The following is a 57,671-nucleotide window of genomic DNA, read 5'->3' as shown; positions in this document are numbered from 1 at the left end:
CGTCATCGGCGACCTCGGCCGCGCCGTACCGGGCCCCTGTCCCTGCGGCAACCGCGCCCCGCGCTTCGAACTGATGGGGCGGCTCGGGGAAGTGATGAGGGTGGCGACGTACTTCCTCAACTACCGCCGCTTCGTCACGCTCGCCGAGGAGTCCCTGGGCCACCGCGGCGAGACGCAGATCGTGCTCGCCCACGACGGGCTGCGGGAGCACCTCACCGTCCGTCTGGAGCGGGCCGGCGGCGAGCCGCGCGCCCTGCGGGCCCGCGAGGTGTTCCTGGCCGGCTACCCCGAGCTGCGGACGGCCGTCGCCGAGGGGCTGCTGGAGCTGGAGGTGACGGAGACGGACCGCGCCGACCTCGAACGGACCCCCGGCACCGGCAAGCTGCGGAGCGTGGTGGACACCCGTCAGCAGCCGATCACGGCTCCTGACTGAGTTCGCCGGACCGGGGACACGAGCGAACGCCGCGCGGGCCACGGTGAGTTACCGCCGTACCGGTCCCGGTAGGCATAATCGGGTGACCGTGCCGGGCAGCGGCGTTCGCTCGTGTTCCGGAATCCGGGTGCGTTTCTACGGGGGGACGGTGGAGAGCGGAGACCGTCGGCGGATGCCGACCTACGACGCGTTCATCAGCTACAACGCCAGGGACCTGGCCGTGGTGCACCGGCTCGCCGAGATGCTCCACGACGAGGGCTTCCAGGTCTTCCTCGACGACTGGTGCCTGGTGGCGGGGGAGCCGTGGCAGGAGCGGCAGAACGAGGCGCTGGCCAACAGCCCCTGCTGTCTTGCGATGTGCGGCCCGCACGGCCTGGGACCGTGGCAGAACGAGGAGGTGCGGCTCGCGGTCAACGCCCGGGTCAGCGGCCGCTCCATGCGGGTGATACCCGTGCTGCTCCCGGACGCCCCGGATTCGGCCCTGGAGCATCTGGACTTCCTGGACCGGTTCACCTACTGCGACTTCCGCGGCGGGCTGGACCAGCCCCGTGCGTTCACCCGGCTCCGTGCCGGAATCCGCGGCGAGGCACCCGGACCGCCGGAACCCGCGGCGGCGGCGTTACCGGGCGGAGCGCACGACGCGGAGTACCGATCGGGCTTCAACGCCCCTGCCGGCGGCTGGCGCAGAAGCTCCGTCGTGGCGGCGGCCCGCGCCGCGGCGACGGCGGGTGGCGCCCCGGTGGTGCTGTGCGGACTTCCCGGCATCGGCAAGACGCATGTGCTGTGCGACACGGCGGACGACCTCCGCGTCGGCCGGACCGTCCTGGCCCTGTCCGGGGGAGGGACCACCGCTGCCGAGCCCCGTTTCCTCGTGGACGAGGTCAACGACCGGCTGGACCGTGCGTTCGGCCGGGGACTGGCACGCGAGGAGCTGTACCTGCGCGACTGGCCGGACGCGCTCGCGGCGCTGCTGGCGCGGGTCGCGGACGAGCCGCTTCTGGTGCTGTTGGACGACCTCGGCACGGATCATGTCGGAAGCACGATTCTGCGGTCCTTCGCCGGTCTTCGTGACTGCCTGGTCCTGGCCACCGCCCAGGAGCACTTCGCGGACGCCGCCGAGGCCCGGCACATCCTCGTGCCGCCGATGTCCCGCGCCGAAGGCACCGACTTCATCGCCCATGTGGCGCAGAGCGCGCAGCTTCCGGTGGACCCGGCGGAGCTCGCCAGGCAGCTGCCGGGCGATGTGCTCTCACATCCGCTCGCCCTGCGCACCTTCCTGGCGCACACCGCCTACGTGCCCGCGGCGCTGCTGGTCCGCCCCGACCTGCCCTCCGATGTGCGCTCCGCACGGAAACTCGTGGCCACCGCGGTCGCCCGGCTCCCGGAGGTGCACCGCAAGGCCCTCGCGTACGCCGCGGTGCTCGACGGGGTGCCGCCGGCGGACCTCCTCTCGGCCGGGATGGCCCTCCCGCCGTGGTTCACGACCTCGCTGTCCGATCTGGTGCCGCGCTGCCTCGTCGTCCATGTCGCCGGCGGCATCGAGGTGCCCCAGCTCGTGATGCAGGCGCTGGACGATGTGGACCCGACGGCCCGCCGGGCCGCCCTGCACGACATCCTCGCCGAACTGGCGGGGCCGGCGGCCGAGGCGGAGAGCGAGGTGCTGGCGTCGCTCGCGGGCGTGCTGGCCCCCGTGGCCCTGGTGTCGGTGGAGACGGGGGAGTGGCGGGCGCTTCGCGACGCCGTCCCCGACCGGGTGCTCGACCGGCTCAACGCACGCGGCTTCTGGAAGGAGTACGTCCTGCTCACCAAGGCACTCATCGAGGCGGCCGACGGCCTCGGGGACGAAGCGGACCGGGTCCGCCTCCGGGTCCGCCTGTCCCGCAAGATCGCCCAGCTCGGCGACACCAGGTCCGCCTGGCAGTTGGCGCGCGAGTGCGAGTCGGTGCCGGGTGCCGCCGACTCACCCGCCCTGCGCGCCGAGCTGGCGGGGCAGCGGGCCTTCCTGTCCTATCTGCAGGAGGACGACCGCTCGACGCTGCACGAGCTGGGCGTCTGCGTCGACCTGCGCACCCGCGCGGGCGACACCGCGGGCCTGCTGATCGCCCACAAGCTGGAGGGCAACGTCCATCTGCGCCGCGGGAGGTACGGGGAGGCCGCCGCGGCCTACCGCACCGCCCTGGCGGTGGGCGGCGACACCGCCGACGCCCGGCACCGCCTCGACACGGAGGCGAGCCTGGCGATGTGCGAGGCGCGCCTCGGCTCACCCGAATCAGCGGTGCGGCATCTGGAGCGCACGGTGCACGAGATGCGCGCCCGGTCCCTGACCATCGACCTGCCGCGTGCGCTGCACGGACTCGCCCTCGTCTACGAGCGGCTGGGGCTGCCGGCCCGGGCACTGGAGTCGGTTCGGCAGGCCGCCGCGACACCGGCCCGGGACCCCGCGGTGCGCAAGGCGGTCGACCGGATGCTGTGGCGGTTGGAGAACCTCCAGCAGGTGACCCGGCTCGCGGGGGACGGGCGGAAGGCAGAGGGCGAGCCGCGGTGATCGGACGAAGGACGCCGGCCCGGGTGATGAGGTCGGCGCTGCGTGCCGGCGGCCTGCCGGACTATCTGCACGAGTCGTTCGTCCAGGCCGCCCCCGAGCGGATGAGCAAGCGGACCGGGGCGCTGCTGCGCGGCCACCTGGCGCTGTTGCTGCACGCCTCACGGTCGGACGACTCGGTGCTGGACGCCGGGGACGCCTTCGGCGAACTGCGCGGCCGCTGGGCCGCCGAGGGCGGGGACACCGCCGACCTGCTCAAGCTCGTCAGAATGGTGGACTACCGCGCCCAGGCCCTGCACGCGCCCGTGGCCGGTGAGCCGGCGCAGGAGACCGGCCCCGCCGGGCTCGCCCAGTTCTGGGCGTCCAGCGGTCACGACATCGAGGAGCTGTCCGGGTTCCTGGCCGATGTCGACCAGGAGGCCGCCGATTGGCTTCCGGGGTGAGCGGCACGAGCGCGTCGACGGCGCTCGCCGCGCTGCTCGAGTACGCCCGCCGGCACGTCCCGCACTACCAGTCGCTGGTTCCGCCGGGCCCGGTGACCGAGGAGAACGCGGTCGCCGTGCTGCGCCGGTTGCCGCTGCTGCGTCGTACGGCCGTCCGGAGCGAGCGCCCGCGCCTGTGGTCGGCCGAGGGGGACGCCCGCCGGTGGCGGCGGGTGCACACCACCGGAACGACCGGTACGCCCCTGGAGGTCGTCGTCGACGACGCGGCGCAGCAGGCCGAACTCGCCGCCCTGGTCCGGCATGTACGGCGTCACCTCGGCGGGCCCGCCGGTCCGGCGATCACGCATCTGACGCTGCACCTGGCGTCGACCTCCCGCGCGACGATCGCACCGGACCCGCCCGACGTCGCGCTGGTCAAGTGGAACCTGAGCCGGGCCTGGCAGTTGCCGGACGACGAGTTCCGTTCCGCGCTGGGGGAGCTGCGCGGGAAGGTGATCACCGTGATGCCCAGTGTGATGGCGGCTCTGTGCGACCGCCTCGGGCCGTCCAGCGGGGTGCGGCCGCGGTTGGTCGTCCTGTCCGGTGAGCAGTTCACCGCCGGGCTGCGGCAACGCATCCAGGAGACGTTCCACTGCCCGGTCACCGCCCTCTACACCCTCGCCGAGGGCGGCATCGTCGCGCACGAGTGCGGGCAGAGCGGGACCTACCACGTCGAGGAGACGGCTGCCTTCGTGGAGGTGGTGGGGGACCAGGGGGATCCGCTGCCACCCGGGGTCGCCGGTGACATCGCGGTGACGCCGCTGGTGAACCGAGCGATGCCGCTGCTGCGCTACGTCAACGGGGACCAGGGCGTCTGGGTCGACGGGCCGTGCGGCTGCCGGCGGCCCGGACCCCGGCTGCGGCTGCTCGCCGCGCGGACCCAGCACGCCCTGGTGACCGGGCCGAGCGGCCGCGCCGTGCGCAGGATCGATCTGGCCAAGCTCTCCCGGCAACTCGACCTCGGCGTCTCGCGGATCGTCAGGGACGGCGACGAGGTCGTGGTGGAACACCAGGACCCGCACCCCGCCACGGACCTTCAACGCACCACGATCGCCGCGGCGTTGCGCACGTTGCTGGGAGCCGACCTGACCGTCCGGACGCTTCGGACGGCGAGCACGCCCTGTGCCGCCGGCCCGCCCGCGGATCCGGACCCCGCCCGGCCCGCGTTCCTGCCGCCGGGGGACATCGCCGCCTGGGCACACGGCGTACTGCGGGGCCGGCCGGGCGTCCTGGCCGCCGTCCTCACCGGCTCGACGCTCGACCCGGCGGCCGTCAGCCGCTTCAGCGACATCGACATCACGGTCGTCATCGACGACGACCCCTGCCAGGAGCACTGGTACGCACTGGCCGCGGCCATGAACCGGCACCTCGCCACCCTGCGCGTCAACGTCACCGAGGCGGCCGGGACGGCGAGGTCCCCGCTGGTCGCCTGCCGCCTGCTGGCGGAACGCCATCCCGTGGTCGGAACACTGGAGGAGGCAGGGGTGACCTGGCCGACCACCCAGGTCCTGGCGGACGAGGCCCGGTATTGGACCCAGAACGCCGAGAGCGTGCTGTGGACCCGGCTCACCGCCGCCGACCGGCAGCGCACGGACCCGGTGCGGGACGCCTGGCTCGCCTCCCGCTTCTGCCTCGACGCGCTGCGCTACCGGCTGTTGTGCGAGGGCGAGCGGGTGACGGCGGCCCGTCAGGTCCTTCGGCGGGCACCGGAGTTCGGGGCCCCGGACGCGACCGGCATCCGGCGCGCCTTCGCCGTGGGGCGCGAGCACCGCCCGCCGCCCGCCCCCGGATCGCCCGAGGCGGACGGGTTCCTGCGGGCCGCCCTGGCCTGTGTGCGATGGCTGGGCCGGTCACTGTGAGCCGACAGGAGGGAGGTGCGAGGTGAGCGCGAGCGCGGCGGACGGCGGCGCCCGGCAGGACGCCCCCGAGCAGCGGGGTGCGGTGCCCGGCGCCCCGCGACCAACGGGCGGAGTACACAACACCGTCTCGGGCGGGGTCTTCTACGGACCGGTGATCCAGGGCGGGCAGGTGACCCTCACGGCCCCGCAGCAGCCCGCGGGCGCACCCTCCCGCGGACTTCCGCCGCCGTCGTCGGTCCACATCGGCCACGAGGCGGAACTGGCCTCTCTGGTGGCCGCTCTGGACCCGGGCGGCCGGCCCCCCGGACCCGCCGCCTGCCTGGTGACCGGGCCGGGCGGGGCCGCCCCGGAGATGACGTCCCGGAGCGCCGCCCTTTCGTGGCTGTCCGCCGAACTGGACAACGTCGTGGGCATCTGCCGGGCCGCCGCCGGGTCCTCGGCCCCGGAGCGCAGCTGGCTGCTCGCCGACGCGCTGCGCGGGTACTTCTTCCTCGCCAAGGCGTGGACACCGTGGGAGAACACGCACCGGGTGGCGCTCGCCGCCGCGGAGCGGGCCGGCGCACGCCGCGAACAGGGCATCCTGCACAACAGCCTGGGGCTGGCGCTGGTGGAACAGCGCCACCTGGCGGGTGCGTCCGCGCACTACACGGCCGCCGCACACCACTTCGAGGCCGCGGGAGACGCACACGGCGGCGCGAACGCGGTCGAGAACCATGCCTGGGTGCGGCACTACTCCGGGGACTACGCCGGAGCCCTGGAGGACCATCTGCAGGCGCTGCGGCGGTACGAGCTGTTGGGGGCGGAGCGGAACCGCGCCATCACCTTGCGCGGGGTGTCGCTGGCCGAAAGGGAACTCGGTCGCATCACGGACGCGATCGGCCATCTACGGGAGGCCGGGCGGATCTTCGACGCACTGGATCTGCACCTCGACGCGGCGATGACGCTCAACGGGCTGGGCGAGGCGTATGCCAAGGCCGGCGACCCGAGTTCGGCCCGGCTGCATCTGCTGCGCGCCCTGCGCCTGAGCCGGTTCTGCGGCAGCAGCTACGAGGAGGCCCGCGCCCGCCGCGCCCCGGGCTCGGTCAGCCGCGCCGACGCACCGCGGCGCGCCCTGCACCACTGGGAGCGCGCCCTGCACCACTACACCGAGCTGGGCTCGCCCGAGGCCGAGACCGTACGCGCCTTGATCGCGGAGGTGCGCGCCGAGCACCGGTGAACCGGCTGGAAGGAGCCCCGGGCGTCAGCCCCCTGCGGTGCCCTCCGCGCGGGACAGGGCGGCTTCGAGTACGACCAGCAGGGCGTCGCGGACCGAGCCCGTGTTGCGTGCGTCGAAGACGAGGAGCGGGATGTGGTCGGAGACGTCCAGTGCCCAGCGGACCTCGTCGAGGTCGTGGTGGACCTCGCCGTCGAACGCGTTCACGGCGACGGCGAACGGCATGCTCTTGTGCTCGAAGTAGTCCACCGCGGCGTAGCAGTCGTCCAGGCGGCGGGTGTCCACGATCACCAGAGCGCCGAGAGCGCCCTCGACCACGTCGTCCCACATGAACCCGAACCGGTCCTGGCCCGGCGTGCCGAACAGGTAGAGCTTCAGCGTCGGGTCGATGGTGACGCAACCGAAGTCCATGGCGACCGTGGTGGTGGTCTTCTCCGGGGTGTGGGAGAGATCGTCCACACCCGCCGCGACCTCGGTGATGGCGGCCTCCGTGGTCAGCGGCCGGATCTCGGAGATCGCGCCCACGGCCGTGGTCTTGCCGACGCCGAAGCCGCCCGCAATGACCAACTTGACCGGTACCGGCGGCTGTTCAACCGCTGTCGCGGAGTGTGTCCCGTGAGTCGGGGACGGCGCGGAGACCATCGATAACCCTTCGCAGTACGGAGATGTCCTGGGTTGTCCTGGCGTTCGGGACGTGCACCGCCAGATGCCCGGCGGCACGCAGGTCCTCCGCCAGCACCCGGACCACGTTGAGGTGCAGATGCAGCCGCGCGGCGAGTTCCGCCACCGACTGCGGCCTTCGGCAGGCGGCGATGATGTCGTGTTGTTCGAAGGCGAGCGAGCCCAGCACGGCGAGGCCGGACGACGTCGCCACGACCTGCGTCTCGACCGGGAGCGGGGGGCCGGCACCGCTCCCGGCCACCCGGCCGGCGGTCAGCAGGAAAGGCCTGATCGCGGGAGCACGGCCGGCCGGTTCCGGTCCTGGTCCACCTGCGGCCATCATGATCCTCTTCTCGGCGCCCGCGCCCCTGGCTCCGCGGTGGGGGACGGGTTCAGCGGGCCGGTGCGGCGCCGGCGTTGTTCTTGAGCTCCAGCACCAACTGGGGGGTGAGCGCGCTCCCGGCCCGGTTGGCGAAGAGGGTCATCTCGTAGGCGATGTTGCCGAGCTTCGCCTCCTTCGAGGTCACCACGCCCAGGACGGCACCGCAGCCGATGGCCGACACCAGGACATGGCCGCCCTCCAGGTCGATGATGACCTTGTTGAGGCCGCCGAGGCCGTAGTTGCCGGACGCTCCGGCCGCCAGGCTGGTGACGCCCGACACGATGGCCGCGAGCCGCTCGGAGTCGGCCTGTTCGCGCAGTTGGGACACGGCGATCAGCAGACCGTCGGAGGACACCGCGATGGCGTCGACGACGCCGGCGGTCTGGGTGGCGAACCGGTCGAGCAGCCAGGTGAAGTCGGCCGCGGCGGCTGTCAGGTCCATGGGCTCCTCCCGCTCGGAGCTGCTCTTACCTGTCGGCGTGGTCACTGCCCGACTCCTTCCGGGGTTGCTGGTGCTGCGATGGTGCTGGATCCGTCGGGGCAGCGGCACTCTCCTGCTCTGCCCTGCGGACGGCGGCCTCGAATTCGTCGAGTTCCGAACGGACCGCGTCGGGGTCGACGGGCCGGCGCACGGTCTGCGGCCCCCGGTCGGCCGTCGGGGCGGTCATGTCGAGCGTCGCGCCTCGTACCCGCCGCCGCAGCGGCCGAGCGGACTGCGCCGGGTGCGGTTCGGCCGCGGGGGCGGCCGGCCGCTGGCCGGGCGTGGCGGCGGGGCGCACCGGCAGGGGCGTGGCCAGGGCCGGCACCGGCTGGAGCGCGGGCGCGGTGGACTCCTGCTCGGGCGCCGCCGCAAGCTCCGACGCGGTGTGGGACACGTCCGCCGCCGGGGACGGCGCGGCGGCGGGGCTCACGGCCAGCAGCAGCGTGGCGGGGAGCCAGACGGAGCCGGTGACCCCGCCGCCCGGGGTACGGCTCAGGGTGACCCGGATGCCGGAGCGCCGGGCGAGGCTGCCGACCACGAACAGGCCGAGGACCTTGGTCGGTACGAGGTCGAGCCGCTCCCGGCGGACCAGCCGGGAGTTCTCCTCGCCGAGGCGTTCCGTGCTCATGCCCAGGCCGTGGTCGATGACCTCGATCAGGGCACCGCCGTCCGAGGTGATGTCGGTGCCGGGCCGGACGACCACCTCGACGGGCGTGTCGGACGGGGAGAACGAGACCGCGTTCTCCAGCAGTTCGGCGAGCATCAGCGTCAGATCGTCGACGACGTCGGGGCCGACGGTGAACTCCGTCTCGGACCGCAGGGACACCCGCTGGTAGCCCTCGATCTGCCCGAGGGCGGCCCGAATGACGTTGGCCAGGGGGGTCGGCCGGGCCTCCACCTCCGGGTCCCGGATGCCGGCGAGCAGCATCAGGCTGTCGGCGTTGCGCTGGAGGCGTACGGCGATGTGGTCGATGCGGTACATCCGGTCCAGGATGTCGGGGTCGCTCTCCTCGCGTTCCACGGTGTCGATCAGCATCAGCTGGCGTGAGGTGAGGTTGCTGACCCGGCGTCCGACGTTGCCGAACATCTCGGCCACGTTGCGGCGGCTGAGCACCTGCCGCTCCAGCAGCGCCGCGGCGGTGACCTGCACCTGGTTGAACGCCTCGGCCAGGTGGCCGATCTCGTCGCGGACCGGGACGGGGATCGGCCGCGGCCGCAGCGGGGTGCGCTCCGCCGATTCGTCGTCCTCGACCCTGGCGAGTTCCTCGCCGGCCACGTCGACCACCTGCTGGGCGGCACCGGTCAGGGCCGCCAGCGGACGCACGACCGAGCGCCGGACCAGGACGGAGAAGGCCAGCCAGGAAGCGAAGCCGAGCAGGGCGAGGCCGAGCATCGCCAGCGCGTTGTGCAGGGCGCTTTGGGACAGGCCGTCGGCCCGGGCGGCGATCTGACCGATCAGCGACCGGGTGATGTCGAGGCGGGCCTCGGCCTGCCGGGTTCCGGCGGTGATCGCCGCGCGCAGCTGACGCGGGCTCTGGCCCTGCAGGGAGCCCGGATCGATCTGGAGCTCCGCGAACTGGGCCTCGATGCCGTTCTCCTCGGCGTCCCGCTCGATCCCGCCCAGGCGCAGGGCCTGGTCCGGGTCGGCGATCCTGCCGAAGCGCTCGGTCTGCTCCTCGTAGAGCTTGTGGGCGCCGACCGCACGGGTGTACTCGGTGAGCGCGTTGGCATCCCGGGTCTGGGCGGAGAACACCCCGCTCTCGAAGGCCGCGTGGGCGGCGTCGGCCCGCAGCACCGTGTCGAGGAGTTCGGTGACCGAGGACGACGAGGTGCCGACGAAGCGATCGAGGCCGATGCCGTCGATCAGGTAGCCGACCGCGGCAGCGTACGCGGGGTCGATGCCGGCGGCCGGAATCGAGCCCCGCTCGACCTTGTCGCGCAGCACGGCGAGGCCCCGGATGTAGTCGAGGGCCTGTGCCTCCTGCCTCGGCAGGCCCGCCCCGAACGCCGAGCGCACGGCGGTGACCTGCTCATCGGTGTCCCGCTGCGCCCGGCGGTAGGCGGCGGTCGACGGCAGGGCGGCGCCGGGCCGGACCGACTCCTGCTCCACGGACAGCAGGAGCGCCTGGCGGTGTTCGGACTGCACGTCGTTGATCAGTCGTGTGACCTGTTCGCTGTCGCGCACCAACTCCGCGCTCCGGCTGGCGGCGACGGCCTTGTCCACCTGGGAGTCGACGCCGAGGCCCAGCAGTACGCCGACGACCGCGACGGGCGCGATCACCAGAACGTTGAGTTTGCGCCGGAACGGCCATCGGTCCAGGAGGACGCCCGCCTGCCGACGGAACCGCGGCCTCGACGGTGAACGCCCGGACGGGTCCGCTTCGTGTGGCGGATCCACTGCGTCCACAGACACCCAGCCTCCTTACGACGTGCTCCTGAGCGGTGACCGAGGTGTCGTTGTCGCCGACCGCCGACGAGGGGGAAATGTGGCGTTTACGCAGTTCACCCCAGATGCGAGCGAAAAGATTGCGCCACATGCCCGACCGGCCGTGAACACTACCGCTTGTGCACACGCATGCAACACATGGCAGCAAAGGCCAAGCGGTATTCAACTCTTTGTCACTTTTGGCGCGTTGTCCCACGGTGGGGTGCCGGCCCGGTGAACGGATCGGTGTCCGTGGGGGAGTGGGGCGCGGGCCCGCCCGTTCCCCCACGGGGCCGGCGCCGGTGGCCTGCGCCGTACCTTCCGGAGGCGGGTGCTCCGCGGGGCCTCGCCACCCGTAACCTGTCTCCCCCCACCCCAACCCGCATCCTCAACCTGCCCTGCGAGGAGACCCGTGCACCCCACCCGCAAGGCGGTCGTGTCAGCCGCCGCACTCCTGGTCATGGCCACCGCCGGCTGCGACTCCGGCGCCGGCACCACCGCGGCCCGCAAGGACTCCGCCAAGCCCGGGTGCCCCACCACCCTCTCCAGGGCCAAGGAGGCGGTCGCGAAGGCCGAAGAGGCCAACGCCCCCTGGAGAGGGCCCACCACCGGGCCCGAGGCCGTCCACGGCAAGAGCCTCGTCTATATCGCCCAGACCCTGACCAACCCGGGCGTCGCCGGGGTCGCCCAAGGCGTCCAGGAAGCCGCCAAGATCGTCGGATGGCGCGTCCGCACCCTCAACGGCCAGGGCACGCCCGCAGGCATCCGGGCCGCGTTCAAACAGGCCGTCGCCCTCAAGCCGGACGGCATCGTCGTCGGCGGCTTCGATCCCGAGATCGCCGCGGAGAGCGTCGAAAAGGCCAACAGGGCACGCATTCCGCTGATCGGCTGGCACGCCACCGCGGTCCCCGGCCCCAGCGAAGATCCGCAGCTCGTCAGCAACATCACCTCCCGGGTCGAGGATGTCGCGAAGATCAGCGCCGACTGGATCATCGCCCGGTCCAACGGCCGCGCGGGCGTCGTGCTGTTCACCGACGCCTCGATTCCGTTCGCGAAGCGAAAGTCAGACCTGATCAAGAAGGAACTCGCCACCTGCTCCGGCACCAAGCTGCTGAGCTACACCGACCTCCCCATCCCCCAGGCCAACAGCCGCTCCATCGGGAAGGTCCGCTCCCTGCTGTCCCGTTTCGGCCGCAGGTGGACCTACTCCGCCGCCATCAACGACCTGTACTTCCGCCACGCCGCCCCCGCCCTGCGCGCCGCGGGCAAGGGCGGTGCCGGGGCCCCGTTCAACATCGGTGCCGGCGACGGTGACCCGTCGGCCTTCGAGCGCGTCAACGGCAAGGAGTTCCAGGCCGCCACCGTGCCCGAGCCGCTCTCCGAGCAGGGCTGGCAGATCGTCGACGAGTTCAACCGCGCCTTCGCCGGAGCCCCCGACAGCGGCTACGTCGCCCCCGTCCACATCGCCACCGCCGCCAACAGCGGCGGCGCACTGTCCTGGGACTCCGAGGGCTACCGCCAGGCCTACCGCAAGATCTGGGGCGGCTGACGCGTTCCCCTGGGCGGGGGTCGGGGCCGGGGCGGGGCCCGGCGCCTACAGGATCAGCCCCGCCCCCAGCGCGGGGACGACGGCGGCGTTGCTCTCGGGACCTTCGGAGAAGGCCTGGGCCGGTGCGGCAAGGGCGAGGCCTCCCAGGGAGAGCAGAACGGCGGTGGCCAGGACGGTGAGGGAACGGCGGATGTCCTTCATGGAGTCCTCTCGGTGCGTGGCGGACTGCGCGCGGTACGCGCGGCGCGGGCCGGCGGGCTCCGGCACCAGGTCCATCGATCCGCAAGAGCGTTTCCCCTGCTTCGCCTGTGCAAACACGAAGTCACTCCGGTGCCGAGAAGCGGAAGAGCCTGCCGGACCAGCCGGCGAGGAGTCGGCCGCCGACCGCCCGCGTTTCCCGCCCTCAACGACCAGCAGGAGCCGACCCGATGGACACCACCCGTGCCCACTCCGGCGGCGAGTCCGGGACGTACTCGGGATCGTCCTCGCCCCACGACCCGGCCGCGCGCTGCCGGGGGAACAGTTGTCTCTCGGGGAGTCGTACCGGGCCAGCGCGAGGGTCAGTCCCGGGCGCAGCAGCCCGTCAGGAGCGATCCTCGGCATATGCCAGCGCAGCAGGTCAGGAGCCAGATGGCGGAGATCGGCGCGGACTTGGGCCGCGAGTTCCCGTCCGTGGACGCGTGCCACGGAACGCAGCTGGAGGTCGACATCGATGCCTGCGGCGGCACACGCCCCCGCCCAGTCCCCGGCATGCCGGCGGGCGGTCGCAGGCTCGATCATGGACGGCGGCACGGCGAACTCGCGCACGCGCAGCCAGAAGGAAAGGCGGGAATCCCCGTTCGCGAGGTGAGTGAGCATCAGCGCTCACCTTGCGCGGACGGGACCCCCAATCTGCCAGGGGATTGAGTAGTCATCGCGCGGATCGTAACGTCCCCTCTGCTCGTCGTGCCAGGGATTTCCGGCCGGGGCGCCACCACCCGGCCCGACGGCGGACACGACGGCGGCCTGGTCCTGGCTGCCCTGCCGGGGCCTGCTCCCGCCGTCCAAGATCATCGGGTGCAGAATGACCCGTATGCCCATAACGAACACGCCGAGGACGGCGACGATCGACGATGCCCCGCTGATCGGCCCCCTCCTGGCCCGCGCCTTCGACGACGACCCGATGATGCGCTGGTTCTTCCCCGACGGCGCCTCGCGCGAGGCGGCGCTGGGCCGCTACTTCACCACGATCTTCACCCGGCAGTACGTCCGCCACGGTGTGTGCGAGCGCACCGAGGCGGCGGCCGCGTTCTGGGTGCCGCCGGAGGCCCAGGCCAAGGCCGTTCCCGACGCGGAGACCATCGAGGAACTCCTCGGCATCCTCGGCGACCGGGCCGGGCTGTTCCGGGACGCCGTGGAGACGGCCGCCCGGCACACCCCCCAGGAACCGCACTGGTACCTGGCGATGATCGGCGCCGACCCGGCCGCCCAGGGGCAGGGGCACGGGTCCGCCCTGCTGCGCTCGGGGCTGGCCCAGGCCGACGCGGCGGGTCTGCCCGCCTATCTGGAGTCCTCCAAGCCGTCCAATCTCCCCTTCTACGAGCACTTCGGCTTCACCGTGAGGGCGGAGCTGCGACTGCCCGGGGACGGGCCGGTGCTGTGGGGGATGTGGCGCCGGCCGCGGCGCCCGGACGAGGTCTAGAGGCTGTCCGGGGAGTCGGGGCACACAGGGGCGATGGCTGATATTCGCCCCCGTGTGCCCCTTTTCTGTGCCTCTTTATCGATTGGTCGGTCGATGGCCTGGTTGGGGTGTGCCGCCCACCCGTGGTCGCCGTGACCCTGCCGGGCAAACCGGTTCATTCCACACCCGGGCCGATCATGGGAGCCGGGTCGCGCACTCCTGTGCAGGGGGCGCCGTGAGGGGGCCGAAGGGGCAGGGGCTAGCATATGAGCACCGCCTAGCTCGAAAGATAAGCCTGTGACTGTCAACGACGACTCGTTCACCAACTGGAATACCCGCGAGGAGATCGCGGAGTCGATGATCCCGATCATCGGGAAGCTGCACAGGGAGCGGGACGTCACCGTCCTCCTCCACAGCCGCTCCTTGGTGAACAAGTCGGTGGTCAGCATCCTCAAGACCCACCGGTTCGCCCGGCAGATAGCCGGCGAGGAACTCTCGGTCCTCGAGACCATGCCGTTCCTGCAGGCTCTCACCACGCTCGATCTCGGCCCCTCCCAGATCGACATCGGCATGCTCGCCGCGACGTACAAGACCGACGACCGCGGTCTCACGGTGGAGGAGTTCACCGCCGAGGCCGTCGCCGGCGCCACGGGTGCCAACAAGATCGAGTGCCGCGAGGGGCGCGACGTCGTCCTCTACGGCTTCGGCCGGATCGGCCGCCTCGTCGCCCGTCTGCTGATCGAGAAGGCCGGCTCCGGCAACGGACTGCGGCTGCGTGCCATCGTCGTCCGCGGCGGCGGCGAGGCGGACTTGGTCAAGCGCGCCTCGCTGCTGCGCCGCGACTCCATCCACGGTCAGTTCCAGGGCACCATCACCGTGGACGAGGCGACGAGCACGATCATCGCCAACGGCAACGCGATCAGGGTGATCTACGCGAACGACCCGTCCGAGGTCGACTACACCGCGTACGGCATCAAGGACGCCATCCTCATCGACAACACGGGCAAGTGGCGCGACCGCGAGGGCCTGTCCAAGCACCTGCGCCCCGGTATCGACAAGGTCGTCCTGACCGCCCCGGGCAAGGGCGACGTCCCGAACATCGTCCACGGCGTCAACCACGACACGATCAAGCCGGACGAGCAGATCCTGTCCTGCGCCTCCTGCACGACCAACGCGATCGTCCCGCCGCTGAAGGCCATGGACGACGAGTACGGCGTCCTGCGCGGCCACGTCGAGACCGTCCACTCGTTCACCAACGACCAGAACCTGCTGGACAACTACCACAAGGCCGACCGCCGCGGCCGTTCCGCGCCGCTCAACATGGTCATCACCGAGACCGGTGCCGCCTCCGCCGTCGCCAAGGCGCTGCCCGACCTCAAGGCGCCCATCACCGGCAGCTCGATCCGCGTCCCCGTCCCGGACGTCTCGATCGCCATCCTGAGCCTGCGCCTGGGCCGCGAGACCACCCGCGAGGAGGTCCTCGACTACCTCCGCGACGTCTCGCTGCACTCGCCGCTCAAGCGCCAGATCGACTTCACCACCGCCCCCGACGCCGTCTCCATGGACTTCGTCGGCTCCCGCCACGCCTCGATCGTCGACGCCGGCGCCACCAAGGTGGACGGCGACAACGCGATCCTCTACCTGTGGTACGACAACGAGTTCGGCTACTCCTGCCAGGTCATCCGGGTCGTGCAGCACGTCTCCGGGGTCGAGTACCCGACCTACCCGGCGCCGGTGGTCTGATCCCGTCGGACCGTCGCGGCATGACAGAGGCCTCCGGCCATCTCCCCTGGGAGGTGGCCGGAGGCCTCTGTGCGCCGGACGCGGCGCGAAGTCGGTGGCGAGGAAAGCGAAAGGACTATGTCAGAGAGGAATAAGAAGGAAGCCCCTTCATGGCCTCGCCGCGCTCAACGCTACCAGTCAGTCGGGGATCAGGTCGCGTAGGTTTTCCGGGGTCAGGATCCGGGAGCCGGCGGGCAGACCGTCGGGCCGTTCCAGTCCGATGTAGGTGACGGGGCCGTCCGGGACCGTCCTGCCGTCCCACAACGTCACGGTCGTGGTGCCGCCGGCCATCAGGTCGGTGAGGTATCGGACCGTGAGCTGCTCGCGCTCGACGATGCCGCGCAGCAGTGCCGCGACCGACACCCGGTTCCCCTCGACCTGGTTGGCCGCCGGGTGGCCCTTGAGGTACAGGTGCAGCCACTTGGCGCGCCACCGGCCGTCCTCCCCGCGCAGGAACGCCAGCGGCAGCGCGACCCGGCCGGGGCCGCGCAGCTCGGACTTCATCCGCACGGTGCGCGGCTCGAACGGGCGGCCGCGCTGATCGGCGTCGCGCAGCATGAAGCCGAAGAACGACTCGTCGACCTCTTCGAAGCCCTCCCCCGAGTAGATGTTGACCTGCGGCACGATGAAGGTGCCCCGCACGGCGCCCAGGCGCAGATTGATGAACTCCGAGGCACCGTCCGGCGCATCGGTGATGTCGCCGGAGTGCTCGCCTTCGACTTCGGTGAGGGCGGTGTAGGACAGCCAGGAGACCGTCGCGTAGGCGGCGTCGAGCATCAGCGCCGACAGGTCGTAGTCCGTGGTTCTGCGGCTCTGCTTCCAGTGGACGAAGAAGCGCAGCAGTTCGCCGTCGACAGGGGAGAGCGAGCCGCGGGGCAGTACGCCGAGGCCGGCCGCGGTCGCCTTGCCGCTGAGGGGGAGGGCGACGTCGAGGACGTCGGGGTCGATCAGCAGATGGCCGGGGGACGGCAGACGGCGGCGTATCTCGGCGTCGAACGCGTCGATCAGGCGCTTGCGTTCCGGGGGCGGCACCACGGGGCGTTCGTCGGAGGCGACCCAGGCCCGGCCGAGGCGGTTGACGAAGACGCGCCGTTCGCCGCTCTCCCCGGCACGGTGGTGCAGATGCTCGCGGACCGACAGCACGACCCGGCCCGCGACCATGGGCGCGACCTGCTCCGCGGCCGCCACCACCGCATCGCGCTCGGCCTGGGTGGAAGCCGTCCGCAGCAGGCGGTCCAGCGAGCGGAACAGCCTGCCGGGGGCGGCCTTCAGCAGCTCGGCCGCGCCCGTGACGTCCTGCCCGCCGAGCAGCTCCTCCACCCGGCTGTCGAAGGAGCGTGCCTGCTTCTCGCCCCGGGCGACGGCGAAGACCTCGGCGGCGTGCGGCCAGCGCGGGTACTCGTGCGGATGGAGGCGCTCGCCGAGGCGCTTGAAGGCCTCGCGGTGCGCGCCGACGTCGGCGAGCTTGTCGGGGGCCGCGGCGACCACGGCGTCGAGGCCGGCGAGCAGCGCGCGGCGGACCGGACGCGACAGCGCTGTGAACCGCGTGGGTTCCTTCAGGGTCACATCTCCGTCCGACAGTGCGCAGGCTAGGCGGAGCACATCGGTGACGGTGTCCAGCAGGAGGTCCGCGCCGGCGCCGAGCCGGGCCCGGTTGACGACCGCGCGGTTCTCCCGGATCGGGATCGCCTCGGGCTGGGGACCGTGCACGCGGTGCTCGGCCAGGGTCCGCAGATCGCGCAGGTCGTCGTCGCCCAGGGGGGTACTGGATCCGGCCAGGGCCAGATACAGCGCACCGATCTCGTCGTCGGGGTCGCTGCCCAGATGCAGGACGGTGACGCGGTCGCCCGCCGCGGCGATCAGCTCGTCGTGGGCGGCGAGCATCTCGGCATAGGTGTGGCGGTAGTTGCCGTAGGACGGGAGGGTGAGCAGGTCCAGGACACCGCGTCGCAGCCGGTCGATCGTGCCGGGGCGCGCCGTGTCGTCGGCGAGCGCCTCGGCCACGCACCGCATCCAGAAGTCGAACGTGTCGGGCACGTTGGCCGGGAAGTCGACGAAGTAGACGTTGTGCTGGACGTGGTCGCCGACCATCTGGCGCACGGTGCGCAGCGTGCGCACCGCGGTGTCGACGACCGTGCCCTCGGACAGCCCCGACAACTGCTCCAGCAAATCCGCCGAGAGCTTGAAGCCCACGGACATCAGCACGGCGTCGAACTGCCGCGCTGCGACGCCCCCCTCGCCGGCGGGTCCGGTGGGGGCGGGGAGACGGAGGGTGTGCCGGATGACCAGCGGTTCGAGACTGTCGTGCATCGCGGCATGATCCCACTACCGAACGAGACCGCGCATGCGGGTTTCCGGTGGGGAACGCGCTGGTGGAGGACGGGGCGGTCGGCCGGTGAGGTGACGGCCCCAGGACGGGCGGCGCGACAAGTGAGGCGAAGAACGATCGCCGGTAGACCCCGTCAGGTCCGGGTCATGTGCTCCAGCGCAGAACCGCGCCGAGGCCGCCCGCGGGGCCCGCGATGCCCTCGGGGACGAGCAGTACCTCGGCGTCGGCCGCCGCGGCGGAGCGCAGCAGGGCGTCGTCCGCCCGTGCCCGCTCGGGCTTGCTGACGCCCATCGCCTGTGCCTGACCGCGCTGGACGGCGACCTGGTCGGCGCCCGGCCCGATCCACACGTCGCGGCCCGCGTCGGACGCGTCCTGCCCGAGGAGCAGCGTGTGCACCTGATGGCTGCGGGCCGCGTCCACGACGGCCGGTACGCCTTCCGCCGCGTCCCCGGGGTTGCTGTCCGCCCCGCGCACACCGTGCTCGCCGGGGCGGCCGCGTCCGGCACGGAAGCGGCCCAGCGCCTCTTCGAGGCGGGCCTGCGCGTACGCGGCGCGGGCCTGTGCGATCTGGCGGTCCAGGACGCTCTTGGAGGCGCCCGCCGACCTGCTGCCGTTCTCGGCCTCGACGGTGGCGGCCCGGATCGGCTCGGGCAGCCGGTTGTACACGGCCCTGCGCTCGCGGGAGTCGCCGGTCAGGACCAGCAGCCGTGCGCCGGTCTCCGGCCACTGCCGGGCGATCTCGGCCGCGATGATGTCGGCGGTCTCGTTCCAGCTGTTCTCGACCTTGTTCCGGTAGTGCCACTCGTACCGGTCGGTGGGGATGCTGCGGTGCCCCCGCCCCCGCCACTCCCGGCCCTGCGCCGTGGCCAGGGCCCGGCTGCGCCGGGAGTCGCGCAGCTCCAGATCGGCGCCGGTGCGGTCGATGTACGCGACCAGGCACGCCGGCTCCTCGCCGATCAGCCCGGGAAGCGGGGCGATGTGCGGCAGCAGGGACCAGGTCGCCTCGAGGCGCACCGGGGTCACGCTGAGTGGGATGTCGAGCACGACCTCGGCACCCGCGGCGAAGACGGCCCGGCCGGGAGGTGCTCCGGAGGACGGTTCGTGGGCGAGCCGGTCCACCACGGCCCGGCAGGTGTACGGGTCGGCGCCCGCGTCGATGAGCTGCGAGGCCACGGCGCGCTCGCGGAGCTTCTGCTGCCGTGGCGCGTCCTCGGTGGCGCGGGTGGTGTCGATGTACACGGAGGCCCAGGGGCCCAGACGGTCGAAGAGCGGCTTGAGAAAACCGAGTTCCATGATCTTCCCCCGGATCGGGGACGGTGTGTACTACCAGACTAGGACGATGTGGCCGCAGAGCCCCCTTTACGGAGGAATCGGCGCAGCCGGGCCAGGGGCCAGGTGTTGATCACGTCGTCCGCAGTCAGCCAGCCCCGCTGTGCGATGCCCACGCCGTAGCGCAGGTACTCCAGGTGCAGTGGTGCGTGCGCGTCGGTGTTGACGGCGAACTTCACGCCGTACCGCTTGGCGCGCAGGATGTGCTCGTCGGACAGGTCGAGCCGGTCGGGGTGGGCGTTGATCTCCAGCGCCGTGCCGGTGCGTGCGCAGGCGGCGAACACCGCGTCGAGGTCCATGTCCAGGCCCGGGCGGCGGCCGATGATCCGCGTGGTCGGGTGCCCGATGATGTTGACCTCGGGGTTCTCGCAGGCCGCCACGAGCCGGCGGGTCAGGGCGTCGCGCCCCTGCTGGAAGTAGGCGTGGATGGAGGCCACGCAGAGGTCGAAGCCCCGCAGGAACTCCTGCGGCCAGTCCACCGTGCCGTCCGGGCCGATGTTGAGCTCGGTGCCGTGCAGCAGGCGCATCTTGCGGTGTCTGCCGTCGAGTTCGCGCACCCGCTCGCGCTGGGCCAGCGCCTTGTCGTCGGTCATCCGCTGCATGGCCAGGTCCGGGGCGTGGTCGGTGATCGCGTAGTAGCGCAGACCCCGCCGGGCGGCGGCCTCCACCATCTCCTCCAGCGGGGCCAGGCCGTCGGTGAGGTCGGTGTGGGTGTGCAGGTCGCCCCTGATGTCCGCCTCCGTGACCAGGTCCGGCAGCTCGCCGCGCAGCCCCGCGGCGACCTCGCCGCGGTCCTCCCGCAGCGTCGGCGGGATCCAGGGCAGACCGAGCCGGGCGTAGACCTCCTCCTCGGTCTGCGAGACGATCTTCTTTCCGCTCTTGGCGTGGAACAGGCCGTACTCCGAGAGCTTGAGCTTGTGGTGCACGGCCCGCTCGCGGGTGCGGATGTTGTGCGCCTTGGAGCCGGTGAAGTACTGCAGCCCCGCGCCCCAGGAGTCCGGTGGCACGACCCGCAGATCGATCTGCAGTCCCTTCGTGGTGCGCACGGAGGTCTTCTTCGTGCCCTGGGCGATCACCTCGGCCGTGCCCGGAAGCCGGGTGAAGGCGTCCATGAAGGGGGCGGAGCGGACCGCCGCCACGAGGATGTCCACATCGCCGATCGTCTCCCGCATACGGCGCAGCGACCCGGCGTAGGCGCAGTTCTCGCAGCCGGGCAGGGCGGACAGCTCGGCCACGATCTCCTCGGCGACGTCCATGGCGGCGTTGATCGGCACGCGTTCGCCCGCGGCCTGCATCAGTTCGATGCCGTGCAGGATGTTCTCCTCGGTCTTGGGGCCGAACCCCTTGAGGTCGCGCAGCCGCTCCTCGTGGAGGGCGTCGAGGAGTTCGGGCACCGAGGAGATGTGCAGGTCCTGGTAGAGCGTCATGGCCTTGCGCGGCCCCAGGGTGGGGATGGCCATCAGCTGCCGCACGCCCGCGGGGACCTTCGCCCGGACGTCCTCCACGGCCGGCATGCTGCCGGTCCGCAGATAGCCGATCACCTTGTCGGCGATGGACCTGCCGACGTTCGGGATCTCCCGCAGGCCTTCGGCGTCGAGCTTCGAGACGTCGGCATGATGGCTGCCGATGGCGCGTGCGGCCTTCTCGTAGGCGCGGGCCTTGAACGCGTCTCCGCCGGTGATCAGGACGAGGTCCGCGTACTCCTGGAGCAGCGCCTCGACCTCCTCGTTGCGCCGGACCACAGGGCCATTTTAGTGCGGCGGCGTGCCCCGGGCCTCTCCTGGCGGCGCGGTCGCCGGCGCCGCCAGGAGAGCGGGGAGGGGCGCCGATGTCGCGGTCCCCGGCACGGTGGTTTCAGCGGCCCTGCGCGGCTTCGACGTTGTCGCCGAACGTCCAGTCCTTCGACCCGTCCCAGTTGAGCGACCAGGTCATCAGGCCCTTCAGACCGTTGTCGTAGCTGTTCCAGGCCTGTGTCACCAGGTGCGGTGGCATATGACCGCCGCCCGCGCCCGGTTGCGCGGGCAGGCCGGGGACCTGCTTGTCGTAGGGGACCCGGACGGTGGTGCCCTGGACGGTCAGGCCCTTGTCGAGGCAGTCCGTCTGCGTGGTGAACCCCTCCAGGGTGCCGGCGGAGTACGAGTCGCCCCGGCACCCGTACATACTGCCGTTGTAGTACTGCATGTTCAGCCACCAGAGCCGGCCGTTGTCCGCGTACTTCTTGACGATGGGCAGGTAGGCGCCCCAGATCGATCCGTAGGTCACGCTGCCGCCGGTGACGTAGGCCGTCTCGGGCGCCATCGTCAGACCGAAGTCCGGGGGCATCCGGTCGAGTACGCCGTCGATGATGCGGATGAGGTTGGCCTGCGAGGCCGACAACCGGTTGATGTCGCCGCTGCCGGTGAGGCCGGTCTCGATGTCGATGTCGATGCCGTCGAAGTGGTACTTCTGCAGAATCGGCACGAGCGTTTCGACGAACCGGTCGGCGACGTCGGTGGAGTTGAGGTCGATACCGGCCGACGCTCCGCCGATGGACATCAGGACCGTGAGGCCTTCGCCCTTGGCCTGGCACATCTCGGCCGGGGTCGGCACCTTCACGGTCGCGTCCATCCCGTCCTCCCACAGGACCGTGCCGTCCGCGCGGATGACGGGGAACGCCGTGTTGAGGACGTTGTATCCGTGATCGCGGATACGGGCGTCGGTGATCGGAGTCCAGCCGAACGGCGGATGGACGCCGTTCGCGGCGCCGTCCCAGTTCTCCCAGTACCCCTGGAGGACCTTTCCCGAGGGCCTCGGCTTGACCGCGCAGGTGCCGTCGTCCCGGGGTGCGCCCGGTGCCGCGGAGACCAGCATCGGTACGACACAGGCCGTCGCCAGGCCGGCCCTCAGCAGACGCGATATCCGACCGATCACGCGGTGCTCCCTTCGGACGTGACGGGGCGTCACCGAGGGCCGGGTGCGGTGTGGCGGGGAAGTCCGCGGGGTGTCCGGGTCTCCGGGCGTTGGTGACGTGGCACAACGTAAGTTGGTCCATACCTATCGTCAAGAGGTATGGACCAACGGGAAATCGGTCGCTGCGGGCGGCTCGGCCGCATACGGGCGCGCCATCACAGGGCGGCGCCCCCCGGGAGCTGTCAGTGAACGGGGACGGTGAGCTCACCACCCCGGTAGAAGCCCTCCCGTTCCTCGACCACGAAGGGCGCCATGGCCGTACGGCGGCGCTGCTCCTCGTCGGAGGCGCGCCAGGCGTCGCATGCCTCCTTGGAGTCCCAGAACGAGACGCCGGTGATCTCGTGTCCGTCCTCGGACCAGTACGCGTAGGCGCGGCGCAGCGCTCTCGGGTACGGATGCGGGCGCCAGGCCCGCTCGAAGTCCTCCAACGTGCCCGGCTTGATGCGGCGCGTAGTCACCCAGACGAAGTGCTCCTCCATGGTCGCCTCCCGGTGAACGCTGTGGCGGCGTGATCTGCCGTCGCCCCTGGTGGGGCGTTCTCACCCCACCGTAGGTCGGCCGCGCCGGTTCCGCCTACGGTCCCCCGCCGCGCCGCGGCGCTCCGCCCCCGGCGCGTACCGGGCGGGCCGGTGCCGGCCTCAGAAGGCGGGGCAGGTGTCCTTGGCGCCGTCGCGGTAGGTGCGGTAGAGCGGGAGCGGGCTCTGGTTGCCGGGCCGGGCGGGCGCCGGGTACTCCACGACGGGTACGGGCTTGCACACCGCCCACTGGTCGTTCTTGCCCGGCCCCTCGAAACCGTAGGTGCCCGCGGCGCCGACCAGACAGGAGCTGCAGCTGTCACCGGCGATGCTCGGAATGACCAGGGTGTTGTAGACGTCGTCCTTCGAGGGGATGCGGAGCGCCTCCGGGGTCCGCTGCCCGCCCTCGTTGATCTCGCTGAAGGTGCGGTCCACGGCGTCGGCGAGCAGGGTGAAGGCGTCGTGGTACATCACGGCGTAGCCGTCGTCGAGCGGCTTGGCACCCAGCTCGTACTCCTTGTCGAGCTCCTCGAAGCGGTCGAGGAAGCGGCCGAGCGCCTTCGCGGGCTTGTCCTTCCCGCCCCACCAGGCCGGATCGACGGAGGACGCGTCGACGATCGTGGCCTGCGCCTCGTTCAGCCACCGCGTGGGCGCGTCCGCGGTGAGCGTGGGCTCCAGGCCGATGCCGACCTTCAGCACGCGCAGCTTCGTGGTGCGCCCGCAGCCGCCCTCCTGGGCCAGCCGCGCGACGAACGCGGGCAGGTCCTGGTCGCGTCCGGCGAAGAAGACGGTGTCGGACTTCTCGCTGCAGATCTTCTGCACGGCGTCGGTGAACCGCTGGGGAATGCCCTTGTCGGTGCCGGACGAGCCGGTGAAGTTCGAATGGTGGTTGTCCAGGTCGTACCCCGCGCCGAAGTACTTGTCGAAGACGGCGCGCAGGTTCTTGGAGTAGACGTCCTCCTCGCGGTTGTCCCAGACCAGGAAGCCCTTGTGCTTGCCCGGCTTGGTGTCCAGGTAGAGCGCGAGGGCGCGGGCGAACTGGTCGTTGTTCGGCGAGGTCTTGAAGAAGTACCGGGAGTTCATGTTGGCCGCGGTGATCACCGGGCCGACGGTGGGGATGCGGTGCTCGCTGAGTGCGGCGATCGTCCTGCGGGTCTCCGGCGTGCTGCTCGGAATGCCGGTCACGCCGACCAGCGGCGCCCGGGTGTCCTTGGCCAACTCGGCGAGCCGCTGGACGACCGGCTGCCACGCGTCGAGGTTCCGGCCGTCGGGGGCGAGCAGCAGCTGGTAGTGCGGTCCGGCGAAGCGGTTGGCCTGCCGCTGCGCGGCCAGCGCACCGGCAAGTCCGCGCCGGACCATGTCCGTTGTCATCGCGCTGTGGTCGTCCGCGGTGAAGGGCATCATCAGCGCGATCCGCACGTAGGGGATCTTGGGGCCGCTCGGCGGGTTCTCCCAGTCCTGCCGCACCCGGGCGTTCTCGTCCGCCACCGCCTCGATGAGACCGGCGATGCCCGGGTCCGCCTCGAAGGTGCCCGCGGTGACGCCCACGCAGTCTCCGCCGACGTCCTGCAGATCCCCACCGCACCGCCCGGGACCCCGCACGAGGCGGACGACGGAGAAGATCACCAGGGCGGCCAGCACACCGAGCCCGAAGGCGGCCAGCCACTCGATGGGCCCCCACTCACGGGGATGACGTCGGAACAGACGGACCAGCATGCTTCCTCACTGACCGGGGAGGGGGAAGGGGCGCCTCTTCCGCGCCGCCGCAGGCCAGCTGCGGGCGGCCTGGCCGAGGACGGCGTGCCAGGACGGGTGCCGCGGCGAGAGGTACGCCAGCTCCTCGCCGACCGCCTTGCACATGTCGGGGTCCGGCTCCGCATACGGCTCGGACACATGCCACAGGGCGTGCAGCAGCCGGTTGACACAGCGCTCGTGCGGGTCCGCGTACCGGGCGTCGTGCGCGCCCAGCGCGACCTGCATGCGCACATCGGTCCACTCCCCGGCGGGCGGGGTGGGGGCGGTGGCGGCGTACTGCAGACACCGCAGCCAGTGCGCGGCGCCCTGCTCGTCCTGCTCCGACTGGAACTCCTCGGCCAGGGTGGCCACCACCGTCTCGGCGTTCCCGGCCGCGAGCGTGTGCCGCAGTGCGTCCGCCTCCCCGCTCTCACCGCGCTGGGTGTGGTGCATCCGCAGAAAGCGGTGGATCTCCTGCCAACCGCGGCTGTCGTCGGCCCCCCGCGAGGTGCGGCGCGCCTCGTGCACCAGCAGCGTCTGCAGCAGGGCGTCGCCGACCAGCGGCCGGTCCGGCGGGGTGAACTGCTGCCACTGCTGCTCTTCGAGGTAGTCGGTGGCGGAGTTGGCGGGCAGCTGATCGGGGCCCTGCAGCCGCAGATGGCCGGCCAACGCCTCCGCGGCCGTGCTGTCGCGGGCGAGCGAGAGCAGGGTCAGCCGCTCGCGCTGGCGCCGGTTGGGCAGCAGCCGCTCCAGGAGCGCTTCGGTGACGGGGCGGCCGCCCGGGGCGGTCAACTCCAGGAGGTCGCGCGGTGCCACGTCGGCGCCCTGCTCCGTCGCGTGAAGCACCGCAGCGCACAGCACCGTGGCCGCCGCGGGGTGCCCGCCGGTCAGGGAGTGCACGGCGGTGGCCAGATACGGGTGCAGCGGCCGGGCCGGCCGGTCCGGCACCAGCAGGGGCAGGATGTCGTCGCGGTTCAGCGGGGTGAGGGCCACGGCGAGCACCCCGGCGGACGGGGCGAGGCCCTTGCGCTCCCAGCCGGAGGACTTCACCAGGTCGGGCAGCGCGCGGCGGACCGCAGCGGGCGCGTTCTCCGGTAAGCCGCCGAGCCGGGTGGCCACGACGACCAGCTCCTCGCGCTCGGCACGGGTGGGCCGCGACCGGTGCTCCAGGAGCAGTTCGAGGAAGTCCTGCCCCGCGGCGCAGTGCGCGTCGTCCAGCAGGACGAGCGGCCAGGGCTCGCGGTTCCACCGCTGCAGCCTGCCGTACGAGGCGGAGACATCGCGCAGGAAGGCGGCCATCAGGCTCTGCTCGGCCGCGTGCCGGTAGTCGCCGCCCTGCTGGAACCACTCCCCGAGGAGCACCAGCGGATCCTGGCCCTCCGCGCCCGGCGGAAACCGCCGCCGGTACCACTCCACGGCCGCGGCCGGACGGTGCCGGTCGACGTACTCCGCCACCACGGCGGCGGTGACCGCGCGCCGGCTCCCCGCCGCCTCGACCGCCCCCTCCAGACGGCCCTCGACGGCGGTGGCCCAGGCCTGCCGCAGGGCGTTCTCGCTCCCGGTGGCGAGGCGGCAGGCGAGCAGCAGCCGGGCGTAGCGCAGGCACGCCGCGTCCCGCTGCTCGCCGTTGCCGTGCCGCCAGCCGGAGACCGCGAACAGCCCGGGCAGCAGCACGGGGAAGCGCCGGCGCAGCGCCGGCGCGAGCCCGTACACCAGCTCGGTCAGGATCTCCACGCACGTCGAGGCGACGGCCGTGCCGTCGGACGGGACGGGCCGGACCGCGTCGGACTCCGCCGCCACCGCCCGGACGTGGGCGACGGGCAGCCGGCCGGCGTAGCGCGCCGCCAGTTCCTTGAGGACGGCGCTGCGCCCCATGCCGTGGTGCCCCGTCAGCAGCACCACGGGCAGGTCGCCCGCATGCTCCCGGGCCGTCCGGGACCTCTCGTCGTAGGCCAGGCCCGTGAGCCGGGGGATGAGCGAGCGCAGCAGCGGGTCCCGGCCATAGAGCGGTGACCCTTCCCATATGCGCATCTGGCTGCGTCCTGCCTCCGTCGTCCGTGGCTGCCAGACAGCCGCAACCTCGGAGGCGGGCGGCACCGTTCCCCCGAGAAATTCAGCCGCATGACACCCGTATCAACCACGCCTGGAGTCATAGAACTTACAGGCGCCGCAAACCGCCCGCCAGGCGAACGCCACACTGCGTCACCTGGTTGTGACCGCTGGAACCGGCGGCGTACGCGGGGCGCGAGCGGTGGCACGCCCGGCGTCAGGGGGCGCAACGACGGCGCATCGACGGTGCGTCAGGGGTGCGGATAGATCTCCAGCTCGACGCTCTCCGCAAGCGCGTCCGCCCCACGGACCTCCCCCGGGTAGGCGAGCCGGACCCGGCGCAGCCGGCGCAGCCCGGCCAGCGAGGCCAGATCGAGCTCCGAGACCTGCGACAGATGGATCTCCTCGAGCCCCGGAAGGCGCAGCGCGATCCGCCGCAGCGGTACCGCCGAACCGGCCCTGGCCCGCACGTCGAGGTGGGTGACCTGGGGAATCTGGGTGCGCGGCGCGAACAGCAGCATGCTCAGCTGCTGCGGGGAGAGGGTCAGCCTGCGCAGGTTCGGCAACTCGCCGATGAGCGAGCCCCATTCGTCCGGCGTCAGGCGCTCGCTGGCGTCCTGCAGCCGCAGCTCCTCAAGCCCCCGGCAGGCCACGATGCCCGCCATCTGGGCCGCGGCCGGCGGCAGCGACAGCAGGCGCAGCTCGGCGGCGCGCGGCAGGTCGGGCAGACCGCGCCAGGGCACCTCCGGCCCTACCAGGAGTCCCTCCAGCCGCGGGCAGTCCGCCAGTTCCAGCAGCGGCTCGAACTGTGGCAGGTCCCGCAGTTCCAGCCGCTGCAGACGCGGCAGTCGGGTCAGCGGCTCGGGGTCCTTCACGTTCCGGCACCCCTGCAGGACCAGCGTTTCGAGCCCGGGGTAGGCGGAGAGCAGATCGAGATCCTCCAGCTGCAGGGTGTTGCGCAGCCGCAGTTCGCGCAACCGGCGCGGGTCGAGCGCGGAGCGGATCTCCTCGGGGCTGAAGTCGCCGTGCAGTCCCACGCGCTGATACCCCGACATGGTGCGCAGGGCGTCCAGCTCGGCGCGCGAGCGTACGGTGACGGCCTCCTCGGGGGCGGCTTCGAGCAGGGGGCGCACGATCTCCTCGGCGTACACGTCCGTGTCGAACCGGTCCCAGTGGCCGAGGAGTTGCGCGCGTACCGCGGGCTGGTCGGTGCCCAGGAACTCCCGGAGCCTGGGAATGGCGGCGTCTCCACCGATCTGGCATATCGCGTGGACGGTGGCCAGCTCCTCGTCGCCCGCCAGATCCCCCGCCCGGGGCAGCAGGCCCAGCAGCAGCGGGCCGGTACGCGCCAGCGACCTGGCCTCGCGCAGACTGCGCGGCGGCACCATCCGCGCGGCCCGGTCCTCGATGGCCTGGCGCACGGTCGGTTCGAGGCGGGTGGCCTGCTCCAGCGATGCCAGCGCGAGGAGCCGCAGCCTCGCCTGCACCGCGGCGTCCTTCTCCCGGTCCCCGCGCTCCCGCAGGCGCGTCAGCAGGTCGGCGCGCTCTTGGTGACGGGCCTGTGCGACGGCCATCTGCACCACGTCCTCCCACTGGTCCAAGTGTGCGTTGTTCACCAGCATGCCCATATCGCGCTCCTCCAGCACGGCCTTGGCGCCCAGAAAGTCCTGGAAGGTCCGATGGATGAAGTCCACGGCGCCGGAGGCGGGTTCGCGCAGCAGACCGGACCGCTCCAGGAGGTGCTGCAGGGCCTCCTCGGCCGTCCCGACCTCGGCCAGTCGGGGCACGGAGGGCTGCAGCCGCCGCACCACGTCCACCGCGTCCGGCCAGTCCAGCTGCGTCCGCTCGTTGCGGATCAGCCAGTACGCGAGTTTCTGCAGCGGCTCCGTGGCGGCCTTCTCGTCCAGCTCCGGCCTACGGCTGCGGCCGTACACCTCGCGTTCCAGGTCGCGGCGCTCCAACAGCATGGAGAGCGCCGCCTCGTAGAGGGAGGCGCGGCCCTGGGGCAGAAAGCCGCGGCGCTCGCGGTGCAGGGCGCAGATCAGACCGCACATCAGCGGGTTGGTCGCCAGCCGGCTCAGCTCGGGGCTGCTGCGCAGCGACAGCGTGAGCGACTCACCGAGCTCGTGCGACGCCCCGGCAGCCGTGTGCCAGCGCCGGATGAACTGCTTCATGTCGGCGGGCCGCATCGCGGTGAGCGTGAACTCCTCGAAGCCCTCGCGCCCGAGCCAGCCCCGCTCCAGGGCGGACGGTCGGGAGGTGAGCAGCCACAGATTGCCGGGGAAGACGGCGAGCAGCTTCCTGATCCACGCCCGGACGCGGGTCCGGTCGTCCTTCGGGATCTCGTCGGCCCCGTCGATCAGCAGCACACCGCGGCCGTGCTGGAGAACCCGCGCCGCCCAGCCCTCGGGCTGGGTGCCCACCAGCGGACAGCCGATCCAGCGCAGGAAGTCCTCGGGCATCGGCAGTTCGGCGTCCTTGCGCGCCAGGGTGCGCAACGGCAGCACGAACGGGACGCGTCCGAGCAGCTGCGACAGGCCGCCCGGCACCCGCTCCTGCTGCGCCGTGGTGATCGCCAGCCACTGCACCAGGGTCGTCTTGCCGGTCCCGGCCACCCCGCGCAGCAGCACCCGCTCATGGCTGGCGAACACCGCGTCGGCCGGGCCCGCGGCCCGTTCGGTCTCCACGTCCCGGTCGGTGCCCGGCCCGCCGTTCGCGACCGGAATCGGATCGGCCCCGCCGCGGTACGGCATGGCCTCCAGGCTCAGATAGGCCGTCTCCAACGGCCAGTCCTGGCCGTCCGGTTCGCGCAGATCGACGCCGTAGATCGTCAGCCGGCCGTGGCACTCGACGACATAGCGCGCGTACTCCTCCTCGAACTGCGTGTCCTGCCGGCTGACGTCCGGCAGCCGCTGCAGAATCCGGTCCAGCTTCTCGCTCTGCTCGCGGAGCTCGCGGCTCTGCTCGATCTGGGCGCGGGCCGCGAAGCCCGGCTGCTGGCTGAAGAAGCGCACCAGATGGACGCAGGCCGTCTCCAGCAGCCGGTCGTGGAAGCGCGCGGCGTCGTCGCTCAGGAGCCGGCGGGTGCTGGGGCCCGCGACCCTGGACAGCTCCGCGGCCAGTCGTTCGGGTCCGAGGGCGAAGGCCTGCACATCGTCCATGTCGAGGTCGCCGAGGGCGTGCAGGGTGCGGGTCAGCGCCTGTCCGACCGCGTCGTGCTCGTCGGCGCCGACCGGCGGATCATGTGGCCCGGCGGCCCGCACGGCCCGGCGGACCAGTTCGCGGGCGATCTTGTGCAGATCGTCCTCGGTGAGGGTGCGGTGCTCCTTGGCGAAGGACACCAGCCGCCGGATCGGGATCGGACGTTCGCCGAACTCCGCCCCCGGCGCCTTCGCGGGCGGCAGCAGCAGCCGCTTGAGCAGGGGGACGACCACCGCCGACGCGATCCGCAGCCCCACCGTGCCGCCGTCCACAGCAGCCCCTCCCTCACCAGCGCCGCAGGCCGTACCGGGCCCGCGGTCCCCCCGATGCCTGTTCACCTTATCCGCGCAGGCCCGTCTCACGTCAGGGCGCACGGCCCCCGTGCCGCGCGCCAGCGCCGCACCTGTACTACGCCGACCAGGCGGGAAGCGGTTCCCAAGGGCCGTAAGACTACGACTCCTTGACGCCGAGTCGGGCGAAGTCGTACCCGCCGTAGGCGTCGGACGTGTAGACGTTGGTCAGCCGGGGGCTCCGCCAGGTGACGTTCCTTTCGTAGACGAACGGCAGGTAGTAGGCGCCCTCGCCGACCATGCGGCTGATCTGTGCGTACAACGGTGCGGCCGATTCCGGCCGGGCGGCGGCCGCCGAGTCGAGGGCCTTGTCGATGCGCGGGTCGTCGACCCCGGAGACGTTGTAGTTGCCGCTCGACGTGATGAATCTGCTGTCGACCAGCGGCTGCCAGAACGCCTGCCCGGTCGGGAAGTCGGCGCCCCAGTTCCCCAGGACGATGCCGTAGCCGTTCTTCCGCACGGCCGCCGGCGAACCGGCCCGCTCGATCTTCTCTACTCCGTCGAGCTGATCGATCCGGGTCTTGATACCCACCTTCTGCAGTGCCTCCTGGAGAGCCTTGGCGGCGGCCAGTTCCTCCGGCATGTCACTGCGCACCAGCATGTGCGTGGTGAACCCCTTCGGACGGCCGCAGGCCTTCAGTTCCTCCTCGGCCTTGTCCACATCCGGCCTGCCGTCGTTCTTGCGCACGCCGTACGGGTCGTACGAGAGGTCCGAGCCGGCGAGTTGCGGCGGCAGCATGGCCGGCGCGATTTCGCTGCCCGTGGCACCCCCGAACGCGGTGTGCAGCGCCCTGCGGTCCGCCGCGTAGACGACGGCCTTGCGGCAGTGCTCGTTGTCCATCGGTGCGACCGAGCGCGGAAAGGCCGCGTAGCGGACCAAGCCGGTGAGGGGGGTGTCGAGATTGTTCTTGCGGGTGGCGTCCTGCAGCGCCTGGGCCCGGGCGCGCGGGCCGAGCCCCGCGCCGCCGAAAGCCAGATCGTGCCCACCGGCCAGCAGATCGGCGTCCAGGGCTGCCGCAGACGTGAGGAAGTCCACGGTGATCTTGTCCGGCAGCGCCGAGCGGATGGGGTCGGAGGACTGGTGCCAGTGCGGGTTGCGGACCAGCTCCAGCGACTTGTTCGGTGCGTAGGAACGGAAGATGTACGGCCCACTGGAGAACGGGGCGTTGCCGTATTTGGCCGCGGTGTCCTTGCCCGGTTTCACCGGTGAGGCGGCGACCATGGCCAGCAGATGCTCGAACTCGCCGTTCGGCTTCGGCAATCGGAAGACGATGGTGCGGCTATCGGGCGTCTGGATCGCGTCGAGGCCCAGTTTGTCGCGCGACGTGTCCTTGTACGGACCCTTGTAGGTGCGGCCGGGATCGAGCGCCTGCTGGAGGTAGTTCGGGCCCCCGGAGACGACGTCCTGGGCCCAGAGCCGTTCGATGCCGTACTTGATGTCCTTGGACGTGAGCGCGGAGCCGTCCTGCCAGGTGAGCCCCTTGCGCAGGGTGTAGGTGTAGGTCTTGCCGCCGTGGGAGACCTTGGCCCGGTCGGTGGCCAGATCCGGTGTGAGTTCGGTGCCCTGGGAGCCCGGCTTGGGCGCGTAGGTCACCAGCTGGCGGGTGTAGTAGCGGGCGAAGTTCCAGACGGCGCCGTAGTAACTGCGCTGTGGGTCCCAGGAGTCGGGTTCCGGCCCGGCGAACTTGAGCGTTCCCCCGGTGGCCCTCGACGCGTTGACGACTCCCTTGGTCGCGGCGTTGTACTTGGCACCGGAGCCGCCGCTCTCGCCGGACCCGTCCGGCAGCCAGTTGAGTACGGCCGGGATACCCGCGGCCAGCAGCACCGCCAGCGCCGCCGCCAGCCCGATCCTGAGCTGCGGTCGGCCGGATTCCTTGGGAGGGGCGGACGAGGGGGTGGCGGCGGGAACCCGCCGCGTACCGCTCCTGTCGGGTGGCGCGGGACGGTCGACGACCGGCGCGCGGCGGTCGGGCCGTGCCCCGGCGGGCGCGTCCGACTTCGTGGTGGGAGGCTCGGCCGGTGCCGGTGCCGGTGCCGGTGCCGGTGCCGGTGCCGGGGTCGAGGTCGGAACCGGAGCCGGAGCCGGAGTCGGAGCCGGAGTCTGTGCCGGAGTCGTACCCGGAGAGGGGCCCGGAACCGGTGGGGGAGAAGGGGACGGTGACGGTGCCGAGTCCGTCTCCAGGACCGGCTCCTCGCGGAGATGGACCCGATTGCGGGCCAGCGCGATCGACCCGCCCGTGTTGCGGTTGCGCTGCTGCGGCAGGGGCCGGGCCTTGGCCGCCAGGTTGGTGTGCAGATGCCGGAACAGGGTGTGCATGTCCAGCAGGGGCGGGCCGTCGGGGATGCCCTCGGCCAGAGCGGTGATCAACTCGCCGGTGAAGGCGGTGAACTCCTCTCCAGGAGGGGACAGCGCCGTCCGGGTCTCGGCGGCGGCCGCCATCAGACAGGTGCCCTCGATCAGCGCGCGGTCGGCGACCTGATCGGTGCCGCTCATCCCGCCCAGCAGCGCCCGACCGCTGTAGCAGCAGTCCAGGATCACCACCTTGCGCCGGGCCCTGACCCGCGGATCGAGAATCGCCCGGCGCACCCACTCGTACGGCAGCGCACGGTACATGCGCTTCTGGTCCGAAGCGGGCAGCGCCAGAAACAGCTCGTCGCTGTAGGGGTCGGTGAGGCCGTGGCCCGCGTAGTAGACGACCAGGGTGTCGGTGGCCTCCAAGGCGACGCTGTGGAGCGTGTCGAGCACCGCCTCGGCGCTCTCCGGCTGGGGCAGCACGCGGCAGTGCGTGTCCGGCAGCCCCCACAGCGCCTCATCCGTGAACGCCCGCTTGAGCCCGGCCAGATTGCGTTCGACGGCGGGCAGGGCCGGCAGACTCGCGTACGCATGGACGCCGATGAGCAGTGCCCGCGAGGCGGCGGGGTCGGGTAACGCCGTCGTCACTGCCGGGCGTCCGTCCCGGCCTCGCTCACCGGTGTCCGCGGTTCTGCCAGGGGTTCTCCCAGGGCGTCGACGATGCGGTGTACGGCCTCCGGGGAGCCGTCCTCGACGGTGACGGTGACCCCGTCGCGTTCGATGCGTACGGCGGGTGCCGTGGGACGGCTGGACCGCCACGTGGCGCAGGCCACCGCCAGGCTGCCGAGGGCGATGCCGTGGGTGAGCACCGCGTTGATCACCTCGAACGCGCCGCCCATCTCACCGGCCCCGGGCCGCCCCGGGGCCAGGGAGATCTCGGCCTGGTCCGCCACGTCCGGATCCTGGGCCAGCCAGCGGTACAAGGACGTCAGGGACGCCGCCGAGGAGTCTGCCTCCTCGTCGTCCCCGTCCACGATGATGTCGACCCGCACCCTTGTGTTCCTCCCTAGGGCATACAGCCCGCATGGGACCCCCAACAGGAGTGCCAATGCTAGTCACTTGCCCCGGAGTACGGAGCGCATGTCATGAGACTGGTGTGGTGACCGTGCCGGTCCCCGCCAGCGTGCGGGCGAGGTCGATCACGTCGTCGGCGACGAGGTCGACTCCGGCGGGCGGATCGGTCGGCTCGGCGTCCGGCCCCCACTCCAGCGGGCGCGGGATGTAGGCGGTGCGGAGCCCGGCCTCGGCCGCCGCTTCGAGGTCGTCGGGATGGCAGGCCACCATCAAGAGCCGTCCCGGCTCCACTTGGAGCAGCTCGGCGGCCATGAGGTACACCCGCGGGTCGGGCTTGTAGGACGTGGCCAGCTCGGCCGACAGGATGCAGTCGAAGCGGAGCCCGGCCCGTTTGGTGAGGCGGGCCAACAGGCCGACGCCTCCGTTGGACAGGGTCGCGGTGAGCACGGGGGTCTCGTGGAGCAGCTCCAGGCCGGGTGCGGCGTCCGGCCAGGGACTCAGCCGGTGCCAGGCCCGTACGAGCCGGTGCCGCTCGGCGTCGCCGAGGGCGGTGAGCCCGTGTTCGGCCACCACCTCGTCGAGCATGAGCCGGTGCAGCTCGTCCAGCGGTCGCCAGGGCAGCTCTCCGTTCAGGAACCTGTGCAGGACCGGGCGGTAGCGGCGCCGCCAGGCGTCGGTGACGGCGGGCCAGTCCGCCTGCAGACCGGCCCGGCTGCCGCTCTCGGCCAGCGCGTCGGTCACGCTGGAACGCCAGTCGGTCATCGTCCCGAAAACATCGAACACGGCGGCATCGACGTCCATGAGACCCTCCCCCTCGGCTTGTCGGCGCACCGTCTCCCGGTGCCTTGCCGATCATGCCGCAACGTACGGGGGAGGGGCGCCCGCGGTGGCGCGAAAGGCTCGTCCGGCGTCCGCAACCTTGGGGAACTGCCCCTGCTGGAACGCTACTTGGCGGAGGACGGTACGCGGCGGCGGCGCGCGACCTGGCCGAGGGTGATGTCCACGGCCAGGAACACGACGAGCGAGACGCCGAGCAGTGGCACCGCCCAACCCACCGCCCCCGCGACCAGCACGAGCGGCAGCAGCAGGGGCAGCGGGATCTGACGCCACGCGCCGCGCGGGACCGGGCGTCCGAAGGCCAGGGCGCGGTCGCGGGTGGGGCGGCGCTGCCACCACATCCGGTAGCCCCAGAGGATCAGGAAGATCAGGGCGAGCGCCAGCGCCGCGAGAGCGGCCTGGTTGGGGAGCCCGAACAGGGTGCCGGTGTGCAGGTCGATGCCGTAGCGGGTGAGCTTGGCCAGAACGGGGTAGTCGGCGAACCGCGAGACGTCGGTGACCTGCCCCGTGGCCGGGTCCACGGCGACCGCGTCCTGCTTCTCGGGCCAGCTGCGCTGGACCTGCTTGACGACGTAGGCGCTGCCCTGGTCCGCCGGCGGGACGATCTCGACCGGGTCGGACAGCCCCTTGGCGCGGGCCGCCTTCAGCACCTCGTCGACGCCCACGTGGGCAGCCGTGGCCCCGTCCGGCTTGCCGCGCTGCTTCCCGTCCGTCCCCGGCATGCCGGGCATCCCCGCCATCCCGCCGGAGGCGCCGTGGTGGGCGTGCTCCCCGGCCACCTCCGTCGAGACGGTCGGGGTCGCCTGTCCCAGGGACCGGCGGAACTCGTCGATGTTCGCCCCGGCGTACGTGGACCAGGTCAGGCCGGTCGCGGAGAGGAAGAACAGGCCGGCCGCCACCCATGTCCCGACCGCGCCGTGCCAGGACATCGACCTGCGGCGCCCGGTGGCGGCGCGGTCCGGCAGGGCGAGGGCCCGCAGTCGGCGGTTCGTCCGCTTGCGGCCGATCCACAGCGCGAGCCCGCCCCCGGCGACCACCCACAGCCAGCTGGCGGACAGTTCGCTGTAGAGCCGGCCGTTCTCCCCCAGGTGCAGATCGCGGTGGAGGTCGTCGAGCCAGGTACGCAGCGGCAGCGCGCCCGTGGCGCCGTACGTCTCCAACGCTCCCCGGACCTCGCCCGTGTACGGGTCGACGAAGACGGACAGCTGGTGGTCGTCGGGTACGCCCGGCACGTCGGATAGCAGGACGCGGGTGGTGGCCCCCGGCTGCGGTGCCGGGCGTACGGCGGCGATCCTGCCCTGCGGATGCGCCTCGCGGGCCTCGGCGACCTGGCGCGACAGCGGTAGCTCGCGCGTGCCGACCGGGACCGTCAACTCGTGTGCGTAGACCAGCTTCTCCGCCTGGAACGAACCGGCGTAGAGCAGCCCGGTGACCGCGGAGACGAGGAGGAAGGGCGCGATGAGGACGCCGGCGTAGAAGTGCAGGCGCAGCACCAGTGGACGAAGGGCGGCCCACCCGGCCCGCCGCGCCGTCGCCGGTTGCTCACCGGGGTCGGCGGGGTCCGGGGCCGGGGTCTCGCCGGCGGTGCTCGACGCGAGAGGGTGCTCGGTGGTCACGTGGGCCTCCCGGTGCGGCGGTGGTCGCGAAGATGCGGTGGCTCAGCCCGCTGCCGTGCCGCACAGGGAGTCGGACGCGGGGAGGGTCGAGTTCCGGCAGTGGGGTGTGATCTGCATCACACGTCGAGTGGTCGGGTGGTGCGGCGCTCGAAGGCCCGGGTGCCGGGGTGTTGACGCTGGTGTGGAGGTAGGCGCAGTCGTAGCCCCCGACGGCGGCGGCGAACTGGCAGGTCGTCGGGGGCGTATCGAGGCCCGCACCTAATGGAAATGACATCCATTACTGAGTCGGTTAGGGTGGGCGCCCGGATTGATGCAAGGAGGGGGAGCCGTGCCACTGGCGATGTTGCATGTGCGAAAGACGGCCCATGCGTTCGTGGCCCTGATCTCGCGGGCCGGGGAGTAGGGGGGAGAGGCGAAGTGGTCGGGTGCGCCGACGCCCCGTACGGGCTTGAGTTCACAGCGAGTTAACCCGACGCCTACACCGGTCCCCTTAAACTTATGAACGGACACTGGCCGAATAAGGCCGTCAGCACGCACACCTTCCGACCCGTTGTACAGCCCGACTCTCTGTGAGGAGCCGAGTAGTGACACGAGCCAGAACGGTCCAGGCTCTCCTGGGAATGCTGGCCGCTGCCCTGCTGGTCCTCCAGCTGTTCGCTCATGGGGCCCGCGGAACGGAGGCCCACGCGGCCGAACCCGCCGGCACCGGTGGACACGCCGTGTCCTGCGATCACCCTCCAGTGCCGGAAGAGGCGTCCGGGCACCACTGGACCACGCGTAACCGTCAGGACCCCGAGGGCGTGCCCACGCCTTCGGCGGGCTCCGACGTGCCGTCACCCGTCGCCGTCCCCGCCGTCGCCGCTCCGGATGTCTCCGGTGCCGTGCGCCACGACGACGCCGAAGCATCGGGTGACAGATCTCCCGCCGCGCTCCAGGTCTTCCGCTGCTGATCGGGACGTAGCGCGAGCCACGGTCCGCGAGCGCGTCGCGCCGGTCCCGTACACGCTTTCCGTACGCGGTTCGGACGCGGGTTCAGATTCACGTCCGGGCGGACACCCGCCGGGCGGCGACTCCTGGGTTCTCCCCGTTTCCCGGCGCGTGCCGGCACCTCCCGCCGGGCGCGCTCGCTCCGTACACCTTCACCTCTTTCACGATCCGCGTCACACCGACGCGGTCTCCCGTCACACCGACGCGCCCAAGGGCGCTCAGGAGGCACCTCTTACATGAAGCACCTCATCGACCATGCCCGCTCCTTCCCCCAACTGGCCGCACAGCGGCCCGAGGAGTGGAGCCGCCTCGCCGAAGGGCAGTCGCCGCACGCCCTGTTCATCACCTGCTCGGACTCCCGGGTCATTCCGTCCCTGATCACCGGAGCGCGCCCCGGAGAGCTCTTCGAGCTGCGCACGGCGGGCAACATCGTGCCCCGGCACGGCGGGTCGCACCCCGCCGGCGAGGCGGCCACCATCGAGTACGCGGTGGAGGTTCTCGGCGTCGCCGACATCATCGTGTGCGGCCACTCGCACTGCGGTGCGGTGGGCGCGATGCTGCGCGGCGAGGACCTGACGGCGGTGCCCGCGGTCCGCGACTGGCTCGGCCACGCGACACCGCTGCCGGACGGTACGGACGTGACCACCCCCGACATCGCGGAGGCGGTGCAGTCCCACGTCCTGGACCAGCTCGACCGCCTGCGCGACTACCCGTGCGTGGCCGCGCGGCTGGCCGACGGACGGCTGGGCCTGCAGGGCTGGTTCTACGAGATCCACACCGGTTCCGTGCTGGCCCACCAGCCGCACGCCGACGCCTTCCGCGCGCTGTGAGCGCGCCCGACCGGCAGCGGACGGCCCCGTTCGGCCTCCGTGGGAAGTCCGGTTCCTTCGATCTGCGGCGCGACTTCGCCGCCTCCCTCGTCGTCTTCCTCGTCGCTCTGCCGCTGTGCGTGGGCGTGGCCGTCGCCTCCGGCGTGCCGGCCGAACTCGGCCTGGTCACCGGCATCGTCGGCGGACTGCTCACCGGCCTGCTGCCGGGCAGCAGCCTGCAGGTCTCCGGCCCGGCAGCCGGACTGACGGTCCTGGTCTACGAAGCCGTGCAGGAGTACGGAGTCGCGGCGCTCGGCGTGCTGGTGCTCGCCGCGGGCCTGCTCCAGCTGCTCATGGGCGCGCTGCGGCTCGGGCGCTGGTTCCGGGCCATCTCCGTGGCCGTCGTCGAGGGCATGCTCGCCGGGATCGGGCTGGTCCTGATCGCCGGTCAGCTGTACGCCATGGCCGACACCAAGGCCCCCTCCAGCGGTATCGACAAGATCGCCGGGCTGCCCGGAATGCTCGTCGCCACCGTGGGTTCCGGCACCGCGCTGACGGCCTTCGGGCTGGGTGCGGGCACGATCGCGGTCCTCGTGCTGTGGAAGAAGCTGCCGAAGGCCGTGCAGGTCGTGCCCGCGCCGCTGGCCGCGGTCGCGCTGGCGACCGCCGCCTCGGTCGTCCTCGACCTGCCCGTGGCGAAGGTCGAGGTGCAGGGCCTGCTGGAGGCGGTCCAGCCGCCGGGCCTGGGGGACCTCGACCGGCTCGCCGGCGTGGGCGTGGTCGGTACCGTGCTCGCGTTCACGCTGATCGCGTCGGCGGAGTCGCTGTTCAGCGCGGCCGCGGTGGACCGGCTGCACGACGGGCCGCGCACCGACTACGACAAGGAGCTGATGGCGCAGGGCGTGGGCAACACGGTCTGCGGGCTGCTCGGCGCGCTGCCGATGACCGCGGTGATCGTCCGCAGTGCCGCCAACGTGCAGGCCGGCGCGCGGACGAAGGCGTCGCGGGTGATGCACGGCCTGTGGCTGCTGCTCTTCGCCGCACTGCTGCCCGCCGCGCTCGGCGTCATCCCGCTCGCGGCGCTCGCGGGCGTCCTGGTGCACTCCGGCTGCAAGCTCGTGCCCGTACGGCAGTTGGGGACGCTGTGGCGTGAACACCGGGGCGAGGCGCTGATCCTGGCCGTCACCGCGGTGGCGATCGTCGCGGTGAGCATGTTCGAGGGTGTGCTCATCGGGCTGGCCCTGGCCGTGGCCAAGACGGCGTGGGAGACCTCGCATGTGCGCGTCGACGTGATCGACAAGGGCGCCGGTCCGATCCAGGCGCACCTGACCGGCAACGCCACGTTCCTGCGGCTGCCGAAGATCCTCGACACCCTGGAGGCCCTGCCGCAGGACCGGCCGATCGAGCTGCACCTGGCCGGGTTGCGCCACCTCGACCATGCGTGCCGGATGTCCTTGGAGAACTGGGCCGAGCGCCACAGCGCCGAGGGCGTCGAACCGGTCCGGATGGCCTCCGTCACCTGAGGACGGGCGGGGTTCCCCTTCGCGGACGCCCCGCGCACGTGCCCGGGCCCGCCGCCGACACCACGGCGGCGGGCCCGTCACGCTGGGGCCGATCTCCGCGGCGGCGTCATGAGCCGCGTCGCTCCACCCACTGCCAGAAACCGACCATCATCCGCTCATAGCGGATCCCGAACTCCAGCGCCTCGCGCTGTCCCCGTGTCAGCGCGTCGCCCACGGTCTCGGCGAGTTCCTCGTAGTTCGCGAGCGTGTGGTGATGCTCGGTCAGCTGCACCGGGGCGAGCACCTCCGGCCGGGCCCCGAACCACAGTTTCAGGATGCCGCGTTCGCGCGCCTCGACCGGTACGAAGGCCGGGTCGGCGAGCCACTCCTCCAGAGCCGTCCTTCCCGCCGCGGTCAGCTTCAACAGCCGCCGGTTGCGCCCACCCGACTGCCGGACCTCCGACAGCAGGCCCGCCGCCACGAGGCGGTCGCACTGCGCGTAGACCTGCGCGTGCGGCATCGACCAGAACGGCGCCACCGTGCGGGCGGCCTCGCCCTTGACGTCGTACGGACTGGCCTCGCCCAGTTTGTCGATGATGCCGAGTACGAGGAACGAGGGCGTGGTCAACCGGGCGTCAGGCATGGCGTGACCGTACCGCGACGACCGGCCGACCGGAGGAGTGCGCACCCGTGCGGCGGTACGCATGCCTTGCCGGCGGTGGTGGCGGAGCGCTTCGGCCGCGGCCTGCGGCGACCGAAGCACTCCATCAGGAGGGTTCGGGCGGTACGAGCCCGGTGAGCACCCGGTGCATCGTCCGCTCGAACTGTGCCTGTGGATCCTCCTTCGGGTCCGCTGCGGTGTGATCGGCCATGGCGGCCGCGACATGCGGTCGGTCCCCTTGGGCGGCCGCCTCGCTCAGGTAGGCGGCCTGCGCCGTCTGGCGATCGGTGTTCCCGCGGCTGCCCTGGAGTTCGGCCCGGGCGAACTGGGCGACCAGGGCGTTCATCAGGGCGACGACTTCCAGCTTGGCCGGGCCGGACAGCCGGACGGACGCCATGGCCCGCAGGGCGTGTTCCAGGTAGTCCAGGCCCCTGGGCCCCAGCCGCAGCGGTTCCGGCGGAACGTCCGACAGCCAGGGGTGCCGAAGATGGACGGCCTTGGTCCGGGCCGCCAGGGCGACCAGGTCCGCCACGGGATCACCGCGGAGCGGGACGTCGAGGTCGATCTCCTCCGCCACCGCGTCCGTCATCAGGTCGAGCAGGTCCTCACGGCCCGAGATGTAGCGGTAGAGGGACGCCTGTCCGGTGCCCAGTTCCTTGGCCACCTGACGCATCGACACCGCCGACAGGCCGCCCCGGTCGGCCAGTTCGACGGCGACGGCGGCCAGCTCCGCGCGGCTGTGCACGGCTGCGGGGCCGCGGGTCCCGCGTTCGGGCCGCGCCCAGACCGTCACATGTTCCTGGGGCATGCGTCCACCCGCCTCCTCCGTTTCGATGCCACATCCCGTACTCTAGAACTGCGAACGACGATCGCAGTTATGGAGGTTCCTTGTGTCCCCCACCCGGAAACACCTGTGGAGCCCGGTCCGCTGGGCGGAGAACGGCGCGGTGCGGCTGGCCTTCGACTCGCTGACCGAAGGCGCCGACGGCGAGCCACTACTGCTCGCCGCGGGGCTGGGCGCCAACCGGCGATGGATCCCGGACGGGCTGTGCCGGATGCTGGCCGCGCACGGCTTCGCCGTGGCCCGGTACGACCAGCGCGACGGCGGGGAGTCGACCCACCTGCCGCCCGCCCCCACCGGCAACCCCATCGCCGCGCTCTTCGCCAAGCGCGGAGAGGCGTACACGGCCGAGGACATGGCGGACGACACCACTGCCGTCCTGGACGCCCTGGGGTGGCCATCCGCACACCTGATGGGCGTCTCCCTCGGTGGAGCCATCGCGCAGCGCGTGGCCCTACGGCACCCGGGTCGCGTCCGGACCCTCACCTCCATGGCGGCCGTGCCCGGAGACACCTCGGGGCTGCGGACCCTGCGGTACATCAGGCTGCGGACCCTGGCGAACTTCGCCCGCCTGCGGTTTCCCGATACGCCCGACGGGGCCGTCGAGGCCGGTGTCGCCGTCTCCCGCCTCCTCACCTCGCCCCACCGGCCCTTCGACGAGCCGGCCGCCCGGGAAGCCGCCGAGGGCAACGCCGACCGCGGCGTGTACGACCAGCAGGCGCAGAGCCGTCAGATCGGCGCCCAATGGCACGGCCCGCCGATCAGCGCCGTCACCCAGCCCACGCTCGTCCTCCACGGGGCGGACGACCCCCTCATCAAACCCAGTGCGGCACGGGCGATCGCCTCCCGGATCCCCGGCTCGCGCCTGGTCCTCCTGCCCCGCGTCGGCCATGAACTCCCCGAATGCGCCTGGGCCGTCGTCGCCGCCGAGCTCCGCGCGGTGGCCGACGCCCATCGCCCCGAGCCGGCCGCCGACTGAAGTACTCAGCGCTGCCTAGGGGGTCAGAAGGTCGGGGCGAGCCGGTGTACACCCGTGACCCACATGTGATCAACACCCCGTAATCTCCGCATGAGCGGGGGATTCACGGGGTGCGTGAGCACAAGGGGGCAGCGGATGACATATCGGCGCGCGGTGATACCGGCACTGGCCGGAGGGGTACTCCTGACGGCGCTTCTGTGGTGGGCGGGGGCGAGTGCGCAGGCACTGCACCTGCGGGGCGCCGGCGATGCGCTCGGCATCCAGGCCACCGCCGAACTCGAGCGCTGGCTCACCCCCTGGTCGTACGACCCGCCGTCCGCGGCCCGGCTCGGCACCGAGGGGTCCGGCGGGATCGTGGGCGCGGCCGGGGGCGAGGGCGGCCGGTATCTCGCGCTGTACACCACCGCGTTGCAGATCCGGTTCGGCGCGGACTTCGCCTTCTTCGTGCCCGGGGCGCTCCTCCTGGTCCGCCGGCTGCCGCCGGTGCGCGGCCGGATGCCGGTCTCGCTGCTCATGGTGTGGGCCTGGGGCGTGGTGGCCGGGACGCTGGCGGTCACCGTTTCCGCGCCGTGGTTGATCGCCTCGTCAGGACACGGCAGTTACCGGCTTCTGCCCCAGCTGGCGAGCGCGATCTCCTCGGGGCGGCAGATCCTGGTGGTCACCGCCCTGGTCGCGGCGGCGGTGACGGTGCTCATCGCGCGGATCACCGCCAAGGGGGCCGATCCGCTGCCACGGGAGGCGGCGGTCGTCCCGGTGCGCGCCGCCCGTCTCGCCGCCACCGTGGGGACCGTGGTGATCGCCCTGTCCCTGGTGGTCCTCTCGTACCAGCCGGTCGCGGCCGCCCTCCAGGGGGTCTCCCCGGCCATCGGGATGCTGGCCGAACCGGGCGACCTCCTGCGCCAGTGGCTGCTGCTCGGCGCCTGGGACGGCCCCGCGGGCGCGCCGCTCGGCAGCTGGCTGCTGTATCGCGCCGCCGACGTGCTGCTGCTCGTCGTGGTGTGGTGGGTGCTGCGGCGGTTGCCCGGCCTGCTCACCCGGGTCACGGTCCCGGCGATGGCGGCCGGCGCGGTGTGTGCGACCGTCCTCGGCTTGCTGGCGAGCCAGTTGCTGCGGATGGTGCTGGAGGGGGCGGAGGGGCTGCGCTGGGGCCTGCTGTACCTGTCCGCCGGTATCGGCGGCGGCATCCCGGCCGCCCTGACGTGCGGTCTGGTGGCGGGCGTCGCCGGCGCCGTGACACTGCGGGCGGCCATGGGCCGTGCGGAGACCGCCGACGCCACGGCCTCCGTCGACAGTGACCCGCTGGACACTCCTTAGCCCGGAGGGGCGAGCAACGACCGCGTGGTCGGTTCGTGGACGTCACCCTGGTCGCCCTGCTTCCCGCCTCGCCGGCATGGGCCTTGCTGCTGGTCGGGGTGCTGCTCGTCCTTGCCGCGCGGGCCCCGGTGTCCAACGAGATCGTCGAGCGCTGCCACGACCTGAGCCGTCCGTCCGCTCGGGCGGCGGGCAAGGCCGATGCGAGGAGATCGATGCGGTGGGTGCTGATCCACATGATCGAGGAGACCGCGCGCCACGCCGGGCACGCCGACATCCTCCGTGCACAGGCGGATGGCTCTGTCGGAAGGTGACGGACAGTTGTGTTCTCGCAACTTCGCGCCCGACGGCCCCGTTTACGCATTCCTGCCCTGAGAATGCACGCGGTGGTGTCTCCTGTCCTGGTGACAGGAGACACCACCGCGCGAAGACCTATCCGCGATCACCTGGGCCATGTTGTGGGTGGCCCGGTTCACCGTCCGGGAGCGCCCGCGCGCAGGCCGTCCATGACGAGGTCCAGCAGGCGGTCCGCGCGGGAGTGCCAGTCGCCGTGCGGGTCGATCTGCCACAGGCCGGCGATGGCCAGGAGGAAGTCGTCGGGGGTCACTCCCGGGCGGATGGTGCCGGCTTCCTCGTTCGCCTCCAGCAGGGCGGCGACGGCCGTGGTCACCGAGCCGTGGCCGAGGCCGGCCAGGGTGCCGTGTGCGGTGGTGGCCTTGCGCATGGCGTCGCGCAGGCCGGCCTTGGTCATGGCGTACTGGGCGAGGCGGTCCATCCACTCGCGCAGCGCCTGGTCGGGGGCGCGGTTCTCGAGGAGCTGGCAGGCGGTGTCGGAGACCTGCTGGACCTCGTAGCGGTAGACCTCCAGGACGAGCGACTCGCGGTTGGGGAAGTTGCGGTAGAACGTGCCCTGTCCGACGCCCGCCTTCTTCGCGATCGCGCTCAGGGGGGCGTCGGCGGAGTGGGTCAACTCCTCCAGTGCGACTTCCAGGATGCGCTCGCGATTGCGTTGTGCGTCCGAGCGCAGCGGTGCCTCTTTCGCCGGGGTGTTCTTCCCCGGTGCGTCCTCTGCGGGCTGCACTCGTCCCCCTTTCGGGAATCACCGACGGTCGACTCTTGCTAACCGGACAGGTGTCCGGTAGTTTCGACGGTAACCGGACAACTGTCCGCTAGGTTCACCATAGCTTATGTCGCTCCGCACAGAACCCCACGCGCGGAGCCGTGCCACGACCTTTTGAACCGTTCACGGGGGCAGCTCGATGTGCAGCTCGACTTCCCGGCCGGCCGGACCGGCCCCAGCGCCCGCGCCCCTGTGCCCGCCGCGCCTCATATACGCGAAAGAAGGCTGATCATGGCCCTGTCGACGTCCAGCGCCATCACCCTGAACATCAACGGCGAAAAGCACACGCTGCCCGTCGACCACCGCACCACCCTGCTTGACGCGCTGCGCGAGCGTCTCGATCTGACCGGTACCAAGAAGGGCTGCGACCAAGGCCAGTGCGGTGCTTGTACGGTGCTGATCGACGGGCGCCGGGCCGTCTCCTGCCTGCAGCTCGCGGTCGCCGCCGAGGGGCGCGCGATCACCACCATCGAGGGTGTGGCGGACGGTGAGCGACTCCATCCGGTGCAGCAGGCGTTCCTCGACCTCGACGGCTATCAGTGCGGCTACTGCACGCCGGGGCAGATCTGTTCGGCCCTGGCGGTGATCGAGGAGCACGCGGCCGGCTGGCCCAGTGCCGTCACCGAGGACATACGGCCCGAAGCGGAGACACCACCACTGACCGCAGACGAGATCCGGGAGCGGATGAGCGGCAATCTGTGCCGCTGCGGCGCGTATGTGTCGATCGTGCAGGCGGTCGCGCGGGCGGCGAAGGCGGACGTGGACACGGAGGCGGGGGTATGAGGGAGTTCGGCTATCAGCGTGTGTTCGACGTGGCCGGTGCGGTCACCCTCCTCGGCGCCGACCCCGGCGCGCGCTACCTCGGCGGGGGCACCAATCTCGTCGACCTGATGAAGGCCGGTGTGGAGCGGCCCGCGCTCCTCATCGACGTGCGTGAACTGCCCCTCGACCGGATCGAGACCACGGCCGACGGCGGTCTGCGCATCGGCGCGACCGTCACCAACAGCGATCTCGCCGCCCATCCCGAAGTGCGGCGCCGCTACCCGGCGTTGGCGCAGGCAGTGCTTGCCGGCGCCTCGGGGCAGCTGCGCAACATGGCCACGGTCGGCGGGAACCTCCTCCAGCGCACCCGCTGCGGCTACTACGCCGACCTGGCCAAACCGTGCAACAAGCGGGTCCCCGGAAGCGGTTGCCCCGCCATCGAGGGCGAGCACCGCAACCACGCGATCCTCGGCGCCTCCGCGCAGTGTGTGGCCGTTCACCCCTCGGACATGGGCGTGGCGCTCGCCGCCTTCGATGCCGTCGTCACCTACGAAACGGTCGACGGGCCGGGCGAGTTGCCGCTCGCGGAGTTCTATCTTCCCGTGGGGGACAGTCCGCATCTGGAGACGGCGCTGCCGGCCGGGGCGCTGATCACCGGCATCACCCTGCCCCCTGCTCCGGTCGCCGCGCACTCCCGCTACCGCAAGGTGCGCGAGCGGGCGTCCTACGCGTTCGCGATCGGTTCGATCGCCGCCGCCCTCGACGTCCGGGACGGCGTCGTACGCGATGTCCGTCTCGCCTTCGGGGCGGTCGCGTCCCGGCCGTGGCGGGCCCGAGAGGCCGAGCGGGTGCTGACCGGAGGGCCGGCGGACGCAGGCGCCTTCGCCGCCGCCGCGGATGCCGAGCTGGCCGCCGCCGAAGCACTTCCCCAGAACGGATACAAGGTGACGCTGATGCGCAACCTCGTCGTGGCCGTGCTGACCGAACTGACCGAGCCGTCCGAGGAGGCCGCCCGATGACCACGACGACACAGGCCACGGCCGCACAGGGAGCCGTCGGCACCGCGCACACCCGCGTGGAGGGCCTGGCCAAGGTCACCGGCGCGGCCCGCTACGCGGGAGAGATCCCCTTCGCCGAACTCGCCCACGGCTGGCTCGTGTTGTCCACCGTCGCCCGCGGCCGCATCCGCTCGGTCGAGTCGGCCCCCGTACTCGCGATGCCCGGCGTCCTGGCCGTCCTGCACCACGGGAACGCGCCGCGCGTCGACGGCGACTACCTGGGCATGCTGGGGCGGCCCGACCCGATCGTCGAGGTCTTCCAGCACGACCGGGTGCCGTTCATGGGCTGGCCGGTGGCGCTGGTCGTCGCCGAGACGTCCGAGCAGGCGCGGGAGGCGGCCGAGACGCTGGTCGTCCACTACGACGCGGAGGCGCACGACGTGGCGTTCTCCGCCGGACGTCCCGGCACCTACACGCCGGACGCCGCGGGCATGCAAACGGAGAAGGGCGACCTGGAAGCCGAACTCGCCGCGTCCACCCACGTCGTGGACGCGGAGTACACCACGCCCGAAGAGCACCACAGCCCGATGGAACCGCACGCGGCGACCGCGCGCTGGGACAGCGGCCGTCTCGAGGTCTTCGACTCCAACCAGGGCAGCACCTGGGTCGCGGGCGAGCTGGCGAAGCTGTTCTCCCTCGACCCGGCCTCGGTCCGGGTGCGGTCCGAACACGTCGGCGGGGCCTTCGGGGCCAAGGGCATACGCGTGCACCAGATCCTCGCCGCGATGGCGGCGACGGTCCTGGACCGCCCCGTCAGAGTCGTCATGACGCGCCGTCAGATGTTTTCGCTGGTCGGCTATCGCAGCCCCACCGCGCAGCGCGTCAGGCTCGGCGCCGACAGCGACGGACGGCTGCGGGCCTTCGACCACCAGGGGCAGAGCCTGACCTCGACCGTCCATGAATTCGTCGAGCCGTGCGCCGGGTTCGGACGTCCGCTGTACGACGCCGACGCGCACCACACCGTCAACCGCGTCGTACGTCTCGACGTGCCGACGCCGACCTTCATGCGCGCGCCCGGTGAGGCTCCGGGCTCGTTCGCGCTGGAGTCCGCGCTCGACGAACTCGCCGAGAAGTGCGGCATGGACCCGATCGCGCTGCGGGCCCGCAACGAACCGGACGTGGGGCCCGTCTCCGGCCTCCCGTTCAGCAGTCGCAATCTGCTGTCCTGCTTCGAGGAAGGTGCCCGCAGGTTCGGCTGGGCGGACCGGGACCCGCGTCCCGGACTGCGCCGTGAAGGGCGCTGGCTGCTCGGGACCGGCACCGCCGCGGCCACCTTCCCCGTGCTCGTCGGCCCCTCCACGGCGGCCGTGACGGCGGAGGCCGACGGCACCTTCACCGTACGGATCACCGCGGCGGACGTCGGGACCGGAGCACGGACCGCGCTGACCCTGATCGCCGCGGACGCCCTCGAGGTGGCACCGGAGCGTGTCCAGGTACGCATTGCGGACAGCGACTTCGGCCCAGCGATGCTGGCGGGCGGCTCGATGGGCACCCGCTCCTGGGGCTGGGCGGTCACGGCCGCGGTACGCGAACTGCGGGAACAACTGGCCCTCGGCGTCGACATTCCGGAGGAGGGCATCACGGCCCGGTCCGACACCACCGAGGCCCTCGGCACGCTCACGCAGAAGGAGCGGCACTCCTTCGGAGCGCAGTTCGCCGAGGTCGCCGTGGACGTCACCAGCGGCGAGGTCCGCGTGCGGCGGATGCTCGGCATCTTCGCCGCCGGCCGGATCATCAACCCGCTGACCGCGCGCAGCCAGTTCATCGGCGGTATGACCTGGGGCATCTCGATGGCGCTGCACGAGGAGGCCGTCAGGGACCCGGCATCGGGCGGCCATGTGGGCGCCGACCTCGCCGGATACCACATCGCCGCGAACGCCGATGTCCCGCTCATCGAGGCGGACTGGGTCGACGACCCCGACCCGGAGGACCCGGTCGGGATCAAGGGCATCGGCGAAATAGGCATCGTGGGCGCCGCGGCGGCGATCGCCAACGCGGTCTGGCACGCGACCGGTGTACGCCACCGACACCTGCCGATCCGCCCCGACCGTGTGCTGCAGGCGGGAGCGCCCCACGGGACCCGGCATGCTTGATATCGCCGCGGAGTTGCACCGCTGGGCGGAGGAGGGCCGGTCCTTCGCCGTCGCCTCCGTCGTGGCGGTGGGCGGCAGCGCGCCGCGCGGCCCCGGCGCCGCCCTCGCCGTCGACGCCGAGGGCACGGCCATCGGGTCGGTCTCCGGCGGCTGCGTCGAGGCGGCGGTCTACGACCTGTGCGTCCAGGCGCTGAAGGACGGCGCGACCGTGCGCGAGCAGTTCGGCTACAGCGACGAGGACGCCTTCGCGGTGGGGCTGACCTGCGGCGGGGTCGTCGAGGTCCTGGTCACGCCGATGGGCGTCGGCACGCCGGTCAGGAAGGTGGGCGAAGCGGCGCTGGCGGCCGCCGCCCGCGGGCAGACCGCGGCGCTGGCCCGTGTGGCCCAGGGGCCGGACCGGCTCCTGGGCCGGGCGCTGCTGGTGCGCCCCGACGGATCGTTCGACGGCGGCCTGGGAGGCGGTCCGGATCTCGACCGGGCGGCGGCCGGCGAGGCCCGGGCCCTGCTCGACGCGGGCCGCACCGGCACGGTCGCCCTCTCGGAGAGCGGCTCGCGCTGCGATCCGGCCGGTGATGCGGCCGGCCTGTCGCTGTTCGTCGAGTCGAGCGTGCCGCCGCCCCGCATGATCGTCTTCGGTGCCGTCGACGTCGCCGCGGCGCTGGTGCGTACGGGCAAGTTCCTCGGCTACCACGTGACCGTGTGCGACGCCCGTCCGGTCTTCGCCACCCGCGCCCGCTTCCCCGAAGCCGACGACCTCGTGGTCGACTGGCCGCACCGCTACCTCCAGCGCACCGCGACCGACGCCCGTACGGTCCTGTGCGTGCTCACCCACGACGCCAAGTTCGACGTTCCCCTGCTGACGGCGGCGCTGCGGCTGCCGGTCGCGTTCGTCGGCGCGATGGGCTCCCGCCGCACCCATGAGGACCGCAATCGCCGGCTGCGCGAAGCCGGCGTCACCGAGCGGGAGTTGGCCCGGCTGCGGTCCCCGATAGGCCTCGACCTCGGAGCCCGTACTCCCGAGGAGACCGCGCTGTCCATCGCGGCGGAGATCGTCGCGGCCCGGCGGGGTGGCACGGGCGTGCCGCTGACCGGCTCGGGGACTCCGATTCACCATGACCCGGACGGCGGCGCGGACGAGCCGGGCGTTGCCGCCCGCGCGGACGGGCGGGGAGCCGGTGCGGCCGGGAGGCATGCGGCGGCCTGACCCGACCTGACGCGGCCGGGATCACGGACGATCGCCGGGGCTCGGGTCATGCACGGTCGCCGGGGCCCGGGTCACGGACGGTCGCCGGTGCCGACCCGGGCACCGGCGCCGAGGCCGTCAGCCGTGGCCCTCAGCCGTGGCCCGAAGCCCCGGCCGGCCGGGGCCCGCGCGCTGGTAGTGCCGGGCCGCGAGACCCCAGCAGATGCCGAAGACCAGCCAGTACGGCGACCACAGCAGCAGATCCCAACCGGCCTCGTAGCGCGCGAGATCCGCGGCGGGCGGGGGGACGGACACCGCGCCGGTCAGCAGCCGCAGGTCGTGGCAGAAGCCGTAGCCCAGCAGCCCGATCGCGCGCGACACCATGAACAGGCACCCCGCCCAGGAACCGGCGAGCAGCACCCCGCGACGGATCCCCCCGTGCGGCCGGAAGCGGCCCGACAGATGGAGCGCCGCCGCCATGCCGACCACCGCCAGCGCCACGGACGTCCAGTGCCCGAGAACCGCGTCCGCCGTGCGGTTCAGCAGGTCGTCCCGGGCGGCACGGGGCAGCGGCGTCTGCCGCATCAGGAACGTGCCGCCCAGTGCCCAGTCCAGCTTCATCGCACCGTAGGCGAACGCACAGCCGAAGGCCACGCCGGCCGCCGTCCGCCGCCCGCGGCCGCCGGTCAACGCCCCGCCCCGGTTGCCGGACGGTCCCGGTGCGGGCGCGTACGCAGCCCGTACGACACCGTCACCACGAGCCACGCCCCGAACTGGGCGCCCTCCCGCACGCATCCCAGGACCCCGCCCCGGCCGAGGCGGTCCCACGCGAAGTCCGTACGCCCGATGGTCGCCACCGCCCCCAGCGACAGCATCACCAGCGCCAGCGCCAGTGCGCAGCACAGCGCCCAGCGCGGGATCCGGGCTCCCCACCGCGTGACGGACGCCAGTGCCACCAGCGCCGCGAGCACACCGAGCGCGGCGTTGCCCGCCTGGGCGAGCCCGGCGTGTGCGAACTGCGCCTGTACGGCCGCGGGGGCGGGGTGGCCGGGCATGCCGGTCTCACCGCGCATCGCCATGTACACCTTCTGCGCCGTGTACACCAGCATCTCCGCCACCGCCACGCACGCGGCCAGCCGGACGAAGAGGCCCGCGGGCACCGGCCGGGCGGGCCTGAGCAGCTTGCGGCGGAAGAGGCCACCGCACATGTCCAGGGTCATGAACCCCATGCTGTCCGGCGCCGGTCGCGCCCACTTCCTGCCGAGGAACCATCGCCCTCCGCCGGGCGGGCGAGGACTGGCTCCGCCCCGCGGATTACGGGTGCCGCACCACGGGCCGCGCCGCCGCCCGCACCTGGCCGTACCTCACAGCAGGTCTTCGAGGGTGAGGGGCAGCTTGCGGATCCGGCGTCCGGTGGCGTGGTGGACGGCGTTGGCGATGGCCGCGGCGGCGCCCACCTGGCCGACCTCTCCGACGCCCTTGACGCCGAGCGGGTTGACGATCTCGTCCGCCACATCGACGAGTTCGACCTCCACCGACGGCGCGTCGGCGTGGACCGGAACGAGGTAGTCGCCCAGGCTGGAGGCGACCCAGCGGCCGCGGCGCGGATCCATGTAGTTGGCTTCCAGCAGCGCCTGGCCCAGTCCCCAGAGCATCCCGCCCATGAGCTGGCTGCGGGCCGTCTTGGGATTGAGGACCCGGCCGGGCGCGAAGGCGCCGACCATCCGGCGGACCCGGGCGATCCCGAGGCCGGGGTCCACGGCGACCTCGGCGAACTGGGCGCCGAACGTCATCATCCCGTAGCGGGTGCTCTCGGCCGACGGGGACCAGGAGCCGCCCGCCTCGACATCGGGGAGGAAGTTGCGGTGCAGCAGATCGGCGTAGCTCTCGCCGGTCCCGGCATCCGCATGCGGCATCATCCGACCGTCCCGTACGACGACGGCGCCGGGGTCCGCACCGTGCAGGGGCGACTGGGTGTCCGCGACGGCCAGCGCGACGAGCTGGTCGCGCAGTCGGGTCGCCGCGGTGTGCACGGCCGCGCTGATCATGCCCGCTCCCGAGGAGCCGACGGCGGCGGCGATGGTGGGCAGGGTGGTGTCACCGCCCTCGAAGCGGCAGCGCTCGACGGGCAGGCCGAGGGCGTCGGCGGCCACCTGCGTCATCACGGTGGCGACACCGGTGCCGAAGTCGGGCGTCGCGGCCTGCACCACGGCGGTGCCGTCGGAGTACAGGCGGGCCCGGGCGCGCTGCGGGTTGTTCGGACCGTAGACGGGGTATCCGGCGGTCGCCATGCCGTAGCCGATGAGCCACTTGCCGTCGCGGTGGGACCGGGGTTCGGGGTTGCGCCGGTGCCAGCCGAAGCGCTCGGCCCCGCGTGCGTAGCACTCCTTGAGCCCGCAGCTGGACCAGGGGTTGCCGGTGGTGGGGTCGGTGTCGCTGTAGTTGCGCAGGCGCAGTTCCACCGGATCGATGCCCAGCCGGTGGGCGAGGTCGTCCATCGTGCTCTCCAGCGCGAACATGCCGGAGGCCTCACCGGGGGCCCGCATGAAGGTCGGCGTCATGGTGTTGGCGCGGATCAGCCGGTAGACGCCCTCGTAGTTCGGGCAGGCGTAGATCTGGGACGCGACGCCGAGGGAGGGCTCGGCCCAGTCGTCGAAGTGCGAGGTGGGCGAGAGCTTGTGGTGGCGCAGCGCGGTGAGCCGGCCCTCCTTGTCCGCGCCCAGCGTGATGCGCTGCTCCTGTTCCTCCCGGTGGCCGACCGAGGTGAACATCTGCTCCCGGTTGAGGGTGAGCCTGACGGGGCGTCCGACCTGGCGGGCGGCGAACGCGGCCAGTGCCGGGTGCGCCCAGATCATCGCCTTGCAGCCGAAGCTGCCGCCGACGTAGTGCGAGACGACGCGCACCTTCGAGGGGGTCAGACCCAGCAGCGCCGCGACCGTGAGCTGGGTGGCCGTCACCCCCTGGGTGGCGTCGTAGAGGGTCAGCTGGTCGCCGTCCCAGGCCGCGGTGGTGGCCGACGGCTCGATGGGGTTGTGGTTGTTCGCGGCGTAGGTGTACGTGGCGTCGATGCGCACCTCGGCCCGCGCCAGCCCGCTCTCCACGTCGCCGCGCTCGCTGCGGCCCGGGACGAAGCCGGCGAAGATCGCCTCGGGCTCGTACGCCTCGTCGCGCCCCTGGTCGAGGGTGGTGACCGACGGCGTCTCCTCGTAGGAGACGCGGATCAACGCGCCCGCGTGCTGGGCGCGTTCGAGGGTGTCGGCGACGACGACGGCCACGGGCTGCCCCGTGTAGTGCACCACCTCGTCCTGGAGCGGGAAGAAGGTCTGCCCCGGAGCGGGCATCCCGGCGAGCGAGGGCATCAGCGGGGGCTGTCCGGCGGCCTTGGGCAGGTTCTCGTGGGTGAGGACGCTGAGCACCCCCTCGGCCTGCAGCGCCTCGGTGGTGTCGATCGCGGTGATCCGGCCGCTCGGTACGCGCGCGCCGACCAGGACGGCGTACGCCATGCCGGCCAGCAGCACGTCCCCGGAGTAGCGCGCGCCGCCGGTGACCTTGTGGCGGCCGTCGACGCGGTCGGTGGGCTGTCCGATCGCGAGGGTCGGTGTGCTCATGACGGGCTCTCCGGTCGGGTGAGGGTCTCCAGGACGCGGACGACGGTCCGCTGGGCCAGCTCGGCCTTGAAGGCGTTGAGCGGCACGGTGCGGGCGGCGGCGAGCTCCTCGCGGGCGGCCCGTGCGAAGGTCTCGGTGCGGGCGGGGGCGCCGCGCAGCATCTCCTCCGCGCGGCGGGCGCGCCAGGGCTTGGTGGCCACGCCGCCCAGGGCCAGCCGCACCTCGCCGATCATGCCGTCGTCCACGGTCACCGTGGCGGCGACGGAGGCCAGGGCGAACTCGTACGACTCGCGGTCGCGGACCTTCGTGTACAGGGAGGTGCGCGCCGCGGGCAGACCGGGAACCTCGATGCCCACCACCAGCTCGCCGTGCTCCAGCGGGTGTTCCAGGTGCGGGGTGTCGCCGGGCAGCAGGAAGAAGTCGTCGATCGGGTAGACCCGCCGGCCGCGCGGGCCCTCGGTATGGATGCGCGCGTCCAGAGCCACCAGCGGCACGGCGACGTCCGACGGGTGGGTGGCGATGCAGTGGTCGCTGACGCCGAGCACGGCGTGCCCGCGGTTGAAGCCGTCGAGGGCGCTGCAGCCACTGCCCGGATCGCGCTTGTTGCAGGGGGACGTCGCGTCGCGGAAGTAGCCGCAGCGCACGCGCTGCATCATGTTGCCGCCCATGCTGGCCATGTGGCGCAGCTGCGCGGAGGCGCCGAGTTCCAGCGCCTGCGCCACCATCGGGTAGCGCTCCCGTACGGCGGGCGCCGCGGCCACCTCGCTCATACGGGCCAGCGCGCCGATGTACAGGCCGCCGTCCGGCCGGTCCTCGATCTGGGTGAGCGGCAGATCGTTGATGTCCACGAGCCGGCGCGGCAGCAGCACGTTCTGCCGCAGCAGGTCGACCTCGGTGGTGCCGCCGGCCAGGAAGTCGCTGGTGGGGTCCGCGGCGACGGCGGCCACCGCGTCGGCGACGGCGGTGGCGCGGGAGTAGCTGATGGGCCGCACGGAGGTCTCCTCAGGTCTGGTCGCGGACCGCGCAGATGGCGGCCCGGATGTGCGGATAGGCGGCGCAGCGGCAGATGTTGCCGCTCATCCACTCGCGGATCTCGGCGTCGTCCGAGGCGTGGCCCTCCTTGAGCAGTGCGACCGCCGACATGATCTGACCGGGGGTGCAGTAACCGCACTGGAAGGCGTCGTGCTCGACGAAGGCGCGCTGCATGGCGTGCAGCTCGTCGCCCTCGGCCAGGCCTTCGACGGTCGACACCGCGCGGTCCTCGCAGGCGATCGCCAGCGTGAGGCAGGCCAGGACCCGGCGCCCGTCGACCCATACCGTGCAGGCGCCACAGGTGCCCTGGTCACAGCCCTTCTTCGCACCCGTCAGGGCCAGCCGCTCACGCAGTGCGTCCAGCAGGCTGACCCTGGGTTCGACTTCGCAGGTCCGGTCCTCGCCGTTGACGTTCAGGGTGATCTTCACCGGGTCGGGGCCGCGTTCCGGGAGTACGGCGGCCGCGGGCGCCCGGGACGGGCTGTGGGGAGCGGACACTGGCAGACCTCCTCTGGCTGGATCTTTCATCCTGTTTCATCCGGTTCGGGGCCGCGACCTGACGCCCGTGGTCGCGGCGGCGGACCACCGTCACCACCGAAAGCCGGCGCGGTGGGGGAGAGGCAGAATCGAAGCAAGGGGAGCCGCGGGTGTCCGGCCCGCGCCCTGCCCGCGCCGGGAAGCGACGCATGATGCCCGCAAGCCGTCACCTCCTCCCGGACCCCCCTGGCGAAAGGGAGGTCCGGCGATGACCACCGCCGACCCGTTCGGCCCCAAGGGCGACCAGCCGACTCCTGTGGCGGCGCAGCCGAGCGGGCTGCTGGATCTGCTCGGCGTCGCGGCGGTGCTGCTGGACGCCGAGGGCCGGATCGTGCTGTGGAGCCCGCAGGCCGAGGAGCTGTTCGGCTACACCGCCGAGGAGGCACTGGGCCGCTACGCGGCCCGGCTGCTGGTCCACGAGCGGCATCTGGACCTGGTGATCAGACTGTTCACCGAGGTGATGGGGACGGGCCGGGGCTGGGCCGGGGCCTTCCCCGTACGGCGCAAGGACGGCAGTACCCGCCTGGTGGAGTTCCGCAACATGCGGCTGCTGGACGACCGGGGGGACTTCTACGCCCTCGGCATCGCCACCGACGAGGCGGTCCTGCGCCAGGTGGAGCGGGATGTGGCGCTGTCCACGCGGCTGGTCGCACAGTCCCCGATCGGGCTGGCCGTCCTCGACACCGACCTGCGGTATCTGGCCGTCAACCCGGCGCTGGAGCGGATCAACGGCGTGTCCGCCCAGGACCACCTCGGCCGGTCGGTCCACGAGGTGCTGCCGTTCCTGGACGCCGAGGAGATCGAGGGCGCGCTGCGGCAGGTCCTGGAGACCGGCGACCCCCTGGTCGACCAGTACACCCTGGGGCGCACCCCCGCCGACCCCGAACACGACCACGCCTGGTCGGTCTCCTACTACCGGCTGGAGGACCCCGGCGGACGGGTGCTGGGGGTGGCCGGCCTGGTGGTGGACGTCACCGACCGCCACCGCGCGACCACCGAGGTGGCCCGCGCCCGGCGCCGCCTCGCCCTGCTCGCCGACGGCTCCGCCCGTATCGGCACCACGCTGGAGGTGGAGCGGACCGCCCGTGAGCTGGCCGACGTCGCCGTGCCCGAGCTCGCCGACGTGGCGGCCGTGGACATCCTGGACTCCGTCCTGGAGGACCGCCCGCCCCCGGACCCCGGCACCCGCCAGGAACACTTCTGGGCCCTCGCGGTCAAGGCCGCCTACCCCACCGAGGCGGTCCGTGCCGCCGACCCTCCGGGCCACTTCGCCAGCTACGGACCCGACCGGCTGGTCACCCGCTGCGTACGGACCGGCCGCCCCATCCTGATCCCCCACGTCGACGACCGGGAGCTGTCACATATCGCCCGGGACCCCGAGGCGGCCGCCCTGCTGGCCCGGGCCGGCATCCACACCTACCTCACGACGCCGCTGATCGCCCGCGGCGAGGTGCTGGGCGCGCTGGGGCTCACCCGCGCCCGCAACCCGCTGCCCTTCGACGAGGACGACCTCACGCTCGCCGGTGAACTGGCCGACCGGGCCGCGGTGTGCATCGACAACGCCCGCCTGTACCAAGGCCAGCGCGACGCCGCCCTCACCCTCCAGCGCAGCCTGCTGCCGGCCCGTCCGCCGCAGCCGTCGGGTCTGGAGATCGCCACCCGCTACCAGCCCGCCGGCACCACCAGCGAAGTCGGTGGCGACTGGTTCGACGTCATCCCCCTCGTGGCCGACAAGACCGCGCTCGTCGTGGGCGACGTGATGGGCAGCGGCATCAACGCCGCCACCACCATGGGCCGCCTGCGCACCGCCTCCTCCACCCTGGCCGACCTCGACATCCCGCCGACCGACGTGCTGCGGCACATCGACAAGATCACCGCCGGTCTGGACCAGTACGCCACCTGCGCCTACGCCGTCTACGATCCGCACCGCGCGGCCTGCCGCATCGCCGTCGCCGGACACCTGCCCCCCGTCCTGATGCGTGCCCGACGGCCGCCCGAACTGCTCGACCTGCCCACCGGTGTGCCGCTCGGGGTCGGTGGCGTCCCCTTCGAGTCCACCACCTTCGACCTGCACCCCGGCGACCAACTGGTGCTCTATACCGACGGGTTGGTCGAGAGCCGCCGGCACGCCATCGACGAGCGCCTGGACCTGCTGTGCCGCCTGCTCGCCACCCCCGACCCCACCTTGGAGGACACCTGCAACCGGCTCCTGGACACGCTCCGCGATCCGGACGACCACGACGACGTCGCGGTCCTCATCGCCCGGGTCCGGCCCTGGCCCTGACCCGCACCCGGCCCGGCCCCGCGCCACCGGCCGCCGAGCCGCGGATCATCCGGGGGGCCGGTCGTGCCGGGACGCGTCGTCGAGCACGCCGAGGCGTTCGAGCAGCAGCCCCTCCCGCGTGGACCAGGGGCAGATCTCGACGCTCGACACCCCGCAGGCCTCCATGAGGCTCTCGGCGATCAGCGCACCCGCCAGGGACTGCTCGGCCCGGTGCCGGGAGATGCCGGGCAGGGCGCCGCGCCGGTCCGGGGCGACATCGGCCAGCAGGCGGGTCGCCCCGCGCAGCTGGGGCAGGGTCAGCTGCCGCCCCGTTCGCCGCGGCTCACCGTGTGCGGCGCCGGCGAACCGCGCGAGCTGCTCGAAGGTCTTCGAGCAGGCGAGCACGCGCTCCCCTTGCGCCGCCCGCGGCACCCCGGGCTCCCGACTCAGGCAGTGCCGCAGATGCCGGCGGACCTCGGCCAGCCGCCGCCCGGAGGAGGCGATCCCGCCGGGCAGCCAGTCCCGGGTGATGCGGCGGGCGCCCAGCGGCAGCGAGCGGACCACACGGGGCTGGGCGTCCGTGCCAGAGGCGATCTCCACGGTGCCGCCGCCGATGTCCAGGACCAGCAAGGGGCCCACCGCGCAGTCCGTCCACTGGCGGGCCGCCACGTAGGCCAGCCGGGCCTCCTCCTCGCCGGGCAGCACCCGCAGCCAGGTGCCGGTCGTGCGGGCCACCCGCGCGATGACCTCCTCGCGGTTCGGGGCGTCCCGGATGACGGAGGTGGCGAACGCGAACACCTCCGGCAGGCGCAGATGCGGGTGCGGGTGCGCGGTGATCGCCTCGGCCACCGCGCGCTGCACGCTTTTGACCCCGGCCTTGCCCAGCCGCCCCTTCCGGTCGAGGGTCTCGTGGAGTCTGAGCCGCACCTTGTGGGAGAAGACCGGTTCCAGCACCGCCCCCGCTCGCCACCGCACCACGGTGAGCAGCGCACTGTGGCACCCGACGTCCAGTACACCCGCCTGCCGCATCCAGCCGCCTTCCCGGAAATTCCCGAATCCACCCCGCTCCGTAATCATGATGTCACTTATCGTGCTCACGTGCGCCGCGGTGCCGGATATTGATGAGCCGCACTGGATATCGATAAAGCGCACCCGTGGCAACTCGCAGGCAAATCGCAGGC

Annotated in this window: 45 protein-coding genes and 1 pseudogene (1 of these 46 cut by a window edge); 19 read left to right on the top strand and 27 right to left on the bottom strand. The window is 72.4% G+C overall.

Annotation, left to right across the window (positions count from 1 at the left end):
- The 5 genes from ACFWZH_RS10145 to ACFWZH_RS10125 all read left to right on the top strand — a co-directional run.
- Nucleotides 1-433, top strand: the 3' portion of a protein-coding gene (locus ACFWZH_RS10145; RefSeq protein ID WP_384427663.1) for an acyl-CoA reductase. Its footprint begins 2,099 nt before the window's first position; the window shows 433 of its 2,532 coding nt (coding positions 2,100-2,532); the start codon falls outside the window, past its left edge; its stop codon occupies nt 431-433.
- A 172-nt stretch (nt 434-605) separates the two neighbouring features.
- Complete coding sequence (locus ACFWZH_RS10140; RefSeq protein WP_384427662.1) at nt 606-2,978, top strand: TIR domain-containing protein; 2,373 nt, start codon at nt 606-608, stop codon at nt 2,976-2,978.
- Nucleotides 2,979-3,004: 26 nt separating this feature from the next.
- Nucleotides 3,005-3,418, top strand: coding sequence for a hypothetical protein (locus ACFWZH_RS10135; RefSeq protein ID WP_384427660.1), 414 nt, complete (start codon nt 3,005-3,007; stop codon nt 3,416-3,418).
- On the top strand, nt 3,415-5,316 hold the full coding sequence (locus ACFWZH_RS10130) for a hypothetical protein (protein ID WP_384427658.1): 1,902 nt from the start codon (nt 3,415-3,417) through the stop codon (nt 5,314-5,316). The genes ACFWZH_RS10135 and ACFWZH_RS10130 overlap by 4 nt, the downstream gene beginning before the upstream one ends.
- 22 nt (nt 5,317-5,338) lie before the next feature.
- Complete coding sequence (locus tag ACFWZH_RS10125; RefSeq protein WP_384427656.1) at nt 5,339-6,532, top strand: tetratricopeptide repeat protein; 1,194 nt, start codon at nt 5,339-5,341, stop codon at nt 6,530-6,532.
- 24 nt (nt 6,533-6,556) lie between these two features.
- Here ACFWZH_RS10125 and ACFWZH_RS10120 read toward each other — a convergent pair whose 3' ends face one another.
- Genes ACFWZH_RS10120 through ACFWZH_RS10105 form a run of 4 tightly spaced genes read right to left on the bottom strand, consistent with a single transcriptional unit; the run spans nt 6,557 to nt 10,465 of the window.
- Nucleotides 6,557-7,171 carry an ATP/GTP-binding protein gene (locus tag ACFWZH_RS10120; RefSeq protein ID WP_384427654.1) on the bottom strand — a complete coding sequence of 205 codons (615 nt, stop codon included), beginning with the start codon at nt 7,169-7,171 and terminating at the stop codon, nt 6,557-6,559.
- On the bottom strand, nt 7,119-7,532 hold the full coding sequence (locus ACFWZH_RS10115; RefSeq protein WP_384427652.1) for a DUF742 domain-containing protein: 414 nt from the start codon (nt 7,530-7,532) through the stop codon (nt 7,119-7,121). The genes ACFWZH_RS10120 and ACFWZH_RS10115 overlap by 53 nt, the downstream gene beginning before the upstream one ends.
- A gap of 49 nt (nt 7,533-7,581) precedes the next feature.
- Nucleotides 7,582-8,013 carry a roadblock/LC7 domain-containing protein gene (locus tag ACFWZH_RS10110; RefSeq protein ID WP_384427746.1) on the bottom strand — a complete coding sequence of 144 codons (432 nt, stop codon included), beginning with the start codon at nt 8,011-8,013 and terminating at the stop codon, nt 7,582-7,584.
- 25 nt (nt 8,014-8,038) lie between these two features.
- A complete protein-coding gene (locus ACFWZH_RS10105; protein WP_384427650.1) occupies nt 8,039-10,465 on the bottom strand; it encodes an ATP-binding protein in 2,427 nt (808 codons plus the stop codon).
- A gap of 424 nt (nt 10,466-10,889) precedes the next feature.
- On the opposite strand from ACFWZH_RS10105, the gene ACFWZH_RS10100 reads away from it, so the two are divergent.
- Nucleotides 10,890-12,026 (top strand): substrate-binding domain-containing protein, encoded by a 1,137-nt coding sequence (locus ACFWZH_RS10100; protein ID WP_384427648.1) that lies wholly within the window; start codon nt 10,890-10,892, stop codon nt 12,024-12,026.
- A gap of 45 nt (nt 12,027-12,071) precedes the next feature.
- Here ACFWZH_RS10100 and ACFWZH_RS10095 read toward each other — a convergent pair whose 3' ends face one another.
- Both ACFWZH_RS10095 and ACFWZH_RS10090 read right to left on the bottom strand, forming a co-directional pair.
- Nucleotides 12,072-12,302, bottom strand: a complete 231-nt coding sequence (locus ACFWZH_RS10095) for a hypothetical protein (RefSeq protein WP_384427758.1) — start codon at nt 12,300-12,302, stop codon at nt 12,072-12,074.
- A gap of 237 nt (nt 12,303-12,539) precedes the next feature.
- Nucleotides 12,540-12,884, bottom strand: a pseudogene (locus ACFWZH_RS10090) (hypothetical protein); the annotation flags it as partial.
- A gap of 214 nt (nt 12,885-13,098) precedes the next feature.
- Here ACFWZH_RS10090 and ACFWZH_RS10085 point away from each other — a divergent pair.
- Both ACFWZH_RS10085 and ACFWZH_RS10080 read left to right on the top strand, forming a co-directional pair.
- The gene (locus ACFWZH_RS10085; RefSeq protein ID WP_384427646.1) at nt 13,099-13,707 is read left to right on the top strand and encodes a GNAT family N-acetyltransferase; all 609 of its coding nucleotides are present in this window, start codon (nt 13,099-13,101) and stop codon (nt 13,705-13,707) included.
- Between the two features lie 276 nt (nt 13,708-13,983).
- Nucleotides 13,984-15,429, top strand: a complete 1,446-nt coding sequence (locus ACFWZH_RS10080) for a glyceraldehyde-3-phosphate dehydrogenase (RefSeq protein ID WP_384427644.1) — start codon at nt 13,984-13,986, stop codon at nt 15,427-15,429.
- Nucleotides 15,430-15,606: 177 nt separating this feature from the next.
- On the opposite strand, the gene ACFWZH_RS10075 is transcribed toward ACFWZH_RS10080, so the two are convergent.
- The 12 genes from ACFWZH_RS10075 to ACFWZH_RS10020 form a co-directional block, all read right to left on the bottom strand.
- Nucleotides 15,607-17,778, bottom strand: a complete 2,172-nt coding sequence (locus tag ACFWZH_RS10075) for a hypothetical protein (protein WP_384427643.1) — start codon at nt 17,776-17,778, stop codon at nt 15,607-15,609.
- A 163-nt stretch (nt 17,779-17,941) separates the two neighbouring features.
- On the bottom strand, nt 17,942-19,090 hold the full coding sequence (locus tag ACFWZH_RS10070) for a hypothetical protein (RefSeq protein WP_384427641.1): 1,149 nt from the start codon (nt 19,088-19,090) through the stop codon (nt 17,942-17,944).
- 38 nt (nt 19,091-19,128) lie between these two features.
- Complete coding sequence (gene polX, locus ACFWZH_RS10065) at nt 19,129-20,868, bottom strand: DNA polymerase/3'-5' exonuclease PolX (RefSeq protein ID WP_384427639.1); 1,740 nt, start codon at nt 20,866-20,868, stop codon at nt 19,129-19,131.
- A gap of 112 nt (nt 20,869-20,980) precedes the next feature.
- Nucleotides 20,981-22,033 (bottom strand): chitinase, encoded by a 1,053-nt coding sequence (locus tag ACFWZH_RS10060; protein WP_384427744.1) that lies wholly within the window; start codon nt 22,031-22,033, stop codon nt 20,981-20,983.
- A 224-nt stretch (nt 22,034-22,257) separates the two neighbouring features.
- Nucleotides 22,258-22,554 carry a hypothetical protein gene (locus ACFWZH_RS10055; RefSeq protein ID WP_384427637.1) on the bottom strand — a complete coding sequence of 99 codons (297 nt, stop codon included), beginning with the start codon at nt 22,552-22,554 and terminating at the stop codon, nt 22,258-22,260.
- Nucleotides 22,555-22,713: 159 nt separating this feature from the next.
- Complete coding sequence (locus ACFWZH_RS10050; protein WP_384427636.1) at nt 22,714-24,306, bottom strand: ABC transporter substrate-binding protein; 1,593 nt, start codon at nt 24,304-24,306, stop codon at nt 22,714-22,716.
- 6 nt (nt 24,307-24,312) lie between these two features.
- A complete protein-coding gene (locus ACFWZH_RS10045) occupies nt 24,313-26,355 on the bottom strand; it encodes an ATP-binding protein (protein ID WP_384427634.1) in 2,043 nt (680 codons plus the stop codon).
- 269 nt (nt 26,356-26,624) lie between these two features.
- Complete coding sequence (locus ACFWZH_RS10040) at nt 26,625-29,846, bottom strand: NACHT domain-containing protein (protein WP_384427632.1); 3,222 nt, start codon at nt 29,844-29,846, stop codon at nt 26,625-26,627.
- A gap of 178 nt (nt 29,847-30,024) precedes the next feature.
- Complete coding sequence (locus tag ACFWZH_RS10035; RefSeq protein ID WP_384427630.1) at nt 30,025-32,865, bottom strand: ABC transporter substrate-binding protein; 2,841 nt, start codon at nt 32,863-32,865, stop codon at nt 30,025-30,027.
- Nucleotides 32,862-33,269, bottom strand: a complete 408-nt coding sequence (locus tag ACFWZH_RS10030) for a hypothetical protein (protein ID WP_384427628.1) — start codon at nt 33,267-33,269, stop codon at nt 32,862-32,864. The genes ACFWZH_RS10035 and ACFWZH_RS10030 overlap by 4 nt, the downstream gene beginning before the upstream one ends.
- A 91-nt stretch (nt 33,270-33,360) precedes the next feature.
- On the bottom strand, nt 33,361-34,092 hold the full coding sequence (locus tag ACFWZH_RS10025) for a haloacid dehalogenase type II (RefSeq protein ID WP_384427626.1): 732 nt from the start codon (nt 34,090-34,092) through the stop codon (nt 33,361-33,363).
- Between the two features lie 143 nt (nt 34,093-34,235).
- Nucleotides 34,236-35,744, bottom strand: a complete 1,509-nt coding sequence (locus ACFWZH_RS10020; RefSeq protein ID WP_384427624.1) for a PepSY-associated TM helix domain-containing protein — start codon at nt 35,742-35,744, stop codon at nt 34,236-34,238.
- A 584-nt stretch (nt 35,745-36,328) separates the two neighbouring features.
- On the opposite strand from ACFWZH_RS10020, the gene ACFWZH_RS10015 reads away from it, so the two are divergent.
- From ACFWZH_RS10015 to ACFWZH_RS10005, 3 genes are all read left to right on the top strand, one after another.
- Entirely contained in the window at nt 36,329-36,694 is a 366-nt protein-coding gene (locus ACFWZH_RS10015) for a hypothetical protein (RefSeq protein ID WP_384427622.1), read from the top strand.
- A gap of 273 nt (nt 36,695-36,967) precedes the next feature.
- Nucleotides 36,968-37,561, top strand: a complete 594-nt coding sequence (locus tag ACFWZH_RS10010) for a carbonic anhydrase (protein WP_384427620.1) — start codon at nt 36,968-36,970, stop codon at nt 37,559-37,561.
- Nucleotides 37,562-37,623: 62 nt separating this feature from the next.
- Complete coding sequence (locus tag ACFWZH_RS10005) at nt 37,624-39,063, top strand: SulP family inorganic anion transporter (RefSeq protein WP_384427742.1); 1,440 nt, start codon at nt 37,624-37,626, stop codon at nt 39,061-39,063.
- A 106-nt stretch (nt 39,064-39,169) separates the two neighbouring features.
- Here the strand turns inward: ACFWZH_RS10005 and ACFWZH_RS10000 are convergent, their stop codons facing one another.
- Together ACFWZH_RS10000 and ACFWZH_RS09995 are read right to left on the bottom strand one after the other, a co-directional pair.
- Complete coding sequence (locus ACFWZH_RS10000) at nt 39,170-39,685, bottom strand: PadR family transcriptional regulator (RefSeq protein WP_384427618.1); 516 nt, start codon at nt 39,683-39,685, stop codon at nt 39,170-39,172.
- A 124-nt stretch (nt 39,686-39,809) separates the two neighbouring features.
- Complete coding sequence (locus ACFWZH_RS09995; RefSeq protein WP_384427616.1) at nt 39,810-40,511, bottom strand: TetR/AcrR family transcriptional regulator; 702 nt, start codon at nt 40,509-40,511, stop codon at nt 39,810-39,812.
- An 82-nt stretch (nt 40,512-40,593) separates the two neighbouring features.
- Here ACFWZH_RS09995 and ACFWZH_RS09990 point away from each other — a divergent pair, with 82 nt between their 5' ends.
- The 3 genes from ACFWZH_RS09990 (at nt 40,594) to ACFWZH_RS09980 (ending at nt 43,148) form a co-directional block, all read left to right on the top strand.
- Nucleotides 40,594-41,523 carry an alpha/beta fold hydrolase gene (locus ACFWZH_RS09990; RefSeq protein ID WP_384427614.1) on the top strand — a complete coding sequence of 310 codons (930 nt, stop codon included), beginning with the start codon at nt 40,594-40,596 and terminating at the stop codon, nt 41,521-41,523.
- Between the two features lie 135 nt (nt 41,524-41,658).
- On the top strand, nt 41,659-42,837 hold the full coding sequence (locus ACFWZH_RS09985; RefSeq protein ID WP_384427612.1) for a hypothetical protein: 1,179 nt from the start codon (nt 41,659-41,661) through the stop codon (nt 42,835-42,837).
- 35 nt (nt 42,838-42,872) lie between these two features.
- Nucleotides 42,873-43,148, top strand: a complete 276-nt coding sequence (locus ACFWZH_RS09980; protein WP_384427610.1) for a DUF664 domain-containing protein — start codon at nt 42,873-42,875, stop codon at nt 43,146-43,148.
- A gap of 158 nt (nt 43,149-43,306) precedes the next feature.
- Here ACFWZH_RS09980 and ACFWZH_RS09975 read toward each other — a convergent pair whose 3' ends face one another.
- On the bottom strand, nt 43,307-43,915 hold the full coding sequence (locus ACFWZH_RS09975) for a TetR/AcrR family transcriptional regulator (RefSeq protein WP_384427608.1): 609 nt from the start codon (nt 43,913-43,915) through the stop codon (nt 43,307-43,309).
- Between the two features lie 270 nt (nt 43,916-44,185).
- Between ACFWZH_RS09975 and ACFWZH_RS09970 the strand changes: the two genes are divergently transcribed.
- The 4 genes from ACFWZH_RS09970 to ACFWZH_RS09955 are packed head-to-tail and all read left to right on the top strand — an operon-like array spanning nt 44,186 to nt 49,071.
- Nucleotides 44,186-44,737 (top strand): (2Fe-2S)-binding protein, encoded by a 552-nt coding sequence (locus tag ACFWZH_RS09970; protein WP_384427606.1) that lies wholly within the window; start codon nt 44,186-44,188, stop codon nt 44,735-44,737.
- A complete protein-coding gene (locus ACFWZH_RS09965; RefSeq protein ID WP_384427604.1) occupies nt 44,734-45,735 on the top strand; it encodes an FAD binding domain-containing protein in 1,002 nt (333 codons plus the stop codon). Before ACFWZH_RS09970 ends, ACFWZH_RS09965 begins: the two co-directional genes overlap by 4 nt.
- Nucleotides 45,732-47,867 (top strand): xanthine dehydrogenase family protein molybdopterin-binding subunit, encoded by a 2,136-nt coding sequence (locus tag ACFWZH_RS09960; protein WP_384427602.1) that lies wholly within the window; start codon nt 45,732-45,734, stop codon nt 47,865-47,867. The genes ACFWZH_RS09965 and ACFWZH_RS09960 overlap by 4 nt, the downstream gene beginning before the upstream one ends.
- On the top strand, nt 47,860-49,071 hold the full coding sequence (locus ACFWZH_RS09955) for an XdhC family protein (protein ID WP_384427600.1): 1,212 nt from the start codon (nt 47,860-47,862) through the stop codon (nt 49,069-49,071). The genes ACFWZH_RS09960 and ACFWZH_RS09955 overlap by 8 nt, the downstream gene beginning before the upstream one ends.
- 117 nt (nt 49,072-49,188) lie before the next feature.
- On the opposite strand, the gene ACFWZH_RS09950 is transcribed toward ACFWZH_RS09955, so the two are convergent.
- From ACFWZH_RS09950 to ACFWZH_RS09930, 5 genes are all read right to left on the bottom strand, one after another.
- A complete protein-coding gene (locus ACFWZH_RS09950; protein ID WP_384427598.1) occupies nt 49,189-49,815 on the bottom strand; it encodes a hypothetical protein in 627 nt (208 codons plus the stop codon).
- Nucleotides 49,737-50,270: a hypothetical protein gene (locus ACFWZH_RS09945; RefSeq protein WP_384427596.1), complete on the bottom strand. Its 534-nt coding sequence runs from the start codon at nt 50,268-50,270 to the stop codon at nt 49,737-49,739. Before ACFWZH_RS09945 ends, ACFWZH_RS09950 begins: the two co-directional genes overlap by 79 nt.
- Nucleotides 50,271-50,414: 144 nt before the next feature.
- Entirely contained in the window at nt 50,415-52,658 is a 2,244-nt protein-coding gene (locus tag ACFWZH_RS09940; RefSeq protein ID WP_384427594.1) for a xanthine dehydrogenase family protein molybdopterin-binding subunit, read from the bottom strand.
- Entirely contained in the window at nt 52,655-53,650 is a 996-nt protein-coding gene (locus ACFWZH_RS09935) for an FAD binding domain-containing protein (protein WP_384427592.1), read from the bottom strand. The genes ACFWZH_RS09940 and ACFWZH_RS09935 overlap by 4 nt, the downstream gene beginning before the upstream one ends.
- A gap of 10 nt (nt 53,651-53,660) precedes the next feature.
- On the bottom strand, nt 53,661-54,188 hold the full coding sequence (locus tag ACFWZH_RS09930; RefSeq protein WP_384427590.1) for a (2Fe-2S)-binding protein: 528 nt from the start codon (nt 54,186-54,188) through the stop codon (nt 53,661-53,663).
- Nucleotides 54,189-54,435: 247 nt separating this feature from the next.
- Here ACFWZH_RS09930 and ACFWZH_RS09925 point away from each other — a divergent pair, with 247 nt between their 5' ends.
- Nucleotides 54,436-56,511, top strand: coding sequence for a SpoIIE family protein phosphatase (locus ACFWZH_RS09925; RefSeq protein ID WP_384427588.1), 2,076 nt, complete (start codon nt 54,436-54,438; stop codon nt 56,509-56,511).
- Between the two features lie 45 nt (nt 56,512-56,556).
- Here the strand turns inward: ACFWZH_RS09925 and ACFWZH_RS09920 are convergent, their stop codons facing one another.
- A complete protein-coding gene (locus ACFWZH_RS09920; protein ID WP_384427586.1) occupies nt 56,557-57,519 on the bottom strand; it encodes a Ppx/GppA phosphatase family protein in 963 nt (320 codons plus the stop codon).
- Nucleotides 57,520-57,671 lie beyond the last annotated feature (152 nt).

This window comes from Streptomyces sp. NPDC059008 (assembly GCF_042749045.1).
GTDB lineage: Bacteria > Actinomycetota > Actinomycetes > Streptomycetales > Streptomycetaceae > Streptomyces.
Note: the sequence above shows the minus strand (reverse complement) of the source record. Positions and strands in the feature narration are given on the sequence as shown.

Bases quoted from the DNA above. Each gene is read 5' to 3' on its own strand.
- ACFWZH_RS09945 (WP_384427596.1), bottom strand. From the start codon at position 50,270: ATGACCCTGGACATGTGCGGTGGCCTCTTCCGCCGCAAGCTGCTCAGG.
- ACFWZH_RS09920 (WP_384427586.1), bottom strand. From the start codon at position 57,519: ATGCGGCAGGCGGGTGTACTGGACGTCGGGTGCCACAGTGCGCTGCTC.
- ACFWZH_RS10070 (WP_384427641.1), bottom strand. From the start codon at position 19,090: ATGGAACTCGGTTTTCTCAAGCCGCTCTTCGACCGTCTGGGCCCCTGG.
- ACFWZH_RS10085 (WP_384427646.1), top strand. From the start codon at position 13,099: ATGCCCATAACGAACACGCCGAGGACGGCGACGATCGACGATGCCCCG.
- ACFWZH_RS10095 (WP_384427758.1), bottom strand. From the start codon at position 12,302: ATGGACCTGGTGCCGGAGCCCGCCGGCCCGCGCCGCGCGTACCGCGCG.
- ACFWZH_RS10110 (WP_384427746.1), bottom strand. From the start codon at position 8,013: ATGGACCTGACAGCCGCCGCGGCCGACTTCACCTGGCTGCTCGACCGG.
- ACFWZH_RS10025 (WP_384427626.1), bottom strand. From the start codon at position 34,092: ATGGACGTCGATGCCGCCGTGTTCGATGTTTTCGGGACGATGACCGAC.
- ACFWZH_RS09955 (WP_384427600.1), top strand. From the start codon at position 47,860: ATGCTTGATATCGCCGCGGAGTTGCACCGCTGGGCGGAGGAGGGCCGG.
- ACFWZH_RS10050 (WP_384427636.1), bottom strand. From the start codon at position 24,306: ATGCTGGTCCGTCTGTTCCGACGTCATCCCCGTGAGTGGGGGCCCATC.
- ACFWZH_RS09965 (WP_384427604.1), top strand. From the start codon at position 44,734: ATGAGGGAGTTCGGCTATCAGCGTGTGTTCGACGTGGCCGGTGCGGTC.
- ACFWZH_RS09995 (WP_384427616.1), bottom strand. From the start codon at position 40,511: ATGCCCCAGGAACATGTGACGGTCTGGGCGCGGCCCGAACGCGGGACC.
- ACFWZH_RS09960 (WP_384427602.1), top strand. From the start codon at position 45,732: ATGACCACGACGACACAGGCCACGGCCGCACAGGGAGCCGTCGGCACC.
- ACFWZH_RS10055 (WP_384427637.1), bottom strand. From the start codon at position 22,554: ATGGAGGAGCACTTCGTCTGGGTGACTACGCGCCGCATCAAGCCGGGC.
- ACFWZH_RS10045 (WP_384427634.1), bottom strand. From the start codon at position 26,355: ATGCGCATATGGGAAGGGTCACCGCTCTATGGCCGGGACCCGCTGCTG.
- ACFWZH_RS10075 (WP_384427643.1), bottom strand. From the start codon at position 17,778: ATGCACGACAGTCTCGAACCGCTGGTCATCCGGCACACCCTCCGTCTC.
- ACFWZH_RS10140 (WP_384427662.1), top strand. From the start codon at position 606: ATGCCGACCTACGACGCGTTCATCAGCTACAACGCCAGGGACCTGGCC.
- ACFWZH_RS10010 (WP_384427620.1), top strand. From the start codon at position 36,968: ATGAAGCACCTCATCGACCATGCCCGCTCCTTCCCCCAACTGGCCGCA.
- ACFWZH_RS09985 (WP_384427612.1), top strand. From the start codon at position 41,659: ATGACATATCGGCGCGCGGTGATACCGGCACTGGCCGGAGGGGTACTC.
- ACFWZH_RS09925 (WP_384427588.1), top strand. From the start codon at position 54,436: ATGACCACCGCCGACCCGTTCGGCCCCAAGGGCGACCAGCCGACTCCT.
- ACFWZH_RS10000 (WP_384427618.1), bottom strand. From the start codon at position 39,685: ATGCCTGACGCCCGGTTGACCACGCCCTCGTTCCTCGTACTCGGCATC.
- ACFWZH_RS09970 (WP_384427606.1), top strand. From the start codon at position 44,186: ATGGCCCTGTCGACGTCCAGCGCCATCACCCTGAACATCAACGGCGAA.
- ACFWZH_RS10135 (WP_384427660.1), top strand. From the start codon at position 3,005: ATGAGGTCGGCGCTGCGTGCCGGCGGCCTGCCGGACTATCTGCACGAG.
- ACFWZH_RS10120 (WP_384427654.1), bottom strand. From the start codon at position 7,171: ATGGTCTCCGCGCCGTCCCCGACTCACGGGACACACTCCGCGACAGCG.
- ACFWZH_RS09940 (WP_384427594.1), bottom strand. From the start codon at position 52,658: ATGAGCACACCGACCCTCGCGATCGGACAGCCCACCGACCGCGTCGAC.
- ACFWZH_RS10115 (WP_384427652.1), bottom strand. From the start codon at position 7,532: ATGATGGCCGCAGGTGGACCAGGACCGGAACCGGCCGGCCGTGCTCCC.